Here is a 57671-nt window from a genome sequence, read left to right on the forward strand (position 1 = left end):
AGCACGGTGCCAAGAAGGGCCGTACTCGCCGCCACCGCGGATGTTGGCCACAACGTAGACACCGCCGCGGGAGTGGGCGGCAGCCCCGACGTCGGACGTTGTGCGGCGCTCCAGCCAGGCCCGTCCGATGGTTCCGCTGTACGCCGGAGTCCGGGAAACCTCGAAGCCGCCGTAGCCGGAGAGCTGGGTGGGGTTCTCGCCGTCGAGCACCAGGTCCTTGGCAGCGACCTGGAAGTAGGGGACCTTGGTGCCATCCAAGGAGGTGGCGAAGTGCTGCTGGACTTCGTACTCGGCTTCGTTGAAGAACGACGGCGACCGCTTCACCACCGCGTGCTCACTCGCCACGGAGCCGGCATCCGGCCCGGACGGTGAAGCACCAAGCGTGCCCCGGGTGAGGGTGGTGGGCGTCGTGAAACCGGTGGCCACCAACCAGAAGTCATTCCCGGCGCCGGATTCAGCGTCGTCTTCATCGTCCACGGCGTAGGCGTTGACATCATGCAGGGGCGGGCAGGCATCCAGGACTGTGGAAGCCCACGTCCCGTCGCTGTCCACAGACGATGGGTTCAGCACGCGGATCTCTGATGAAACGTCCCGGAGCAGGTTCAGCAGCAGGTAGTCCTTGGTCCAGCTCCAGGACTGCAACGAGGTGTGTGCATCAGGGGTGAAAAGAACCAACAGGTCGCGTGAACCGGCAAGGTAGCTCTCGAAATCCGCTGCCAACAAGGATCCGGCCGGGTACGTTACATCGTCCACCTCCCAGTCACCCTGGGGCCGGAAGAGCAGCCAATCGCGGTGGACGCTGATGTTGACATCGGTGGGAACGTCGATGGCCACCCATGAGTCATCGCGGAGCAACCACGTGCTGCGGTTGTAGAAGTCGATGTAGTCGACTGCGAAGGTCCGCTCGTAGCCGGGTGTGGAGTCGTGTGCCACCATCGCCAGCATGTGGTTTTCGGGAATTTCGAACAGGCGTTCAGCGTCCGCAAGCGACTGCCCCCTGCGAAGCTTGACGCCGGTGCGTGCATAAGAGGACGACGTCGCGGGCAGGCCTTCCGCGGTGCTGGACACCAGGAGCGTGTCAGCATCCAGCCAGCTGACGTTCCCCTTCGCCGTGGGGATGTCGAAGCCGCCTGCCGCGGGGTCCACGAAGGTGCGGGATTCGACGTCGAACTCCCGGTGGCGGTCGGCGTCGCCGCCATCGGGGGAAAGCGAAACCATGGCCAAGCGGTACTCGGAGCCGTCGGCAGGGCGATGGAAACCGGCCCCGTGGAAGACCCATTCGACGCCCTCCGAGGCAGCCAGCGCATCGACGTCGAGCAGCACATCCCACTCAGGTTGGTCGCTGAGATAGCTCTCCCACGTGGTGCGGCGCCACAGTCCCTTGGGGTGCTCCTTGTCCTTCCAGAAGTTGTAGTAGAAATCGCCGCGTTTGTTCACCATGGCGATCCGGTCTGTGGAGTCCATGACTTCCAAAATGCCGGACTGGAGCTCCGCATAACCGGCGTCTTCCAGCAGTTCTTCGGTGCGGGCGTTCTGCTCCCTGACCCACGCGAGCTGTTCTTCGCCGTGGATGTCCTCCAGCCAGGCGTTCTCATCCGTGGGTTCAGGCGCGGCGCCATTCTCTGACAATGGCGAGGGATCAGCTGCTGTGGTGGTCATCGCCCCATCCAAGCAACACAGTTCGACGGTAGGCAAGTCACGCAGAGTTAGGCTTGAGCGTGGCTAAATCGCAAACCAACCGTGTTGCCCTTCTGGGGGCCGGCCCTCGGGGCACCAGTGTCCTTGAGCGGTTGCTCGCGAACTGGGCTGCCGGGGACGCCGATGGAGCCACCCTGCACATCCATGTCGTGGATCCCTTTCCTGCAGGTTCGGGGCACGTGTGGCAGCCCGGCCAGTCCCGGCTGTACTTGATGAATACGCAGGCGTTCTACCCGACACTGATCCCCGAGGATCCCGAGCTCGCAACCCCGCTGACGGGTGGCTCCTTCGACCAGTGGCGGGAGGCCCGTCGTCGTGATGGTGCGGGCCTGGACGACCCCGAAAAAGCCGAGCTGGCCACTCTGGAATCCCACGACTTCCCCAGCCGCGCCCTGTACGGGCGCTATCTGCGCCAAACCCTGGAGGGGCTGCTGGACCGGCTGCCCGACGGCGTCGAGGTCACCTTCCATGAAACGCTCGCCATTGCTGCGCGTCCGGTTGACGGGAAGTTCGACGTCGAACTCGCCGACGGCACGACGCTCACCGTCGGTTCGGTGGTGCTGGCGTTGGGGCACATCGAATCGCGGCTCAACCCGGAGCAGAGGTCATTCAAGCGTGCGGCCGACGAGTTGGGCTTGGCGTATTTCCCGCCGGCACCGCCCGCGGATGTGGATTGGCAGGCGGTGCCTGACAGCCAACCCGTTCTTGTCCGGGGCATGGGTTTGAATTTCTTTGACGTGATGGGCCAACTGACCGAGGGTCGCGGAGGCAAGTTTGTCGAGGCAGGGGTGCCCGGAGCCGGTGTCCTGGAGTACCGGCCATCGGGCCGTGAACCCAGGATTTTCGCTGCCTCCCGCCGCGGTACGCCGTACCGGGCCAAGGCAGGGCTGGACGGCTACTACCCACGCAGCATCACCATGCGGTACCTGACAGAAGACGCGGTAGACCGGTTCCGGGCAGCAGGCATCCAGCCCGGTTTCGACCACGATCTCTGGCCGTTGCTGCACAGGGATGCGTTGTGGGCCTACTACTCAACGCTGGCCAGGTCCCAGCCCGCCGCGATCAAGGATCCGGCGCAGTTTTTGGCCGACCTGCAGGATGCGCTGCAACCGCATGCCCACACCACGGCGCACTGGGAACACGATGTGGAGGTCCTGGTTGAAAAGCACGTGGTTGCTTCGCGCCGTTTGAATCTTCGTGGGCTCGCGGCGCCGTTGGCGGGACGGACGTTCGCATCACGGCGTGATCTGGATACCGCGATCACCGCCTACCTGGACGACGACGCCCGGCGCTCGGCTTTGGGTGAAGCCGATCCCGTGAAGATGGCCATTGGGGCACTGCACACCGGCCGGGCGATCCTCAAGACCGTTGTGGCGGACGGCGGCATCACGGACGAGTCCTGGTTGGCCGGTCTGCGCGGCTGGTTCGAATCGTTTGTCGAAGGACTGGCCAGCGGGCCGCCCGCGCTCCGCTCGGAGCAGCTCGCCGCCTTGGCGCGTGCCGGCGTCGTAAGTTTTGTCGGACCGGACCCCAAGTTCAGTGTCGATCGGAGCGCAAAGGTGTTCCGGGCGGCTTCGCCGTGGGTTCACGACGGGCCGGTGGAGGCGGAGACCCTCATTGAGGCGATGTCGCCGGCGAACAGGGTTGGCATCAATATCTCCCCGCTGCTGGAGCAGCTCATGGCTGATGGCTTGGTGCGGACCAAGATCATGATGAGCGTTGAGGGCACCCCCATGCAGACCACCGGCCTTGACGTTGAACCGCACCCCTACCGCCCCCTCGCGGCCAACGGATCTGTTACGGAAAACATGTACGTGCTCGGGCTGCAGTTGTCTGCGTCGCAGTGGGGCAATGCCATCGCCGCGGAGGCCCGTCCCCGCACCGGCCCCGCCTATGCCAGCGGGCAACGAACCCTGCGTGACGCCGATGAGATCGCCCGCAGCATTCTGGGACTCTAGAGCCCCGGGTTGCGCCGCCAGCCAGCCTTCGCTACTGTGTGAGCTGCATCACCCGTAAGGGTGTGCGCGCTTTTGATCTGCGGCGGGAGAGCCCTGCCGGTACATTTCGTCAGGCGCCGTAGGAGCAAACCCTCCCCAGGAATCTCTCAGGCCCATGTACCGCCGCGGCGAGGCAACTCTGGAAAGCAGTCCGGCCACCGGACTCACCGAAGGTGCAAGCAGGCCCATGCCTGCGGAAACTCTCAGGTCTACCTACAGAGCGGGGAGGAACCCGAATCAATGCGGCACCACAGTGCCGCCTGAACGACGGAGTTCCTTTGACGATTCATCCCACCACCGGCAACGATTCACCGCATCTCGAACGCCAACTCAGCAACCGCCACATCCAGCTCATCGCCATCGGCGGTGCCATTGGAACCGGCCTCTTCATGGGCTCGGGCAAGACCATTTCCGCAGCTGGCCCCTCCGTAATTTTCGTGTACATGATCATCGGCTTCATGCTGTTCTTCGTCATGCGCGCCATGGGCGAACTGCTCCTGAGCAACCTGAATTACAAGTCCTTCAGCGATTTCGCCGCCGACCTCCTCGGTCCCTGGGCCGGCTTCTTCACCGGGTGGACCTACTGGTTCTGCTGGGTCATCACGGGCATCGCCGATGTCATTGCGATTGCCGGGTACTCGGAGGAGTTGTGGCCAGGGCTGCCCTTGTGGATTCCGGGTCTTATCACCATCGGCATCCTGCTGCTCCTGAACCTGGCAACCGTGAAGGCCTTCGGCGAGACCGAATTCTGGTTCGCGCTCATTAAGATCGTGGCCATCGCCGCCCTCATTATCGTTGGCCTGTTCATGATCCTCAGCGGCTTCCAGTCAGACGCCGGACCGGCCAGCTTCAGCAACCTGTGGAACCACGGCGGTTTCTTCCCGAACGAGTTCATGGGCTTCGTTGCCGGCTTCCAGATCGCCGTCTTCGCGTTCGTGGGCATCGAGCTGGTGGGCACCACCGCGGCCGAGGCCAAGGACCCGGAGAAGAACCTGCCCAAGGCAATCAACTCCATCCCCATCCGTGTGCTCCTTTTCTACGTAGGTGCGCTCATCATCCTCATGTCCGTCACCCCGTGGACCCAGTTCGCCGCGGGCCACAGCCCCTTCATTGCCATGTTCTCCCTGGCAGGCCTCGGCGCCGCCGCCACGATCGTGAACCTGGTGGTTTTGAGCTCGGCGATGTCCTCGGCCAACTCCGGCATCTACTCCACCTCCCGCATGGTGTACGGCCTGGCCCAGGAAGGCGACGCGCCCGCTGTCTTCAGCGCCCTGTCCGGACGCAAAGTACCCCGCAACGCCCTGTTCCTTTCCTGCGTCCTGTTGCTGTCCGGCGTCGTCCTCATGTACGCCGGGCAGGACGTCGGCAAGGCATTCGACATGGTCACCACCGTTTCGGCTGTCTGTTTCGTGTTCGTGTGGTCGATCATCCTGGCCAGCTACCTGGCCTTCAGGAAGCGCCGTCCCCACCTGCACGATTCCTCGGCTTTCAAGATGCCGGGCGGGGTGGTGATGGTGTGGGTGGTGTTCGCCTTCTTCGCATTCATCCTCTGGGCGCTGACCACCCAGCCGGACACGCTCATGGCGCTGCTGGTCACTCCGGTGTGGTTCCTCGCCCTTGGCGTGGCCTGGGCGGTCCTTCGCAAACGGCCCACCCACCTGGCCCGTTACGAGCACTTCAAGGCTGAGCTGCAGAAGGACGCTGAGCGGGTGAACGAACCCGAATCCGTCCGCAGCTGACACCCAAGCAAAGAGCCAGGCTCCTCGATGGTTGAGGAGCCTGGCTCTTTGGTTTTCAGGGGAGGTTCAGCCCCTCAGGCACTTCTGGTACTCCAGCCATGCGAAGGCATAACGGAGCCAGCCCACGATGTCGTACCACTTGGACGGCTTGGTTGGCTCGGTGCACTGCGGTGGCTGGGGCCCGCTTGCAGCCACCTTAACCAGCGCCTTGACCGTGGTTCCACTTTCGACGGCGGTCAGCACCACGGTGCCGGTTCCTGCGGCGGCCGCTGCGGGAACCTTGAGGTTCACTGTGGCGGAGCCGGCTGCAACGGGCACGTCGCCGAGCACCAGCGAGGCGCCCTTGGCGTCGGTAAAGACTGCCTTCAGCGTCTTGTTGGCCGGGCTGCCGATCGATGTCAGGTCCAGTTTGGACACTGCCAGGGTGATCGGGTCGCCAGCTTTGACCTCGGCGGCGGTGGTGTTGGCGACAGCGACGGAGCGGCGGGCAAAGTCAGGCGACACCGGGTTGTGTCCCTGCAGGTACTTGATCCAGGCATCCCTGTCCACCAGGCCGGTGTCCTTCGTGTTGCTGCCTTCCTTGAAGACCCGGAAGTTGTCACCGCCGGTTGCAAGGAAGCTGAAGGTGCCGATCCTGTACTGCTTGGCAGGGTCAATGACCGCGCCATCGACCCAGATGCCTGTGACGCGGTCGCCTGCGGCGCGGGCGGCGTCGTAGGTGTAGTTGACGTTCTTGGACAGGCCCAGCTGCTGGTACGGGCGGCTGGGCACCGTTCCGTCCGGGTTGGTCTGCCACTGCTGCTCCAGGAGAGTCTTGAACTGCGTACCTGTCAGCGACGTGGTCCACAGATTGTTCACGAACGGCAGTACGGCGTTGGCTTCTGCGTAGGTGATGGTGCCGTCCGGCGCGTAGTAGAGCTCGTTGCGCAGGCCGCCAGGATTCACGACGCCGATCTCCGCCGCGCCCAGTTCCGGCGCCTTGAGCGTATCCACCAGGGAGTCCGCCACCAGGTTGCCCAGCGTCGATTCGCTCGCGCGATCGTCACGCTTGGGGGCGCCGCCTGCCGGGTCGGGAGTGAAGGCGGTGGTGATATCGGCCGTTACCGCACCGACCGGCTGGTTTCCAATTTCTGCGGCATTGGCCAGGGCCTTATCCACGATCGTTTTGACTGTGGCAACGCGCGGATAGGCGGCTACCAGGCTTGCGGCAGTGTCTGTGGTGCGGTCCACGACGGCTGCTTTGTAGGCCGTCACGGACTTGGAGGCAGTATCCACCGTGAGCGTCACACTGCCTACGTTCTCGCCGTAGTTGCCGGTCTGCATGATGGGTCGGGTTTTGCCTGTGGGCTGGCCGTTGGAGTCCAGGATGGGTGCATCCCAGGCGTATTCCTTGTGGGTGTGGCCGGTGAAGATCGCAGCGACGTCCGGGGTGGTTTCGTTGACCAACTTGGCGAACGGGCCACCTGCCGCCACTTCCTGTTCCAGCGTTGCGCCCTCGGGTGTTCCGGATGCCGCGCCGTCGTGGTTCTCCACGATGATCAGGTCAGCTGCGTTGTCGGCCTTGATCTTGGCGGCAACGCGGTTGATGGCTTCCACGGGGTCCCCGAATTCCAGGTCGGCGATACCTGCCGGGGTCACCAGGGTTGGCACCTCCTGGGTGACTGTGCCGATGACGGCGACCCGCATGCCTTTCATGTCCAGGACTTTGTACTCCGGCAGGACCGGGGTGGTGGTGCCCTTCTGGTAGACGTTGGCGCCCAGGTAGGCGAACTTCGCGTTGGCACCTCCTGCAATGACGCGGTCGCGCAGGTCCGGCCAGCCGCCGTCGAACTCGTGGTTGCCTACTGCCGAAGCCTGCAGTTCCAGGGCATTCAGGACGTCAATGGTGGGCTGGTCCTTCGCTACCGAAGACGCGAAGAGGGAAGCGCCGATGTTGTCGCCGGCCGAGATGAACGCCGTGGCGCCCGGGGCGGCCGCCGCACGGAGCTTCTCCACAGTGCCCGCGAAGAGCACCGTGTTGTTGTCGATGCGGCCGTGGAAATCGTTGATGCCCAGGAACTGCAGGTCGACTGTGGCCGGTGCGTCCGGGGCAAGGTTCAGGCCGACCACCACGGGGTCGTGGTCGCTGGCCCGGAATTCGTCCGCAGCGTAGTAGTTGGTCACGTTGTTGTTGTACCGGCTGTACTCCAGTGCCACGGATTCCACGGAGTTGATGTTCCAGATGTCGGTTCCGGTGACTTTTTGAGCCGCCGCGGGGGAGGCCAGGATGTGGTCCAAGGAACCGACCATTCCACCGAACAGGTAGGAGTGCTTGCCGGTGCCAACCTCAAGGTCGGTATAGCCGGCGCCGGTCAGGACGTTGATGGGATCTTCCTTGCCGTAGGCGTTGAAGTCGCCGATCAGGAACACCTTGTCGGTTCCCTTGGAGGCCTGCAGATCCTGCGAGAAGGCCAGCAGGGACTGGGCCTGCTTGGTCCGGGCAATATTGGAGGCGCCCTGGCCCTTGTCGGTATCGTCCGGGGTGGCTGCTGAGCCCTTGGACTTGAAGTGGTTCACGATCGCGATGAACTTCTTGTCATCGGCTCCGCCAACTGGCTTGAACACCTGCGCCAGCGGCTTGCGTGCACTCGCGAATGCCACGGTGTCGTTGTGGATGATGGATTCGCCCACCGGTTCCGCCGTTGCCTTCTTGAAGATGAATGCCGTGCGGATCATGTCCTCGTCGGTCAACGGGGGAGCGTTCGCAGGAGTGCGGACGTAGTCCCAGACGCCCGGGGTCTTGACGTTGAGGGCGTCCACCAGCTTGGACAGTGCGTCATCACGGTTCCTGCCGAACTGTGCCGAGTTCTCGATCTCTTCGAGGGACACGACATCGGCGCCGGACTTGGTGATGGCCGCTACGATCTTGGCCTGCTGGCGTTCGAAATTCTCCGCGTTGGCGGCACCGCGGGCGTTGCAGCCTTCCTTGACGGTGATCGGGTTGCCGTCCCGGTCGGTGTAGAAGACGCAACCGCTCAGCTGGTCGCCGGTGGTGGGGAAGTAGTTGAGCACGTTGAAGGAGGCCAGCTTGAGGCTTCCCCCAACGTCTGCCGGGCCCTCGGGCCGCGACGCGGTAAAGGTCGCAGGCTGGACGGAGTCGGCGTTGGCCGGGGTGAGCGCGGTCAGGGGTTGGAATTTCCAGGAGTTGTTGCCGTAGCCCAGGATCACGTCGGTCTTGAACGTGGCGGGTGAACCCACACGGACAGGATCGGAGGTTGTAAGGTACGGGAGCTGCTGGGCCTTGGTGGTGGCGTCCTTGAGGAAGTTCGTGGAGGCACCGTCGTCGAGCTTGATGGCCCGGAGCGCATTGTCAGCCACCACCGCCGCATACTCCGGCGAACCGTAGCTGGCTACCGCCGTCGGCTGCACCAAAGGCGAGGTGCCTGCAGCGAGGCCGATTTCGCCATACTGGTTCAGCGAATAGTTGTCCGTGACGGTGAAGTCGCCCTGCGGCGCAATCAGCATGCCTTCCAGGCTCTCGCGGGCCGCTTCATTGGCCGGGAGCGCGAACGGCGTGGATTTGACCTCGGGTGCGGCCTCCGTGAGCTTCTTGAGGCCCGCGGCCTCGACCGTGAGCTGGGTCTGGTTGGCAAACTCACTGACCACGCCGGTCAGTTCAAGGTAGTCGCCCGGCTGGACCGTCGCCGTCGTCGTGGGTGAGTAGACGAACAAAGCGTCCGACGCCGTCCTGGCCGCCCCGCCGTTGTCGCCACCGGTTCCCGGGGTTTGGACGTAATAGCCGTTGAATCCGCCGGTGGCGTAGACGGCGGTCACCTTGCCGCGCGTCGTCACGGTGCTGCCAACGAAAGGACTGGCTGCGCCGGTGCCCTGGATCTCGGCGATGGACTTGGTGCCAGGCTCAGGCTGTGGATCCGGGGGCGTCCCGCCTCCGCCCGACGCCGTCGGCGTGATGGAAGCGTTGAGGCTGAAGTCAGCTGCGTTGGAGTCTGTGTCCACCCCGTTGGTGCGGTTGAGGCTGCGGACATCCGTGTTGCTGGACGGTCCTGTTGCGGCCGCCGTCTCAAAGGTGTTGGAACTGCCATAGCCCAGGAGGTCCGCAACGGCCGCGTTGCCGGTCACGGAGCCGGCAGGCAGGGATGAGACCGCGGTGGCCTGCTTGGCGAGGATGAGTGTTCCTGCCGTGCCGCTGGGGTTCAGCGTGCCGGTGGCCTGGACATCCGCAATGGGAAGCGCAGGGGCCGTGGAGGTGCCGCTGTTCGTGGCGCCCTGGATCAGGTAGTAGCCCTTGGCCGGAATGCTGCCGGTCAGGGGAGTGATGCCGGTAGGGGCTGCGGCACTGGTGGCTGAACGGTACTGCAGTGACCAACCGGCCAGGCTGACTGCTGCGTCAGAGGAGTTGTAGAGCTCCACGAACTTGTTCTTGAACGCTGCCCCGCTGCTGCCGCCGCTGAGATAGGCCTCGTTGATCACCACCGGCGAGGTGCCGCTGGGTGCGGCTGGATCGTCCGCCGCGAAGGCGGGTGCCGCCGTCAGCGGGGCCGCAAGCAACCCGACTGACAGGAATGTTCCCGCCGCTGTTTTCCAATGGTTTTGGTGCATCCGCTCTAACTTTCATGAGGGAGCCCTGTGGGGCCCTGTGGACGACGCCCACCGTCTTGTGAAGTGGGCGATATGCCCGGAAGTTACTCCGGGGTAAAGCTGCCTCGGGCATAGCTGAACACGAACGGATGAATGGGAAGTGGCCCCCGGGTGGCCGGTTGGAGTGCCGGCCACAACGGGTCCTACTTGGCGGCGCCCTTGAGGGTGCCGGTGGTTGCGGCCCCGGCAGCGGCGCCGATCAGGCAGACAATCTCACGATCGCCGGTCTTCCAGGAATCGCTGGTGGGGTGGAGGAAAGTCACGTCGAGGGCGGACTCTTCGAAGGGCACTCCGACGAACGAGGCAAACTGCGCGCCACAGAACTCTTCTGCTTTGGTTCCCACCTCGGTGGTCCCGGGGAACGTGGAAGTGTCGAGCTTGGTAACGGCGTAGGCCTCAAGGTCGTGGCTCTGATCGCACGGAATGATGGTGACGTCCACAACTTCCTCGGTATCAGGGTTGGCGATGCAGTCACCCAGTTTCACTTTGAAGGCGTCAGCTTTGGACGATTCCGTCGGTTTGCCGGATTCATCCCGCTTGGCATCCCCACTGCTGATGAGCGAGCATCCCGCCAGCGCCAGCGATGCCATGGTCAATACGGCAGCAGCCCTGAAGGTCTTTGAAAGGTGGAGCATTCTGGTCCTCATTCCAGGAGGAACACAGGATTCCTGTGGAACGGCCTGTGGTCAGCGATGAGGGACCCAACAAGGTTTTCCCACGCCGGTCGATCCCCCAAGGCCGACGATGAGAGGCTCCGGCCGGCCGCCCCTGGGTAGGGGGCAGCCTGGCCGGACCCGAATTTTCATAGTCTAAGCCGACTGGCCCTGGTCCTGGATCACCTTGAACACGGCACCGGTCGGATCGGACAACGTAGCCAACCTGCCGAAGGGGGTGTCCTCCGCAGGCTGCATCACAGTGGCGCCCAAGGCCGTTGCCTGCTCCACGGTGGCGTCGGTGTCCGCAACGGCGAAGTACACGCTCCACATCGAGGGAACCTCGTCGGGCAGGAAACCGGAGGCGTCCATGATGCCTGCCTTCGCGTTCTCCCCGGATCCCAAGGTGGTGTACCTGAACTCCGGGGTGTCGCTCATGACATCCGTTTCCCAGCCGAACACCTTCTGGTAGAACGCCACGGCGGAGTCGTAGTCCTTGGACAGAAGCTCGTGCCATGCAGGCGAACCCGGTTCGGCGGCGACCTCGAAGCCCTTCATCTCCCCGAACTCCCACGCACCGATCGAGGCGCCGGAGGAGTCGCCGTACATCGCCATGCTGCCTTGCTCGGGAACCTCCATGGGTTCCATGTACACCTGGCCCCCATTGGCTGCCGCGGCCTCGGTGGTCGCCTTGATGTCGTCGGTGCGCAGGTAGGTGGACCAGAGATCCGGCATGGCACCCATGTCGGCCTGTTTCTGCATGATCCCGGCTACGAGCTTCCCGTCCTTGGACGCGGTGATGTAGCCGCCGTACTTCTCTTCGTCTCCGGTCTCATAAGTCCAGCCAAAAAGTGCGTTGTAGAAGGACTTCGCCCTCTCGGTATCGGAGGTCATCAGGTCGATCCAACACGGCGAACCGGCAGTGATATCGGGCGTAGGCATGTGTGCAGCTCCTGTTGTCAGGCCGCGGCACATTCCGCGGCTGATGGTTTAGTGGTGGAGACAGGAAGAACACTATGCGGGGGCTCCGACAATTTTCAACGAAAATGCCCCGGGTTCAACAACCCGGGGCATTCATTGGCGGAAGGTAAGGGATTTGAACCCTTGGTACGGGGTTACCGCACACTGGTTTTCAAGACCAGCTCCTTAGGCCGCTCGGACAACCTTCCTCGCCTAGTAGTGTTTCATAGGGAGTTGGCTGTTCCAAAACATCACGTCCTCCAGCCCCTGCCCCGGGTGCCGGATGACAAGCAAGAAACCGGGAGTTCGTCATGAAAGCCGTCTACATCTCAGAGCCGGGCGGGCCCGAAGTCCTCGAGGTCCGCGAGGTCCCTTCCCCGGTGCCGGGCGACGGCGAGGTGCTGATCGACGTCGTCGCTGCAGGCCTGAACCGCGCGGACGTCCAGCAGCGCCGCGGCTTCTATCCGCCACCGCCGGGAGCCTCGGACATCCCCGGGCTTGAAGTATCGGGCCGCATCGCGGCCTTCGGCCCCGGTGTCACCAAGGCCTTCTCCGTGGGCGACAAGGTAGTGGCACTTCTCTCGGGCGGCGGCTACGCCCAGCAGGTGGCCGTGCCCGCTGAACAGGTACTGCGCGTCCCCGAGGGCGTGGACCTGATCACCGCCGCGGCCCTCCCCGAAGTGGCCGCCACGGTCTACTCGAACCTGATCATGACGGCCCAACTGCAGCCCGGCGAGACGGTGCTCATCCACGGCGCCACGGGCGGCATCGGCACCATGGCCATCCAGCTGGCCAAGGCTTATGGTGCAACTGTGGCGACGACGGCCGGGACCGATGAGAAAGTCGGCACGGCCAAGGCGTTCCTGGGCGCCGACATCGCCATCAACTACGCCGAGGAAAACTTCGTTGAAAGCCTCAGGGCACAAAACGGCGGCAAAGGCGCCGACGTCATCCTCGACGTCGTGGGTGCAAAGTACCTGCAACAGAACGTCGATGCGCTCGCGGAGTACGGCCGGCTGATCATCATCGGTCTGCAGGGCGGCACCACGGCGGAAATCAACCTCGGCCAGCTCCTCAGCAAGCGCGCTGCCGTGATCGGCACCGCCCTCCGGCCGCGGTCGGTTGCCGAGAAGGGCATCATCATGACGGCGGTGCGCGAGTCCGTGTGGCCCATGGTCACTGACGGCCGGATCACGCCGCTGGTTGCCAAGTCGTTCCCCCTGGACCAGGTCCGGGAGGCCCATGGGTACTTCGACTCGGGGGAGCACGTGGGCAAGGTCCTGCTGCTCCTCTGACATTACCGACGCGCAGCAAGGAGCCTCATGTCGATCCGGCACAGTCTGCTGGCCCTGCTCCAGGACCAGCCCAGGTACGGCTATGAGTTGCGCGTGGAATTCGAGGACCGGACAGGTGCCGCCTGGCCGTTGAACATCGGCCAGGTGTACACGACGCTCGATCGGCTGGAGCGCGACGGCCTGGTCAGCAAAGACGGCGACGACGGCGGTGGCCACGTCATCTACAGCATCACTGACGCAGGGGTTGAGGAAGTCGGGGCCTGGTTTGCCGGTGCTGTTGACCGGGGGAATCCGCCCCGGAACGAGATCGCCATCAAGCTGGCGCTCGCCGTGACCATGCCCGGAGTGGATGCCGCCGCCGTCATCCAGTCCCAGCGCGAGGTGTCCGTCAAGGCGCTCCAGGAGCACACCCAGGCGCGCAAGGCAGTCTCAGCCAACCAGCGTTCTTCGGACACTGCCTTTCTGCTGGTGCTCGATTCCCTGGTCTTCCAAGCAGAGGCCGAGGTCCGGTGGCTGGACCTCTGCGAAGCAAGGATGGTGCAGAGCCTGGGGAAAGGCGGATCAAGCAGCCCCGGGGCGAACTGACCGCTCACCGCAGCGGGGATACCGCTCAACGCAACTGCCGTATCGGACCGTGGGTTACCCCGGTAAGTGGGGTACATACTTGCTAGCTTGCCCGTGACGCACGTCCGAGCCAGGGCAGCACAGCAGTTCTCAAGGAGGAGATATGGGCAAGAATCCCGACCAGACCGGACTCATGGAGGGACTTGATCCCACGCTGCCTGCGCCCGCAGTTGACGATTCGGTCCGTGAAGCCGAGGAACGCAAGTGGACCCCCGCGAAGATCGGTCTCTGGGTGGCGATTTCGCTGCTGGGAGCAGTGGCATGGTTCATGCTCGCGTTGGTCCGCGGCGAAACGGTGAACGCCATCTGGTTCGTTTTCGCCGCCGTGTGTACCTATCTGATCGGGTACAGGTTCTACTCCAAGGTCATCGAGCGGTACCTGCTTAAGCCAAACGACCGCCGCGCCACCCCCGCGGAGTACAAGGCCGACGGCAAGGATTACGTCCGCACCGACCGCAACGTCCTGTTCGGCCACCACTTTGCGGCCATCGCAGGCGCGGGTCCGTTGGTGGGACCCGTCATCGCGGCCCAGATGGGCTACCTCCCTGGCACTATCTGGATCATCATCGGCGTCGTATTCGCCGGCGCTGTGCAGGACTATCTGGTGATGTTCTTCTCGATGCGCCGTGGTGGCCGCTCGCTGGGACAGATGGCCCGCGAGGAACTTGGCGTCATTGGCGGTACCGCCGCCCTGATCGCCACCTTGCTGATCATGATCATCATCGTGGCCATCCTTGCCCTGGTGGTTGTCAACGCCCTGGGCGAGAGCCCGTGGGGTGTCTTCTCCGTTGGCATGACCATCCCGATTGCCCTGTTCATGGGCGTCTACCTTCGCTACCTCAGGCCAGGCAAGGTCATGGAGGTGTCGATCATTGGTTTCGTGCTGCTGATGGCGGCCATTATCGGCGGTGGCGCCGTGGCAGGAACCGAGTGGGGCGCAGCATTCTTCCACCTGGACAAGGTGACCATCGCGTGGGGCATCATCATCTACGGTTTCATCGCCGCCATCCTCCCCGTATGGCTGCTCCTTGCACCGCGTGACTATTTGTCCACGTTCATGAAGATCGGCGTGATCGTGATGCTGGCTGTCGCCATCATCGTGGTGCGTCCGGAAATCACTGTCCCGGCGTTCAGTGAGTTTGCCGGCCGGGAAAACGGGCCGGTCTTCTCCGGCGCGCTGTTCCCCTTCCTCTTCGTGACTATCGCCTGCGGTGCCCTGTCCGGTTTCCATGCCCTGATCTCTTCGGGAACCACGCCCAAGCTGATTGAGAAGGAACGCCAGACGCGCTTCATCGGGTACGGCGGCATGCTGATGGAATCCTTCGTGGCGATCATGGCCCTGGTTGCTGCGATCTCGATTGACCGGGGCATCTACTTCGCCATGAACGCGCCGCTGGCCCTGACCGGTGGCACGGTTGAATCCGCTGCCCAGTGGGTGAACAGCCTGGGACTGGCCAATGTGAACATCACGCCGGATGTCCTTGCGCAGACGGCCAAGGACGTGGGTGAAGAAAGCATCATCTCCCGTTCCGGCGGTGCCCCGACGCTGGCCGTCGGCTTGGCGCACATCATGCAGCAGTTCATCGGTGGCCCCGCCATGATGGCCTTCTGGTACCACTTCGCCATCATGTTCGAGGCCCTGTTCATCCTCACGGCAGTGGACGCCGGCACCCGTGTTGCCCGGTTCATGCTGCAGGATTCCATCGGAAACTTCGTTCCCAAGTTCAAGGAAGCCTCATGGCGCCCGGGTGCATGGTTGTGCACGGCCATCATGGTCGCTGCCTGGGGTGCGGTGCTCCTGATGGGTGTGACGGATCCGCTGGGCGGCATCAACACGCTGTTCCCGCTGTTCGGCATCGCCAACCAGCTTCTCGCCGCCATTGCTTTGGCCGTGTGCATGGCCATCGCGGCAAAGAGGGGAGCGTTCCGGTACTTGTGGATCGTCGCCGTCCCGTTGGCGTTCGCCGCCGTCGTCACCATTACGGCGAGCTTCCACAAGATCTTCTCACCGGTCCCAGCGGTCGGCTATTTCGCCAACAACGCGGCCTTCTCGAAGGCGCTGGCGGATGGCAAGACGGAGTTCGGCACCGCCAAGACCGTCGCAGCCATGGAAGCCGTGGTCCGTAACACCATGATCCAAGGTGTCCTCTCGGTGATCTTCGTGACCCTGAGCATCATCGTGATCCTCACGGCCCTGATCGCCACGGTCAAAGCCATCCGCGCCGGTGGTGGACAGGATCATGAAGATCCCGCCGTGGCCTCCAAGGTCTTTGCTCCTGCCGGGCTGATCCCGACGCCGGCGGAGAAGGAACTGCTCGCCGAATGGAACGCGCTGCCGGCGGAAAAGCGGACCCACAAGGCCGGGCATCACTGATGAACGCCGTCACCAAGGGCTTTCGGAGTTTCGCGGCCTACCTGGGATCAATCATGGGTGCAGACGCGTATTCGAAGTACCTTGAACACTTCACCACTTCGGGCCATTCCGGTCCCGCCATGACAGAACGCGAGTTCTGGCGGGACCGGATGGACCGGCAGGACAGCAACCCGCAAGGCCGCTGCTGCTGAGATGTAGTTTCGCTACGAACGAAGTCCAAATTCCGGTTGTGGCCAGAGGTTCGCGGGAACCACGTGAGAGTATGAACGGATGAGCGATCTGAACGACATTCAGCCCACGGATGAGGCTTCGGACGACACCCCCGTGGAAGGAACCACGCTGGACGGCGACACAGCGGCGCCCGACGGCCGTCAAGCCCCCGAGGGACAGCCAGCGAAGGATGCCAAGCCCAAGGGCGGCAACCTTCAAGAGCTGGTGGACGAACCAGCCAAGGTGATGCGGATCGGCACCATGATCCGGCAGCTCTTGGAAGAGGTTAAGAGTGCCCCTCTCGATGACGCTGCCCGGAACCGCCTTGCCGAGATCCACGAGCGGTCCATCAAGGAACTCGAAGATGGGCTGGCACCTGAGCTGATCGAAGAGTTGGAACGCATCAGCCTGCCCTTCCCCGAAGACCAGGCTCCTTCGGATGCCGAACTTCGGATCGCCCAGGCCCAGCTGGTCGGGTGGCTTGAAGGGCTGTTCCATGGCATCCAGGCAGCGATTGCAGCGCAACAGGCGGCGAAGGAACACGCGGCCGCGCAGATGCAGCTCCGCCAACTGCCTCCGGGAACGGTCATCGCTCCGGGCATTGTCATTGGCGAAAACGGGCAACCGCAGCGAGCTGCTGCGCCTGGCGCTCCCGGTGCCGCTGCCAATGGTCGCCCGGAAGATCCCGACCACGGTCCGGGCCAATACCTCTGAGTTTGCTGGTGGGTTTCTTTGGGGCCGTCCGGCAAGGGCGGAAAGATGATCTTGAGCTCGGCAAGGGCCTGTGGCGCCGTGCACACGACCGGTTCCATCGCGGCCTGGACCGCTACCATCAGGTCTTGGAGGGTGTGGACGACGAACAGCTCTACAACGAGCTGGTGCAGATCGCCAATGAGCTGGCGGAGTTGTCGCCCCGGGTGCGGAGCATTTGCGTAGAGGCGCAGCGGCGCTCGCCCAGCGACGGCCTGGACGTGCCGGGAGCCCTCGCCGGGGTGCACCGGGCCTTGTCCAAAGCAGGCAACTCGCTCGCGACCACGGCTGAAGCTGCCGCGATGTTGCGTCTGGCTGTTGGTCCCGTGCCTGTCGGCGCCCTGTCAGTGCGGCGCAGGGCCGAGTCGGTCTTCGAACAGGTGGCCGACGCAGAGCGGCAACTGAATCCCTAATATGCGAGGCGTTCGCAACTACCCGCGCACGCGTGTATTCCCTGCATGCAATAAGTTAAGCGGATAGCTGATCTTCGTCATAATCTGGTGAAACTCCGTGGCAGGGCTGGCAGGATACAACCATGACTTCGTCACCAGAACTTACTTTCAATGACGGCAACACCATCCCCCAGCTCGGCTACGGGGTATGGCAGGTTGAAGACGATGTAGCCGAAAAGGTGGTGCGCCAGGCTTTCGACGCCGGGTTCCGCCACATCGATACCGCCAAGATCTACGGCAACGAGGCCGGCGTCGGCCGTGCCATCGCCTCCTCCGGCCTCTCTGCCGAGGAAATCTTCATCACCACCAAGCTGTGGAATGCGGACCAGGGCTACGAATCCACGCTCGAGGCCTTTGAGAAGTCCCTCGACCGCCTCGGCCTGGAAACCTTGGACCTCTACCTGATCCACTGGCAGCAGCCCAAGCAGGAGAAGTACGTCGACACCTGGAAGGCCCTCATCGAGCTGAAGAAGCGCGGCCGGGTCAAGTCCATCGGCGTCTCCAACTTCACCAAGGAAGGCCTGCAGCACATCATCGATGAAACCGGCGTCGTTCCGGCCATCAACCAGGTGGAGCTGCACCCCTTCTTCAACCAAGCTGAATTGCGCGAGTTCAACGCCTCCAAGGGCATCCTCACGCAGGCCTGGTCCCCGCTGGGCCAGGGCGGCGAGCTCCTCGAGAGCGCAACGATCTCGGAAATCGCCGCCAAGCACGGTGCGACTCCGGCACAGGTTGTCATCGCCTGGCACCTGGCCATCGGCAACGTCGTCATCCCCAAGTCCGTCACGGAGTCCCGCATCCAGGAGAACTTCGCGGCCCTGGACGTCACGCTGGATGACACCGACATCGAGGCCATCAACAACCTTGACCGTGGTGCCGAAGGCCGTATCGGCCCGGACCCGGCAGTCTCCGACTTCGCCTAAAGTCTGAACCAATGCCAAGTGCCCCGCTCCCATCATGGGAGCGGGGCACCAGCGTTTAACGCCCGACGGCGGGTGGCCGCCTGCGTACTGAATCAGTCCAACGGTTCCAGCATGGTCACCCGGAAGGGCACCTCCAGCAACGGCTTCACTGCCTCCACGAAGTCCTTGACATGCTGTTGCTGGTTGTGGGCGTCGAGGTCCTCCTGAAGGGCCCAGCCTTCAAACATGACGAAGGTGCCGGGCTGCTGCTCATCCGCGAAGACGGTGTACTCCAGGCATCCGGCGTCCTTCCGGCTCTCGGCTTGGAGCGAGCCGAGCACGCTCCGCAGTTGGCTTTCACAGCCTTCCTTGGCCCTGAACACCGGCATGAGCCACACTTCTGCCGGCTTTTTGATGGTGGGCATTTCGTCGGTCATCAAGCGGTTATTTGGGGAACATCAACCCAGGACTCTTTGGCCGCGGACTCGACGATCGCGTCGTCGATGAGGGCGACTTGGTAGCCGTCGGCGAAGTTGGGGTTGACGCTGCCGCCTTCCGCGATGGCTTTGAAGAAGTCATAGGCTTCGATGATCTTCGTCTCTCCGTACCCGATGCCCAGGGCAGGAATGGGCCACAGGCCGTCTCCATACGGGTGCGACGGGCCGGTGTAGACGGTCCGGAAGCCTCGTCGGTCGGCCGGGTCCGACGCGAAGCAGACCTGAAGCTCGTCGCGGCGTTCGTAATTGAAGACGATGCTGCCTTCGGTTCCGTGGATTTCGAAAGTGATGTAGTTGTTCCTGCCGTGCGCGTTGCGTGTTGCTTCGACGGATCCAACGGCACCGTTTGCGAAGCGGATCATGGTCATTACTTCGTCATCGACATCGACATCGCCCCGCGGGCCCTCTCCGCCGCGTACATTGCCGAGCGCATCCGCGCCACCGGTCTGGAGCGGGCGCTCCGGGATCCACGTCGAAAGGACTGCGTTGACGGCACTGAACTCACCCACGAGGTACCGCGCCATGTCGATGACGTGCGTGGCGATGTCACCCAGGGCCCCGGAGCCTGCGATGGATTTCTGGAAACGCCATGACAACGGCGAGTTCGGGTCGGCGCTCCAATCCTGGAGATAGGTTCCCCGGAAGTTGAGGATTTGGCCGATTGCGCCTTCTTCGATGTACTTCTTGGCCAGTGCCACGGCGGGGGTGCGCCGGTAGTTGAAGGCCACCATGTGCACGAGGTCCTTGTCCTTGACGGCGTCATACATGGCCTTGGACTCTTCGCCGGTGCGGGCGAGGGGCTTCTCGCAGATGATGTGCTTGCCCGCTTCGGCGGCGGCAATGGCGATTTCAGCGTGCAGGTGGTTGGGTGTTGCGATGTCGACGACGTGGATGTCGGGGTCGTCGATGATGGACCGCCAGTCCGACGTCGAATTCTCGAACCCGAAGCGCCGGGCGGCTTCTGCGGCCAGTTCGGGATTGGCCTCCGCGATGACCTTGCGGACCGGCAGTGCCGGGGCAGGCCAGAAGAACATGGGCATGGCGGCATAGGCGAGGGAGTGGGCTTTGCCCATGAAGCCGCCGCCGATGAGGCCGACATTGAGGTTTTGCATATAAATCGTGGTCCTTCCGTGAAGCTTTTCTTAGAGGAGTGTCTCGAGGTATTTTTTGCTGATTTTGGCTGCTTCGCTGGGGTCGCCGTCGTAATTGTCGAGCTCGACCATCAGCCAGCTGTCGTATCCGCTTTCGCGGATCGCAGCGATGATGTCGGGAAAATCGAGGTCACCTTCGCCCAGCGGCAGGAAGGTGAAGGGGTCTTCCCGGAAGTCCTTGAGGTGGACGTGCCGGATCCGGTCGGAGTACTTGCGGATAACTGCGGCCGGATCGGCTCCGCCTGCTGCCAGGTGGGCGGTGTCGGGGCAGAAACCGATCCTGGTCAGCGGCATGAGCTTGTCCAGTTCGTCCGGGCTCTCCACGATCGTGCTCAAATGTGGGTGGTAGCTCGCCGACAGTCCGAAGCTCTCCGCGATGTCCGTCACCCGGTCAAGAGCATGGCCCAGGAGGTAGTAGTCCTGCTCGGTGGTGCCGGCCGCCCGCCGTGCACCGCCCCCAACCACCAGCCGTTCGGCTCCGAAACTTGCCGCCAGTTCCGCCGCGCGGTGGATCCGGTGCATCTCGTCCGGAAGGATGTCGGCGTAGATGAAGTTGGCGCCTGTATACACGCTCGTCAGCTCGACTCCGTTGCTGCTGAGGATCCCTTTGAGCTCTTCGGGCTTGTCGGCGTATTCGGCCAGGTTTCCGTCGAACATCTCCACGCCCTGATATCCGACGGCGGCAATGTCACGTACCGCGTCGTGCATGGAGCCGTGGGTCAGGTAGAAAAGGTCCTTGACGCTCGTCACGCCTTGGGGGTGGCCGACCACGCCGCCCCAAGTGATGGAACAGTAACCAAGTTTCATTGCATTTGCCTTTCAGCTGGGTAAGACGTGTGGAATTCGGAGGGGCCGTCAGTAGTGGGAACGTCGACCCATGACTGCCGTGCCGCGGAGGCGACAACTGCTTCGGTCAGGACGGCTGCCCGGAGACCGTCGCGGAAGCCGGGCAGACCTTCGGGCGCGTGGCCCCGGACGGCTGCGTAGGTGTCCGAGATGAAGGCATTGAAGCTGTCCTGGTACCCCTGCGGGTGCCCCGCCGGGAGCGTGGCGTAACGCCGCCCGCCCTGAGTGGAAAGGGTCTGCGGGCCCACAGCAATGTGTGAGGTGGAATCGACGCGCCCGATGTGCAGGGTGTCCGGTGTTTCCTGGTTGAAGCTGAAGGATGCTTCCGTGCCATCGAAGGAGAACCACAGACGGTTCTTCCTCCCTGGACTGACCTGGCTCACCACCAACGAGCCGGTGGCCCCTTTGTCGGTCTCGAAGAGCAGTGTTGCTCCGTCCTCCGTTGACACCTGCGAGAGGTGGCCGTGGGTTTCACGTTTCTCGTGGGCCCGGCTGGTGTTGGCCATGAGCCGGGTGATGCGGTGTCCCGTGGTGAACTCCATCAGGTCGCACCAGTGAACGCCGATGTCACCAAACGCCCTTGATGCTCCTCCGAGCGTGGAGTCGACCCTCCAGTTCGTTGCCGTCGCACCTGCCAGCCAGTCCTGCAGGTAGGACCCGTGGAGCAACCAGAGGCTGCCCGCGTCCCCGTTGAGGATGCGGTCCCTGGCCTCACGGACCGCCGGATAGAACCGGTAGACGAAGGGGACACCGGTCACGACGTTGGCCTGTTCCGCGAGGGATGTCAGTTCCTTGGCATCCTCGACGCTGGTGGCCAGGGGCTTCTCGCACACCACTGCCTTGCCTGCCGCGATGGCCAGGCGTGCCAGATCCGCGTGCGTGGCGTTTGGCGTGCAGATATGGACAACGTCCACATCGTCCCGTGCGATCAGTGACTCCGGGGAATCGGCCGCGGCGAGTGCACCGAGCCGGGTGACGGCGGCTTCGGCACTGGCCCGGCTGCTGCCGGCAACGGCACTGATGGCGCTTCCTGCCGCGCGGACGGCGTGGGAGTGGACTGCACCCATGAACCCCGTGCCGATGATGCCTGCGCGTGGTGTGGACGTCATGCCCGGTCACTTCTTCCGGGCGAGTGCGACCGCCAGGATGATGATCGCGCCGCGGACCACCTGCTGCTGGCTGCTGTCGAGGCCTGCCAGGATCAGTCCGTTGTTGATCAGGCCGATCAGGAGGGCACCGAAGAGCGTTCCGATGATGGAACCGAAACCGCCGAAGAGGCTGGTCCCGCCCAGGATGACTGCAGCAATGGCCGAGAGTTCATCGCCTGCGCCCCACTGGAACCGTCCCGACTGGAGACGTCCGGCGTAGAGCATTCCGGCGACACTGGCCACCATGCCGGAGATCAGCAGCACCTGGAACTTGATGCGCTTGGTGTTGATTCCGGTGAACTCCGAGGCGTTGCGGTTGCCACCGGTGGCCAGGACCTGCCGGCCGAACCGGGTGCGGTTCAAGACGACGGCGCCGATGGCCACAAAGATGCCGCTCCAGACCACCAGGCCCGGAATGGGACCGAAGTTGCCGGAACCGAACAGTGTGTTGAAGGTGTCGTTCAGGATGGGCTGGGGTGCTGATGCCGTGATCCACTGCGCGACGCCCACGGCAATGCCGAGCATACCCAGGGTCACCAGGAAGGACGGAATCCCAAGGAGGCTGACCAGCGCTCCGTTGACCGATCCGACCACCAGGCCCACGGCCAAACCGGCGAGGATGCCTGGAACCAGGCCCCACTGTGAAAGGGCCATCGCGGTGCAGACGCTGGAAAGACCGGCCACCGAGCCCACGCTCAGGTCGATCTCGGCACAGGCGATGACGTACGTCATGCCCACGGCGATGACCGTGATGGTGGCCGTCTGCCGGAAGATGTTCAGGAGGTTGTTCGGCGACAGGAATCCCTGGTCGCGCAGCAGGACCGCGAAGATCAGGAAGACGACGACGAAACCGATGTAGATGACGTAGCGTCGCCAGTCCAGGTCCTTGAGAATGGTGCTGACGTTGCGGGGTGCCCCGGTGTCCCGTGGCGCGATGGTGTTTGTCTTGCTCACTGTTCAGACTCCCTGGACTGCAAGTTGTAGATATTCCTCGTCAGCAATGTCGCTGCGGGGGATGTCGCGGATGATGGAGCCGTCCTTGAGGACGAGGACGCGGTCGCTGACCGCGAGTAGTTCGGGGTATTCGGAAGAGATGACGATGATGGCTTTGCCATCACTGGCCAGCTCACGGATCATGTCGAGAATCTCGCTCTTGGTACCGATGTCGACGCCGGCAGTCGGCTCATCGAGGATGAGGATGTCGGGATCGGTTCCCAGCCATTTGGCGATGACCACCTTTTGTTGGTTGCCGCCCGAGAGCAGGCGCACGGGGCGGTGGGGGTGCGCGACCTTTACTGCGAATCTCTTGATCAGCGATGCGGACAACTCATTGCCTTTGGCACCGTCCAGAAGGGGACCCCGTTGGATGTTCTTCAGCAGCGGCAGCAGCAGGTTGTCCTGGACAGAGTGCTCCAGGACCAGCCCCTGCGCCCTGCGGTCCTCCGGGACCAGGGCGATGCCGGCGGTGATGGCCTGTGGCGGCGAGGCAAGGGCCACCTTCCTGCCGCGGATCAGGACCTGGCCGCTGTCCAGTTTGTCGATGCCGAAAAGTGCACGGGCGAGCTCCGTCCGTCCGCTGCCCATGAGTCCGGCCAAACCAAGGATCTCGCCTGGCCGCAGGGCAAAGGACACGTCCCGGACCCGGTGACCCGCGTTCAGTCCGCGGACCTCCAGCAGCGGCTCGTCGTCGTCGCGGATGTCGTTCCGCGCCCGATAGGAGAGCTGGCCCTCGACCTTCTTGCCGACGATTCCTTCGACAATCTGTTCGGGAGTAACGGCGGTCAGCGGCTCGGTGAGCAAGTGCTTTCCGTCGCGGAGGATAGTGATCCGGTCTGCGAGCCTGTACACCTCATCCATACGGTGGGAGATGTAAATGATGGAGATTCCGCGCTGTTTCAGCCGGTCGATGAGTTCGAAAAGCGATTCGGATTCATGCCGTGCCAAACTTGCCGTGGGCTCGTCCATAATCAGAACCTGGGCGTTCTGCGCCAAGGCTTTGGCGATCTCCGTCAGTTGCCAATAGGCGGTGCCCAACCGCGAGACTTGCGCGCCGGCGTCGACATCCACTTCCATCTCCGCGAAGACTTCCTTGGCCCGCCGCACCGCGGCGCGGTCATCGATGAGTCCGCCCCGGCCGAGGGGCTCGGTGCCCAGGAAGATATTCTGCGCAACAGTCAGGCTGGGTACCAGGCTGAATTCCTGGAAGACCATCCCGATCCCGGCGGACTTGGCGTCCTGGATCGAGTTGATGGCGGCCGGTTTGCCGCCGATCAGGATTTCTCCGGCGTCTGCCTGGTAGACGCCTTGCAGGATCTTCATGAGGGTGGATTTGCCGGCCCCGTTACCGCCGGCCAGCGCGTGGACCTCGCCTTTGCGGACATCGAAGCCGACATCCTTCAGGACTGACACGCCGTTGAAGGCCTTGGATATCGAGCGCATCTCGACGACATTGTCTGCGGTGTTCATTTCCCGCCCTTTCGGCGCGGTGCGGGGGAGACATCCCCCGCACCGTCGGGTCTGGCTACTTCTTGTAGGAGTCCTGGATGTCCTTGGGTGCGTCCTCGTGGTAGACCTGCTTCCAGGCATCAAGAACGTTCGAGTGGTCAACCGGGAGGGCGCTCAACGCCACGTAGGGAGGGGCCTGCTTGCCGATAAGCGCTCCTGCGGCGAGCCGGGCCTCGGTGACGCCCTGGTCGAACGGAACCTGGGCGCCGAGGCCGACGACGAGTTCGTCCTTGGCCAGCGCGATGGCCACGTTCTTGCCGAGGTCCTCCGTGGCGATCTTCAGGTCCTGCCGGCCGGCCGCGCGGGCTGCCGCCATGACGCCCTCTGCCGGAACGTCCCACACTGCCCAGATGCCGGCGAGGTCGGGGTACTTGCTGATCATGGCGTTGGCAGCAGCCTGCGCGTCTCCAGCGAAGTCAGGGCCTGCGATGCCCTTTTCCTCCACGATCTGGATGTCCGGGTATTCCTTGGTGATCGTGTCCTTGAATCCTTCATGGCGCTGCTTGGTCACGAAGAAATCGGCCTGGTGAAAGACGAGGCCAATCTTGCCCTTGCCGCCCAGGGCTTTGGCCATCTGGTGGGCGGACACGACGCCGTTGCCATAGTTGTCGGCGGATACGACTGAAACGTAGTCCGTCCCCGGGGTCAGTCCCTGCGGGACATTGTCCATGAAGACGAGCTTGGCGCCGGCAGCAGCGGCCTTCTTGTAAGCCGAGGCCGTGGCCACGGGGTCCGTGGGGATGGAGACGACAACATCCGGGTTCTGCGTCATCACAGTCTCAATGTCGGAGACCTGCTTGTCCGGCTTGAAGTTGGCGTCCGTTGTGGCGATGACCTTGATGCCGAGCTTCTCGAATTCGCTCTTGAGGCCGTTGACCTGGGCAGTGGCCCAGTCATTGCCGCCGTAGTGCATCACGATCGCGGCCTTGGCGTTGAGTCCCTTGATCTTCTGGATTTCATCGGCGGTCAGCTCTGCCACTGAAGCGGGTGAGGGCGTTTCACCATTTGGCCCTTTGCTCAGGACCTGCCCTTTGATTTTGTCCAGGGCCTGGGTGGCCTTTTCTGACACACCGGCGTCAGGTGCGTTTGAGGTGCCCGCTGCTGAGCTGCTGCACGAGGCCACGGAAAGTGACAGGACAGCGGCCAAAGCCACGAGGGGAAGCCTGCGGATCATCATTGTTCTCCAGTGCTTATGAGGGGATGTGGTGAGGGCGGGTTCCAGCGTGGCTGGAACCGGCGAGGGGGGCGGGCCCTCCTCGGCCGAACCGTCGATGGTGGACGCCGAAGAGCCTGCGGGGGTGCCAGTTTCATCCGTGGTGAATCTGGGCCGTAATCGCTAACGGACATTCCGTGAACGTTTACGGAACCGATCGTAAACGTTTACGGTAGAGAGTGTCAAACATCACGTCCGCCCGGTTTTTGGCTAACCGGAGAGGGCGTACGCACGTAGTATTGGTACGCATCGGCCCGGTTGAACGGTGCGGGGACAGGAGAGAGCGTGTCAGGCAGGACTAACGGGCAAACAGGCGCCACGTTGCGGCGGAAGCCGACCATCAACGACGTCGCGGACATCGCGGGCGTCTCCTTTGGCACCGTCTCGCGGGTCCTGAACAACGCCCCGGACGTCAGTGCGGCCACGCGCGAACGCGTCCTGCAGGCCATCAAGGACATCGGCTACCGCAGGAACCGGGCGGCGACTGCGCTTGTCACCAACCGGTCAACGTCCATCGGGCTGCTCTCGGACGGCTCCCCGCGGTTCGGCCCGGTAGGGACTCTCATGGCCTTGGAAACCGTCGCACGGAAGAAGGGCTACGCCACCACTGTCATCAGTGTCGAGCAACCCTATGAGGAATCAGTGCAGGCGGCGCTGGACACCTTGGACGATACCGGCGTCGGAGGGATCATCGTTGTTGCCCCCTTGGTGGACATGGCATCGGCGGTCTGGAATTCCTCCTGCCGGGTACCCGTGGAGATGATCGCTGCCGGAGCATCGTCAACGTCCCGCGTTTTCACTTATTCAGAAGACCAGGAGCTCGGAGCCCGGCTCGCCACCCAGCACCTCATAGACCTCGGCCATACCGATATCGCCCATCTGGCAGGCTCCATGGACTGGTTCGACGGGCGGGTACGAAAGCGCGGGTGGGAGGCCGCGTTGCGTGGCGCCGGTCTCCCTGAGGGTCTATGCCTGGAGGGAGATTGGAGTCCCCGCTGGGCCTACGAAACCGGCCTTGACCTCGTCCGGGAAAACAGGGTCCCTCAAGCCATCTTTGCGGCGAGCGACCATACGGCCCTGGGGCTCATCCGTGCGTTAACCGAAAACGGGATCCGGGTTCCGGAGGACGTCAGTGTGGTTGGCTTCGACGACATTGAAGGTTCGGACTATTTCCTGCCTCCGCTGACCACCGTGCGCCAGGATTTCACGGCCCTGGCGCTGATGAGCATGGAGGTGCTCCTGGGTGCCATGGAAGGAAGGGAAGTTGACCGCACTCCAATCGCACCCACACTTGTTGTGCGCAACAGCTCCAGGCGCGTAGCCTCGTAGGACCCACCCGAGGAGCAATCATGAACGGTCGGATCCTTTCAGCCCGCCGTGCCGTTATCTGCGCAGGCTTTGGGGTGGTGGCCGGAGCCGCGGCTGGTCTGGCGGTGTCACCGACCCTTTCGCCCTTGGTTGCCTGGTGCATGGCAGGTCTCATCGCCCTGGTGTGGGCGTGGCGGCTCTGCTGGGGCCAGGACCCGCCCGGGACTGAACGCATTGCACGCGAAGAATCAGCCTCACGGTTGACCGACAACGCAATCATCACAGCGTGCCTGGCGAGCATCGCCGCCGTGGGAGTTGCGTTGATCCAGTCGGGAAACCGGGACGGTGATCCGGTGTCTGTCGCCCTGGTCATAGTCGGGGTTCTCGGCACGATAGTCGCCTGGGCCCTGGTCAACACGGTCTATGCCTTGAAATACGCCCGGATGTACTACATCGACCGTGACGGTGGCGGCTTTGACGACAAGGACGGCAGGCAACCGGCTTACAGCGACTTCGCGTACTTCGCCTTCACGGTTGGCATGACCTACGCCCCGCCTGAAGTCGAGACGGGAAGCACCGAGATCCGCCGTAAAGCCCTTCTTCATGCTCTCTTGTCCTATTTCTTTGGAACAGTCCTGATCGCCGTTTCCCTCAACGCGATCACCAATCTCAGCCAAGGGTGACGTGCAAGGGCCACCAGCATGTTGGTTGCTGGTGGCCCTTGCAGCCTTGCAGCGGTCAACGCGGGGGAGTTGTACGGCTCACCTGCGCTTCCGCAGTCTGCGGAGGACGACGACGGCGAGGCCGCCCGCCGCCAGCGCCCACGGGCCACCGACGATGATCGGATCCATCCACTGGTGGTTGAGGTCGACGCGCTTTTGCCCCACCCGGGAACGGACACCTCCACGGGAGAACTCGCTCAGTACGCCCGTCTCCGTAATGGGGTTGTCCGGCCGCAGTGTGGCGAACGAACGGAGGTGGTGCTCCCAGGCGTCCACTCTGTCTGCTGCTACCAGCAGCAGCCAGTGGGCAGCCCGGCCCTCACTGTACTTGTAGGCGTATTTCCGGATGGCGCCCGAGACCCCCGCCGGAGGAGTGGAGGTTCCAAAGACGGGTGGCAGGAAGGCGTGTTCCACCGACCGTTCCCGGGGCCACTTCTCTGGCTGGCGCTCCGGGAAGTCCCAGCGAGCGCCGGTTTCGATGCCGGGTTGTTCGCGGGGGTAGGAGGGGCGGTCGGCCGGGTCGAGATCGGCACCCCACCCCGGAATCCGGGCCCGCAAACTCTCTGCGGACTCTCTTTCGCCAGTCTTTTCCGAGACATAAGGCGTGGCTGTTTTAATCAAGGTGTGCTCCCTTCAGGACTGGCCGGCGATAACGATCGGTTTGATGATGTTGTCCAGCTTGGCGGAGAACATGTGGTAGCCCTCGGCGATGTGTTCAAGCGGAATCCGGTGGGTGACGATGTCGCTTGGTTTCAGGTACCCGTTCCGGATGTGCTCGAAGAGCCGCGGCCATTGCCGCTTGACCGGGCACTGGTTCATGCGCAAAGTCAGGCCCTTGTTCATCGCATCGCCAAACTTCACGGCGCTGAAGATCGGACCGTAGGCGCCCACCACGGACACGGTCCCACCTTTGCGCACCGAGTCGATCGCCCAGTTCAGTGCGATGGGCGAGCCGCCCTGCAGTTTGAACTTGCTGCTGGTGACGTGCTGCAGGAAGTTTCCGTCAGCTTCGGCCCCGACGGCGTCAATAACGACGTCGGCACCCAGGAAGTCGGTTTCCTTCTTGAGGTGGACCACAATGTCGCCGTACTCGGCAAAGTTGTACGTCTCGGCGTGGGCGAAGCTGCGTGCCTTCTCCAGTCTGTATTCCAAGTGGTCAATCACGATCACGCGACCGGCACCCATCAGCCAGGACGACTTTGCGGCAAACAGCCCCACAGGGCCGGCACCGAACACCACCACGGTGTCGCCTTCCACGATGTCCCCAAGCTGGGCGCCGAAGTAGCCGGTCGGCAGGGCGTCGGTGAGCAGCACCGCGTCCTCTTCCTCCAGCCAGTCGGGGATCTTTGAAGGCCCAACGTCCGCGAACGGAACCCGCACGAATTCTGCCTGACCGCCGTCGTAACCGCCGCAGGTGTGCGAGTAGCCATAAATGCCGCCCACCGCCGTCGCGTTCGGATTCACGTTGTGGCAGTTCGAGTAGAGGCCGCGCGAGCAGAAATAGCAGGAGCCGCAGTACACGTTGAACGGCACCATGACGCGGTCGCCCACCGAGAGGTTCTGCACGGACGAGCCCACCTCGTGAACGGTGCCCACGAACTCGTGGCCAAAGGTCATGCCCACGCGGGTGTCCGGCATCATGCCGTGATAGAGGTGCAGGTCGGAGCCACAAATGGCACCGGCGCTGACCTTGACGATCGCATCGTTCGGATGCTCGATTTTTGGAATGTCCTTCTCTTCGACCCTGACTTTGTAGGGGCCGCGGTAAACCATTGCCTTCATCAGTACCCCGTCCTGTTTCTGGTTGGTTGTGTCATGGGAAGATCCCTCTCAAGCTCCGGCCGGGTGGAGGACGACCTTCGTCCAGCCGTCTTCGCGGCTGTCGAAGTTCTTATAGCCCGTCGGCGCCTCATCGAGGCTCAACTCGTGGCTGACGATGAAGGAAGGGCTTGCCTTTCCGCCGGCGACGAGGTCGCGGAGGGCGCGGTTGTACTTCTTGACCGGACACTGGCCGGAGCCCATAGTCTGGCCTTTGAACCAGTAGTTTCCGTAGTCGAAGGCGACCTGGCCCTGCTTCTCGAGTTCGTCGGGAGAACCTGGATCCTGCGGCAGGAAAACGCCCACCACGCCGATGCCACCGACGAAGCGGACGGAGTCCACCAGCCGGTTCAGGGTTTGGTTGGGGTGTTCGTTGCCTTCGGGATCGTGGGCCTGGTAGCCAACGCATTCGCAGCCGCGGTCTGCGCCAAAGCCCATGGTTTGGTCCTTGACGAATTCCACGGGATCCACTTCGGCGTCATTGACGGCAATGGCTCCGATCTGTTCGGCCAGCTTCAGCCGGTCCTTGTGGCGGTCCACCACCATGACTTTGCCGGCGCCCTTGATGACGGCGGAGTAGGCGGCCATGAGTCCCACCGGGCCGCCGCCGTAGATGACCACGGAGTCACCCGGGTAGACGCCGGCCATTTCGGTAGCGTGCCAACCCGTCGGGAAGATGTCCGCCAGCATGACGTAGTCGAGCTCCTTCTCGACGGCGTCCTCACCCAACCGGAGGCAGTTGAAGTCGCCATATGGAACCCTGAGGTACTCGGCTTGACCGCCCTGGTACGGGCCCATATCCGCGAAGCCGTAGGCAGCGCCTGCAAGCTTTGGCTCGGGCTGCATCGTCAGGCAGTAGTTGGTGAAGCCCCGCTCGCAGTTCTTGCAGAAGCCGCAGGCGACGTTGAAGGGCAGGACCACGCGCTCGCCTACTTTGACTTTGCTCACCGCGGGGCCGACCTCCACCACCTCCCCGAGGTTCTCGTGGCCGAAGGAACGCCCCGGTTCGAAGCTCGTCCGGCCCTCGTACATGTGGAGGTCCGAGCCGCAAATATTCGCTGAGGTGATCCTTACCAGTACGTCGGCCGGGTGTTCGATCTTGGCATCGGGGATTTCCTCGACGCTGACGTCGTTGGGTCCTTTGTAAACTACTGCCTTCATCTTCCACTCTTTTCTTCTGCCCATGCCGCTTCACCACGTATTGCTGGCGCGGGTCGAGAACGCCGGGTGTCTGGAAATCTGTGATGGTGGCGCAAGGGATCGCCCGGATACGGGTGATGAACCAGCAAGGAACTTGGAAATGCAGGATTGGCCCTGTGATCCGCCTGAATGCTCGGAGGGCCTGAGGCTTTCAGCCAGCAGGTTGTCCGGGGACGCACTGCCGGTCCGTCAGCAAAAGCGATGCTGCACGAACAATGCTAAGCATGCTTATCATGCATGTCGAGGGGTAACCGGAAAAGGTTGCCGTAACTCCGGCCATGCTTCGTCAAGCAGCACCCCGCAAGAACCTTCACCCCACCCTCACCTTCCGTTCATGACGGCCGGAAAGGGTGGATGCCATGACCGACTTTTCACGCCGCACCCTCGTCAAGTCCTCCCTCGCCGGCCTTACGCTGACCGGCCTCGCCCTGGGGTCCGCCACCCCGGCGGGCGCAGCGCCCGCAGCCATTCCGCTGGTCCGCAAGCGACTCACCCTCCCCACGGGCATTGCCACCGGCGACGTCACCACGGATTCTGCCGTCCTGTGGTCGTGCGCCTCAGGACCCGGACGTCTCACCGCCACCCTCAACGCCATCGACGACGCCGGGGAGCTCCTGCACGGGCGCTACGGGTTCAGCCGAACCATTCGTGGACCCTTGGCCACGGAAGCCAGTGACTTCACCGCGAAAATCCACGCCAAGGGACTGCCTGCGGGCACCAGGTTCAGGTTGGAGCTGAACTTCGAGGATGAGAACGGCACGGGTGAGGTTGGGCAAGGCACTTTCAGCACGGCTCCCGGCGGTAAACCCAACGACGGCGGCACGCAAGGCGGCCGCGGAGGCGGCAGTCCGGCGTCGTCCTCCCAGTCCTTTGTCTGGACCGGCGATACCGCTGGCCAAGGCTGGGGCATCAACGAGGAGATCGGCGGCATGCGTGGTTACAAGGCCATGCATGACGTCCGCCCGGACTTCTTCATCCATTCCGGTGACACCATCTACGCGGACGGGCCCATCTCTGCCAGTGTCACGGAGAAAGACGGACAGGTGTGGCGCAACATCGTCACCGAGGAAGTGTCCAAAGTGGCCGAAACCCTGAAGGAATTCCGCGGCCGGCACCGCTACAACTCGCTGGATGCCAACATGCGCGCCATGTTCGCCGACGTGCCGGTGATTGCCCAATGGGACGACCACGAAACGCACAACAACTGGTACCCGGGCCAGGTCCTGGACGATGCGCGCTACACCGAACGCAACGTCAACGTCCTCGCCGCGCGCGGTCGGCAGGCGTGGCAGGAAAACATGCCGATCGCGGACTCGGCGGCGCTGTGGCGCCCCGGAACTTACGACGCCGGGCAGTACCAGCCCGCACGCATCTACCGGAAGATTCCGCGCGGCCCGCAGTTGGACATCTTCTGCCTGGACATGCGGACCTACAAGTCGCCGAATACGGACGGCAAGGAACCCTACGCCACCAACATCCTGGGCCAGGAACAAGTGGATTGGCTGATCAAGGAAGTCCGGCAGTCCAAGGCCACCTGGAAGGTCATCGCCGCGGACCTGCCCTTGGGCATCGTGGTGCCTGACGGTCCCGTGAACCAGGAGAGCCTGTCCAACCGGGACAACGGTGCGCCGCTGGGCCGGGAATTGGAGATCGCCGGGGTCCTGAGCGCCTTCAAGAAGTATGGCGTGAAAAACACGGTGTGGCTTACGGCTGATGTCCACTACTGCGCCGCCCACCACTATTCTCCGGAGCGGGCTTCCTTCAAGGACTTCCAGCCGTTCTGGGAGTTCGTTGCGGGTCCCATCAACGCGGGCTCCTTCGGCCCGAACGAGATGGACGGGACTTTCGGGCCGGACGTCGTGTTTTCCAAGGCAGGCCGGTTCCCTGGTGAGTCCCCGCGCAACGGGGAGAACCAGTTCTTCGGGCATGTGGAACTCGGTTCGGATGATTCGTTCACGGTGAGCCTGCGCAACGCCAATGGAGCTGCGGTGTTCTCGAAGGTGCTCAGCCCCGAACGCTGACCGTCGCCGCGCTCCGCCGCTCCGGGAGTCCATGGTCAAATTGACCCGTACCCATGAACCGGAGCGGACGGAGCGCGCGTGGTGCTGTTTGACCCCTTGGAACGGCAGATCGTTGCCGCCCTGCAGTTGGACCCCCGCTGTCCGTGGCGCAAAATGGCCGCGGTGCTGGGCGAAGCCGAGCGGACAGTGGCGCGCCGTGGATCGCAGCTGCTGGAATCCGGTGCGGTGGCCGTTGTCGGGATTCGCCCCAGGCCCGCTGTGGCGCTGGTGCAGATGCGATGCATGCCTGGAACGGTCCGTGCCGCCGCGCAGGCCTTGTCGCAGCGCAATGACACGACGTTCGTCTACACCACCACGGGAACCGGCGACTGTGTGGCCGAGATCCTCACCGAACCGTCCCGTATGGGCACCGTCCTGTCCGATGAGTTGCCGTCAACTATTGGTTTACGCGATTCCACCAGCTATCCCGTTCTTCGGTACTTCCGCACTATCCGAGGTTGGCGGCCTGAGATCCTCACCGCTGACCGGGTAGAGGCATTCCGTTCAGCCCTGACCCCTGATTCGGGCGTCCTGGTTCCGCGGCAGGAGCTCAGCCGCCAGGACAACGAGCTCATCGATGCGCTGTGCGCCGATGGCCGGATGAGTTTCGAAGCGCTGGGGCGCCGGGTTGGTGTTTCCGAGGCTACGGCGCGTCGGCGCAGCGAATGGCTGCTTACCAACAACCAGGTCCACTTGCGGGCGATCGTTGAGCCCGCCGCTTTCGGTCTTGGTGTCGAGGCCCTGCTGTGGATCCGGGCGTCGCCGCACCAGGTCGAGCCGGTGGGCAAGAGCCTCGCGGAGCTCCCCACTGTCCGCTATGCTGCGGCAATTGCCGGCGACTATCAGATCATGGCCGACGTCACTGTGGAGGACATGTCGTCCCTCTATCGCTTCATCACCGATTCGGAATGGGCCCGAAACGCCGCTGGCGTGGACGTTTCCATCCTGCTCGATGCCCGCAAGCGCGGTGGTCGGCTCATGCGCTCACCGTCGTAAGCCGTGCCGGCTCTGCTGTGACAACAGGGGCGACGGCGGCGTACCCGGTCTGCTGCTCGAAGGCGCGGCCCCAGCGGAGCAGTTGCATATCGGAGTAGTGGTTGCCGGCCAGCTGCAGTCCAATCGGCAGTCCTGCCTTGCTGAAGCCGGCGGGTACGCTGAGCACGGGCAGCCCGGTGGCGGACAGCAGGCAAGCCGAGCGCATCCAGTCGAGGTACGTTTCCGATTCCACGCCGGCCACTGAGGCCGGGTAACGCAGGGCTGCATCAAAAGGCAGTACTTGGGCGCACGGGCTGGCGAAGAGGTCGTAACGGCCAAAAAAGTCCTGCACACTCCGTTCCAAACGGGTCCTGGCTGCTGCGGTCTCGATCAAGTCTTGTGCAGTCAGGCCGAGGCCCTTGTTGACGTTCCAATGGACTTCGGGCTTGATGACATCACCGGAACGCTCAAGGATTGGACCAAGGCCGGCAGCAAAATCGATGGCACGGGTGTTGCCGAAGACGAGGTCGGCCTCGCTGAAGTCTGGCGTTGCTTCCTCCACGATCGCCCCCAGGTCTTCGAACACTGACAATTGCCGTTCCAGGTGCTCAAGGATCTCCGGTTCCACCGGCACTCCGATCCCGAAATCCCTGGACCAGCCGATCCGCACACCCCGCATGTCCGTTTCCAACGAATCGCGGAAAACCTGCGGATGCAGGGCCGCCGGATAGGGAACCCGCGGGTCGCTGCCCGCGGTGACGGACATGAACAAGGCGATGTCCTCGACGCTGCGGGCCATAGGCCCTGTCCTTCCCAGCCACGCATAGGCGTTGACGTCGGACGGCATGGGGATCACCGCCGTCGACGGCCGGAAGCCCACCACGTTGCAGAACGAAGCCGGGATCCGGAGCGAACCGCCCATGTCGCTGCCGTCGCCGATCGCCTGGATCCGGGAAGCGACGACGGCGGCCACCCCGCCACTGCTGCCCCCGGCGCTCAGGGTGGGCGCGTACGGGTTGGTGGTGGTTCCGAAGAGCTCGTTGAACGTATGCGAGCCGGCTCCGAACTCGGGGACGTTGGACTTGCCGGTGCTGACGACGCCCGCCGACTTGAGCCGCGAAATGATGAGGTCGTCGGCGTCGGGCACGAAGTCACGCAACGCCAGTGAGCCCTGCGTGGTGCGCATGCCCGCTGTGTTGTTCGTGTCCTTATGGGTCATGGGCAGGCCATGCAGGGGAGGCAGTTCGGCTCCGGACGCCGTCCGCTGATCGGCATTGAGCGCCAGGGCCCGTGCGCCTTCGGCATCCAACGTCACCACGGCGTTGATCACTGGATTCACGTCCGAAATCCGCTGGAGATGGTCATCCAGGGCTTCACGTGCCGAGATTTCCTTGCTGCGGATCGCGGCGGTGAGTTCGACGGCGGTCAGCTCGCCAATTGTGCTGGACATGGTGCTCCTTTGCTGGACATTCGCTTGCTGAAAGTGTGCCGGGTCACATCGGACCGCCGGAAGGGTGCGCCGCCCAAGCGGTGCCGTTTGACTGTTTCGGCCAGATGTTTGGCGGATTCCGTCAGCTATTGTGTGTGATCCGGCTCATGGCGGAAGGTGTTGCTAACCCACTGGCCGATCCGGTCGATGGGCTGGTTTCGCCCCCAATGCAACGCGACCGCACAACGTGGTTCGGAAGTGAAGATGCAGCGGGGCTTTCACCCGGAGGTTTCCCATGCACCAACCCCTGGCATTTCAACCGCTCACAAGCCAACCCCTCGCATCCGGCGGCTCAACTGACATCCTCGCCGTCGCCAACAATCCCGTCCTGTGGATCTGCGTGGCAGGCGTGTTCGGCGTCATCATCATCCAGTCCGTCATCTTCATGAAGGCAGCCCGCCGCGCCGCACCGTCTGTGGAGATGAGCAGCCAGGACATCCGGACGTCGTTCCGATCCGGGGCGGTTTCGGCAATCGGTCCTTCTCTCGCTGTCTCCCTCGTAGCCATCGCCCTCCTTGGCCTGTTCGGCGCCCCGGCGGTCCTCTCCAGGATCGGCCTCATCGGCTCGGCAGCTTATGACGTCTCGGCCGCGGGCATCGCAGCCGGCTCCATGGGGGCCAAACTCGGCGACGCAAGCTACACCCAAAGCGTCTTCGCGGTGGCCTTCTTCGCCATGAGCATCGGCGGAGCCATGTGGATGCTGGCCACCCTGATCCTCACTCCAATCCTCCGCAAGGGTGACGCCAAGATCCGCTCGGTGAATCCGGCCGCCATGGCGATTGTCCCGGCAGCCGCATTGATCGGTGCGTTCTCCTGCCTTGGCCTGACCGAACTTCCCAAGTCCGGCATCCACGTCCTCTCCTTCGTGGTCTCTGCCGCCGTCATGGGGCTTTGCCTGCTGCTGGCCAAGCGGCTCGGCAAGAGCTGGTTGCGCGAATGGGGCCTGGGCTTCTCGATCGTCATCGGCCTCGGTGCCGCTTTCCTGGCCGCCGCCCCCGGACTGGCCGCCTGAGAGACCGTCAGGGACACGAAAGGAACAAACACCATGACCTCCACCCTCACCACCTCAGCCACCACGAATGCCATGGCGGACTTCAGCCGGACCACGTCCCGCTGGGGGCAGATCACCATGATCGCCGGACTCCTCATCTCAGTGGCCGGTCCCTTGTACCTGGTCTTCGCCGGTGGTTTGGACATCGCGCCGGCCCAGCTCTGGATCGCCTTTGCCGCGGTCGCCGCAACATTCGGCATCATCTGGATCGTGGAGCCGCTGACCTACTTCCCGATCCTCGGCCCCGCAGCCATGTACCAGGCCTTCATGATCGGCAATATTTCCAACAAGCTCCTGCCCGCGGCGTTGATTGCCCAAACCAACATCGGCGCAAAGCCGGGAAGCAAGCGGGCCGAGCTGGCCGCCGTCGTTGCCATCTGCGGAGCCGCAGTGGTGCACCTGGTTTCGCTCGCCATCTTCGTCGGCCTCTTGGGCAGCTGGCTTATCAGCGTCATTCCGCCGTCGGTGCTGACCGTTACCCGGCTGTATGTCCTGCCCACCGTCCTCGGCGCGGTGTTGGTCCAGGCCATCGTCTCCATGAAGCAGCCCCGCACCACCGTATTCGCGCTGGTGGTGTCCGCCGTCGTCGTCTTCGTGGTACTGCCCCTGGTGCCGTCGCTGGCCATGGTGTCCACCGCGATCGCCGTGCTGGGGACCATCCTGCTGGCGTGGTTCTTCCGCGGAAAGCAGGTTGCGGCCGCGAAGCCCATCCACATCGAGTAGCCGCCACCGCCGCCCACACCGTCAGCACGCAGCAGAAAGAAGAAGACCATGACCCAAACAGCCACTGTCCTCCAGCTCGATACCGAACAGACCACGGCGCTCCACGAGCTCTACCGCAAGCTCCACGCACACCCCGAACTTTCCATGCAGGAGCACGCCACGGCTGGCCTTATCGAGGAACAGCTCGACCGGCTCGGGGTAGACCACTTCCGCTGCGGCGGGACAGGGGTGGTCGGCATCCTGCGCAACGGTGAAGGGCCCGTGGTCGCGTTCCGCGCAGACACGGATGGGCTGCCCATCGAAGAGGCCACCGGCCTGGACTATGCCAGCACGGACACGGGAATGCTGGACGGTTCCGAGGTTCCGGTGATGCATGGCTGCGGCCACGATACCCACGTGGCCAGCCTGCTGGGGGCCACGGAGATCCTTGCCGGAAACCGGGACACGTGGAGCGGAACCTTGGTGTTGATTTTCCAGCCCGGTGAAGAAACGGCCGCCGGGGCGCTCGCCATGCTCGAGGACGGGCTCTGGGACAGGGCTCCCCGCCCGGAAGTGGTGTTCGGGCAGCACGTCATGCCGCGGCCTGTCGGCACAGTATCGATTTCCAGCGGTCCGGTGGCAGCCATGGCCGACTCCCTCCGCGTGACGGTCCACGGACAGCAGTCGCACGGCTCCCAGCCCCAGGATTCCATCGATCCCATCGTCATGGCAGCCCACATGGTCACCCGGCTGCAGACGGTCGTGTCCCGCGAGCTGGATCCCCGGAAGTCCGCCGTCGTCACGATCGGAACCTTCCACGCCGGACTGAAGGAAAACATCATCCCCGCTTCCGCGGAGTTCACCCTCAATATCCGCACCTTCGACGAAGAGGTCCGCGGCCAGGTCCTGGCCGCGGTCCGACGGATCATCGAGGCCGAAGCAGCTGCCTCCGGAGCACCGAGCCCGAAGATCGAGGAGCTGTACCGCTTCCCGCAGTGCTACAACGACCCCGACGCCGTACCTTCCGTTCTGGAGGCACTGCGCGGTGCGTTGGGGGCTGAGTCTGTCGAGGTTACCCCGCCGATGATGGGCAGCGAAGACTTCGGACACTTGGGTACGGCCATCGGCGTCCCGTCCGTGTTCTGGATGTTCGGCGGCACGCCTGCTGCTGTGTTCGACGGTCCGGGACCAGTCCCGGTCAACCATTCGCCCTTCTTCGCCCCCGAGCTGGAAGGTTCCCTGGCCGGGGGAGTCTCTGCCGCCGTCGCCGTCCTCCTGTCCCGCCTGGGCAACTGAGCTGCAAGGAGCCTTCCATGACTTCAGCACTGACCGAACCGGCACCCGCGCTTCAGGACACCGGAGGCCCGCTGTCCGGCAGGCTCGTGGTGGACCTCAGCCGCGCACTCGCAGGCCCCCACGCTGCCATGATGATGGGTGATCTCGGCGCGAGGGTCATCAAGATCGAAAATCCTGGCACGGGGGATGACACCCGCGGGTGGGGTCCGCCTTTCGTCGGCCCCGAGGACGATCCTCAGGCCACCTACTTCCTCTCCTGCAACCGCAACAAAGAGTCCCTGGCCTTGGACCTCAAGAGCGACGACGGCCGGACAGTCCTGCGCCAACTCCTCGAACGTGCCGATGTGGTGGTGGAGAACTTCCGGCCGGGCGTTCTTGAACGGCTTGGCTTCAGTACCGACGCCATGCATGCCATCAACCCGCGTCTGGTGATCCTGTCCATCACCGGTTTCGGCCATGACGGCCCGGAGTCCCATCGCAGCGGCTACGACCAGATTCTCCAGGGCGAAGCCGGGCTCATGTCGCTCACCGGCTCCGGCCCGGACGACCCGCAGCGCGTCGGCGTTCCCATCGCCGACCTCCTGTCCGGCATGTATGGCGCTTACGGGGTGGTCGCGGCCCTGCTGGAACGCGAGCGGACCGGCCAAGGGCAAGTGGTCCGGACGTCCCTCTTGGCTTCGCTCGTAGGGGTCCATGCTTTCCAGGGAACCAAGGTGACGGTCGCGGGGGAGTCGCCCGAAGCCCAGGGCAATCACCACCCCTCCATCGCGCCGTACGGGCTCTTCCGTTGCCGGGGCGGGAGCGTGCAGATCAGCGTCGGCAGCGAGAAGCTGTGGGCGGCCTTCACCTCCGCCTTCGGCCTCGACCCCGCAGCCGACGGCCTTGCCACCAACGCTGACCGTGTGCGGAACCGCGCATACGTGATCGACGTCGTCGAAACAGCATTTGCCGGCTACGACCCCGAACCGCTGCTGGCGAAGCTCGCCGCCGCGGGGATTCCCGCCGGGAAGGTGCGCTCCTTGAAAGAGGTCTACGAGTGGCCCCAACTGGCTTCCCAAGGCCTGCTGATCGACGTTGACCACCCCGTGCTTGGAGCTGTCACCCTGCCCGGACCGCCGCTGCGGTTCTTCGACAACGTTTCGGGGGCGGAAGCCACCCGGCGGGCCCATTCTGCACCTCCAGTGCTTAACCAGCACGACGAGGAGATCCGCGGTTGGCTCGAAACAGGGGAGGCTGCCGGATGACTACAACCGCTACCCGGCGGCGCCTCGGCGCGCGCGAACTGCTGGAGACAACGCTCGACGCCGGGACTTTCGTTTCGTGGGATGCTCCCGTTCGCGGGGCCGACGGCTTCCCGTCCGTCCCTGAAGGGTACGCCGCCGAGCTGGCTGCCGCCGCCGACAAGTCCGGCAGCGACGAGTCAATCCTCACCGGGGAGGGCCGGATCCGGAACCATAGAGTCGCCGTCGTGGTTTCCGACTTCGCATTCCTGGCCGGTTCGATCGGACGGGATGCGGCACATCGTCTGGTGGCCGCCGTCGAACGCGCCACCAAACAGGGCTTGCCACTCATCGCCATGCCCGCCTCAGGCGGAACGCGCATGCAGGAAGGCACGTCCGCCTTCCTGGCCATGGTGGAAATTGTTGCTGCGGTCCAGGCACACCGTGCGGCGGGGCTGCCTTACCTGGTGTACCTCCGGCACCCGACCACGGGTGGGGTCATGGCCTCGTGGGGTTCGCTGGGACACGTGACCGTTGCCGAACCGGGGGCCCTGCTCGGGTTCCTGGGACCCCGGGTCTATTCCGCCCTTCACGGCGAAGAATTTCCGGCCGGAGTCCAGACTGCCGAGAACCTCTGCGACCATGGGCTGGTTGATGCCGTCGTGCCTCCCGAGGGGTTGGGTGACTACTTCGGCCGGGTGCTGGACCTGTTGCTTTCGCCGGGACGTGGCCCTGCGGTGGCCCCTCCGGTCGTTGCTCCGTCCGATGTGCCGCAAGCCTGGGATTCCGTGGTGCGCTCCCGCGACCCACGCCGGCCATCCACGGAGGAGCTGTTGCGGCGGGCGTCCGGGAACACCGTGCTGCTGCGCGGTGCCGGGGACGGAGCCAAGGAACACGGCATGCTGGTGGCCCTTGCCCGCTTTGGTCAGGCCTCCTGTGTGGTGGTGGGGCACGCTTCCGGCCAGTCCATGGGGCCGGCATCCCTGCGTGACGCCCGGCGCGGGATGCGGCTGGCGCAGGAACTCGGGCTGCCGCTGGTCACCGTTATCGACACCCCGGGAGCTGCGCTCTCCAAGGACGCCGAAGAAGGTGGGCTGGCGGCCGAAATCGCCCGCTCGCTCTACGACCTCCTGGCCTTGGCGACGCCCACACTCTCGGTATTGCTGGGGCAAGGAACCGGCGGGGGAGCACTGGCGCTCCTTCCCGCCGACCGCACCATCGCCGCCCAGCACGCCTGGCTGGCCCCGCTCCCACCGGAAGGGGCATCGGCCATCGTCCACAGGACCACATCCCAGGCTCCCGCGCTCGCCGAAAGCCAAGGCATCACGGCCGCTGTGCTCGCGGACCGGGGAATAGTGGACGTGGTGGTGGAGGAACGGCCCGACGCCGCGAAGGAACCCGGTGACTTCTGCCGCCGGCTCGGTGCGGTGATCGCCGTCGAACTCCAAGGCCTGCTTTTGACGGGTGCTGCCGGACTGCAGGCCCGCCGGGCGAGGTACCGCGCCCTGGTTTCCTGACTACTCCCGTTGCGAGGCCCGCTCTGCGCGCTTTGGCTTGATCTTGGGGCGCAGAGAGGGCCCCGCAACGGGTGGTGGGTGCCTACTGAATGCTGGCGAAGAATGAATGCGCGGCGTTTCGGCTTGGCACCCAGCCCTGGCGCTACGATGACCTCGTTGAGCAGTTCCCTGATAGGCCGGCCCCAGACCGGCAGCTACAAGGAGGAGCACGGCAATGGCAGGTAAGTTCGAAATTTACAAAGACAGCTCAGGGGGATACCGTTTCCGGCTCAAAGCCGCCAACGGTGAGGTCATCGCCACCGGTGAGTCCTACACCACCAAAGCAGCCGCCAAAAAGGGCATCGAGTCTGTTAAGACGAATGCAGGATCGGTCGTTGTGGATTTGACTGAGTCGCAAGCGAATGCCGGACCTGCTTCCGGCCGGTTAACGCAGTGAAGCCCCGTGCTCCCTGGTGGGCACGGGGCTTCACTGCGTTATCAGGCGCTCGTCACGTCCTGGACTTCACCGACCAGCTCTTCAATGATGTCCTCAAGGAACAACATGCCGGTGGTGACGCCCTCGGCGTTGAAGACGCGGGCAACGTGCGAACCGCTGCGGCGCATGGAAGCCAAAGCATCCTCAAGTTCACTTCCCACGTACACCGAGGCGAGGCGGCGGATCCGCTTCTCCGGTACGGGCCGGTTGAATTTCTCCGGCGTCGTCAGGTCCATGACGTCCTTCAAGTGAAGGTACCCCGATGGCTCCCCGTTCGCGTCGGTGAGGATGTACCGGGAGTAGCCGTGCTCCGCGACCGTCCGCTGGATGTCGGCCGGTGCAGACGTGGCAGGCAGGAGCACCATCTCGGCGATCGGAACCTCGACATCGCCCACACTCTTGGCCGTGAACTCGAAAGCGGCGGTCAACGTTCCGCTGGTGTCATTCAGCGTGCCCACCCGCGTGGACTGCTCAACGATGTTGGCCACTTCGTCCAGTGTGTAGGCGCTGGTGGCCTCGTCTTTGGGTTCCACCCGGAAGAGGCGGAGCACAGAGTTGGCGATCCCGTTCAGGGTCCAGATCACCGGCTTGAAGATCCTGGCCACCAGGACCAGCGGGGGAGCGAGGATCAGGGCTGCCCGGGTCGGGACGGAGAAGGAGATGTTCTTCGGGACCATCTCGCCCACGACCACGTGCAGGAACGTCACCAGCAGCAAAGCCACCACGAACGCGATGATGCCAATGGCTTCTGCCGGGAGTGACGTCAGGCCAAGCGGAATCTCCAGCAGGTGATGAATGGCAGGTTCGGAGACGTTAAGGATCACCAAGGAACACACGGTGATGCCCAGCTGACTCGTGGCCAGCATGAGGGTGGCGTGCTCCATGGCCCACAGTGTCGTCTTGGCGGCCTTGCTGCCGGCCTCGGCCTTGGGCTCGATCTGCGAACGACGGGCCGAGATCACGGCGAACTCAGCCCCAACGAAGAAGGCGTTGACCACCAGCAGGATGACCAGCCAGATAATGCCTGGAAGGTACTCACTCATGGCCGAGCTCCTCGGAAATCTTGTCAACGATCTGGTCGTGGGTGCTGGTTGTTTCCGCGTCGGGATCCGGCGTGAAGCGGATGCGTCCCAGCTGGGCTCCTGCTACGCGTTCCACGCGAAGGACACCTCCGGAGATGGCAACTTCGTCGCCGAGCTCCGGCACACGGTCCAACTGGTCGGACATGAAACCGGCGACGGTGTCGTATTCCTCGCCTTCCGGAACCACGATCCCCGTGCGGTCCAGCAGTTCATCGGGTCGCAATGAGGCATCAAAGGTGATGGAGCGGCCAACGCGGACCACGCCGGCGCGGGCACGGTCGTGTTCGTCCTCAAGTTCGCCCACGATTTCTTCCACCAGGTCTTCGAGGGTGACGATCCCCGCAGTTCCGCCGTGTTCGTCCGAGACGATAGCGACCTGCAGGCCCTGCTTCCGCAGGAGAACCAGCAAAGAGTCGACGTCCTTGGATTCCGGAACATACAGCGGTTGGGTCATCAGTTCCGTTGCGGTCACTGCTTCACGTTGTTCCAACGGCACAGCGAAGGCCTGCTTCACGTGCAGGACACCCAGCACCTCGTCCCGGTCCCGGCCAATCACCGGGAACCGCGAGAATCCGGTAGCTGATGCGAGGGCGACGATTTCGGCCGCCGTGTCATCAGCATCCACGGCAACCATCCGGACACGCGGAGTCATGACGTCACCAGCGGTGTGCTCGGAGAAGCGCAGGGTCCTGTTCAGCAGTTCGGCGTGGTCCTGGTCCAGCAGGCCTTCAGTCGCGGAACGGCGTACCAGCGATGACAGTTCTTCTGCCGAGCGGGCGCCGGAGAGCTCCTCCTTCGGTTCGATGCCGAAGGAACGGATGATCTTGTTGGCGGTGTTGTTGAACAGCAGGATCGCCGGCTTGAAAACAGCCGTGAACAGAGCCTGGAAGGGGACTACCACCTTGGCAGTTGCCAACGGCAGGGCCAGCGCGAAGTTCTTGGGAACGAGCTCGCCGATCACCATGGAGAACACGGTTGCCACGAAGATACCCACCACGGCTCCGACCCCAGGGACCAAAGCTGCGGGCAGTCCCAAAGACTGCAGGGGTCCGCTGAGCATGCTGCTGATGGCAGGCTCAAAGGTGTATCCGGTGAGCAGCGTGGTCAAAGTGATACCAAGTTGCGCGCCGGAGAGGTGCGTGGAGGTGATTTTGAGGGCCTTGATGGTTGGCCCCAGCCGCTTTTCGCCGCGGGCTTGGCGGGCCTCGAGTTCAGCGCGGTCCAGGTTGACCAGTGCGAATTCCGAAGCAACAAAGAATCCAGTGCCGACAGTGAGGACAAGGCCTATGCCGAGCATGATCCACTCATACATTCGGGCGCCCCTCTCCCGTGGAAACCGGCAATCCGGTCAATGAGCAGAGGGGCCTGGGCATATGTGAAGGAGGGTCATCCATAGTGTGGCTCACTCTACCGGGTGACCGTCCGCCGTCGGACGCTTGTGCGCCGCAGGCGGAAACCGGAACTCGCCGGAGGAGCGGATCGTTGTGGGGCCCGCTGGCATGATGCCTGGTGTCTGACCAAAAAATAAGAACCCCCGGAAATCCGCAGATCTCCGGGGGTTCAACCGAGCTTCCTATCAGAATCGAACTGATGACCTTTTCATTACGAGTGAAACGCTCTACCGACTGAGCTAAGGAAGCACCGCGTCCATCGCCGGATTCCCGGCCGATCACGCAAGACATAACTGTAATAGAGGCACCGCGCCCCGGTCAAAACGAGCGCAGGGACCGCCGTTGCGGGGATGTTCACCCGGGCGTTGGACCGGGTTCAGGCATCCGTTTCCCGGCCACCGGAAGCTGGGGAATCACTTGTGGCGTCGCTGCGCCACACCACCAGCCGAAGGAGCCGCTCAATGACCGGGGATGCACTGACCAGGGACGCCAACGCCACACCCAAGCGGTTGCGGTTGGCAGTTGTGGACATGGTGGGGACCACCATCACCGACGACGGCCGCACCGAACAGGCCCTGTCCCGCGCTCTGGCTGAACACGGCATTGAGCCGGGGAGCAGCCGCTTTGAAAGCATGCTGGGCTACGCCCGAGACACCATGGGGTTCTCCAAAATGACCGTTTTCAGCCACCTCTTCGAGGACCCCGCGGTGGCCAGCAGTGCAAACAAAGTATTTGAGCGGGCTTATGACGAACTCATCGAAGACGGCGGAGTACGCGCCATCGCCGGCGCGGAGGACGCCATCCTGTGGATGCGGGAGTCCGGCATCCGGATCTGCCTGGCCACCGGGTTCGGGCGCCACACCCAGAACATGGTGCTCGAGTCCCTGGGATGGATGGGCCTGGCCGACCTCAGCCTGTGCCCGGCGGACGCCGGAAGGGGACGACCCTACCCGGACATGATCCTCACCGCCGTGCTCGCCCTTGACTTGGATGACGTGCGGGACGTCGCGGTGGTCGGCGACACCAGCTCGGACATGCTCTCGGGCGTCCGCTCCGGGGCATCACTTATCGCCGGCGTGCTGACTGGCTCGCACTCTGAGGCGACCCTGCGCGCGGCCGGTGCCACCGTCGTCGTCGATTCCATCAAGCAGCTCCCGCTCCTGGTGGAGAAGCGGGAAGCCAGGCACCTCTAGCAGGTGAGGCCGTCCTGCGGCAGCTTTCCGTCAACAAAGTAGTCGTCGACGGCGGTGCTGACGCAGGAGTTCGAGCGGCCGTAGGCGGTGTGCCCCTCGCCTTCCCAGGTAACCAGGGATGCGTTCCCAAGCTGTTTGCGCAGCGACTGGGACCATTCCAGGGGGGTGGCGGGGTCTCCGGTGGTGCCGACCACCACAATGGGGGCTTCGCCGGAGTACTTGACCGGTGCAGGTGTGCGCGTGTTGGGGTACGGCCAGTCCTTGCAGTTCACGCCACCGTAGGCAAAGAATGAGCCGAAGGTGGGGGACTCCTGGAGAAGCCGGGCCTCCTCGGCACGCATGCCGGCAGTGTCCATGACCATCCGGTAGTCCAGGCAGTTGATCGCCTGGAACGCGAAGGCCGAATTGGAGCTGTACGTGCCGTTGGGCTCACGGTCCGCTCCGAGGTCGGCGAGCCGCATCATCTGGGACACGTCTCCGGAGAAGGCGCTGTCCAGTGCCTGGGTCAGCGCCGGCCAGCTTTGGTCGTTGTAGAGCGGCAGGATCAGGCCATTGACGAAGTCGTTGCCGGTCACCAGCCGGCCGTCCTTGGCTGTTTGCGGATTCTGGTCCACTGCGTTGATGAGGTCCCTGATTTCCTGGACGCCGTTGTCCACGGAGCCGCTCATGGGGCACTGGTTCTGTTTCTGGCAGCTCGCCACGTAGGTGTGGATGGCCTTTTCGAAGGCGCGGGCCTGTCCCGCAGTCAGTTCCTCGTTGCTGATGGACGGGTCCACGGCTCCATCAAGAACCAGCCGGCCCACGTTGTCGGGGAAGAGCGAAGCGTAGGTCGAGCCGAGGAACGTTCCGTAGGAGAACCCGAGGTAGTTGAGCTTGGAATCATTGACCACGGCGCGCAGGATGTCCAGGTCCTTCGCGGCGCTGACGGTGTCGATATGTCCCAGGACAGGACCGGTTTGTTGGGCGCACTGCTCGGCGAAGGACTTGTTGAAGGCAATGGCGGCTGCCAGACCCTCATCGGTATCCTTGCGGAACACTTTTGCGCGCGCGGCATCGCGTTCGGCGTCGGTCATGCACTTGACCGGCGCCGAGTCCTTCACACCGCGCGGATCGAAGCCTACGACGTCGTAGTTGGCCCGGAGCTTTTCGGTGAAGTGCGTTGTGCCGGCATCCTTGATGAAGTCCACACCCGAGCCGCCGGGGCCACCGGGGTTGACAAGGATGGAGCCCTTCTTCTTCCCAGTGCTGGGAAGCTTGATGGCCGCGAGGGAGATTTCCTCGGAACCTGGCTGGGCGTAATCCATGGGGACACGCACCTTGCCGCATTGGAGACCGTCCCCGCAGGAGCTCCATTCCACGGACTGCGAGTAGAACTTCTCCAATCCCTTGGGCGCCGACGCCGCGATGGATGGTTCCACAGTGCTGGTAGAGGGCTTCGCCGAGGGGCCCGGCAGGAAGGGGACTGTGCAGGCGCTGAGGACCAGCATGGCTGCCAAGGCCACGCACATCGCCGCGAACGCGCGGGTACGGGCTCCCCGACGTGCCTTGCCACGGTACGCAGCACCACCGGCAGAAGGCTGGGCAGACCGGTCCCTTGAAGGGTTACCGGCGGGCCGGCGTCGTGCGGACGTCATGCGTTCTCCTATTGCTGGATGAGGCTGGTTGCCATGGACTCGACCGCCAACAGCGGCGCCACGTTGGTGGTGGTAATGCGGACCCGGGCTTTGTTGATGGCGTCCATCCGGGCCAAGGTGGTTTCCGGGTTTGAACGACCCGCGTATTCTTCCAGTTCGCCCCTGAGCTCAACGTTGACCAGTTCAACGGCGTTCCCCAACTGGATGATCAACACGTCTCGGTAGAAGGACAAAAGGTCGGTCAGGGTACGGTCCAGCGAGTCGGTGATGGAGCGTTTGGCACGCCGTTTCTGGTCGTCCTCCAGCTGCTTGACCTGGCTGCGCATCGACGGCGGCAACGTTCCGGACTCGGGTGCGCCCAGACTGGCGAGCAGCGCGATCTTCTCGGCGGCATCGCGTTCGTCGTTGGAGCTGTTGGCTTCCTCCGTGGCGATCTTGACCAGCTTTTCGGCCATCATCACCGCAGCGGTCACCCCCCGCAAACCCAGGGGAATGCGGACGGTTTCCAGGCGGCGTTCCCGGGCGTCGGCGTCGCGGGCCAAACGGCGGGCGATGCCGATGTGGCTTTGGGCCGCGCGGGCGGCCCGTTCCGCGAGCTGGCGGTCGACGCCGTCGCGCCTGACCAAAAGATCGGCGACGTCGGCGGCCGGCGGAAGCCGCAGGCTCACCGGGCGGCAGCGGGAACGGATGGTGACCAGGACATCGGCAGGGGAGGGTGCGCAGAGCATCCAGATGGTGCGCGGCGTTGGTTCTTCGATGGCCTTCAACAGGACATTGGTGGTGCGCTCGGCCATGCGGTCCGCATCTTCCACCACAATGATGCGCCATCGTCCCGTGGCCGGCCGGTCGCCGGCTTTGGAAACGAGTTCGCGGGCTTCATCAATGGTGATGGTGACTTTTTCCGTCCGCACGAACGTCACGTCCGAGTGCGTCTCACCAAGGATGGTGTGGCAGGCCGCGCAGACGCCGCAGCCTCGCTGGGTGACATCGTCCTGCTCGCAATTAAGTGCGGCCGCAAAGGCCTTGGCCGCGTTGGAGCGCCCGGAGCCCGGGGGGCCAGTGAAGAGCCACGCATGGGTGAGGCCGGACTCGCCCTGCGCCGCCAGCTTCAGCTGCGCGACGACGGGAGCCTGCCCCTGGAGGTCGTCCCAGACGCTCACGGGCGCGGGCCGGGAACTCGGTCGCCCAACAGGGACTCCACCCGCTCCAGGATCCGGGCGGTCAGCGCCTCGATGTCATCGCCGGCAGGCAGGACCAGATAGCTCGACGGCGCGGCCCCGGCCAGGTCCAGGAAAGCGTGGCGGATGGCTGAGTGGAATTCGTCCGGCTCGGATTCAAGCCGGTCCTCGGTGGCGTCCCCCGCAGTGCGGCGTTGGCGGCCGTCGGCGGGATCGACGTCGAGCAGTACGGTCAGGTGCGGATGGAGGCCTTCGGTGGCCCATTCGTTAAGGGACAACACGCCATCTGCTCCCAAGCCGCGGCCAGCGCCCTGATAGGCGACGGAGGAATCGATATAGCGGTCCGTGATGACTACGGTTCCATTGGCCAGGGCAGGACGGATGACCTGGTGGGCGTGCGCCGCCCGGGCAGCGGCGAACATGAGGGCCTCGGTGCGGGCATCGATGGTCCCGTGCCCGTGGTCCAGCACAAGGGAGCGCAATTTCTCGCCAATCGGGGTGCCGCCCGGCTCACGGGTGCGCAGTACGGAAAGTCCCCGGGATTCGAGGGCGTCCGACAGCCGGGCAGCCTGTGTGGACTTGCCCGCTCCGTCCCCGCCTTCGAACGCGATGAAAAGACCTGTGCTCTGAATACTCACGCGTCTAGCCTACCGAGCTTCCCTGACAGCAAAGGGCCGTAATGCCTTTCATCCACAGCATTGCCCGCGGCTACCCTGAAACCATGAGCCTTTCCGATCAGCACGCCGCCGAATTGTCGCCTGAAACCGTTGTGGTTGCTGCCGGTCGTCCGGATCGGTCCCACGATGAACCGGTGAATCCGCCCATCGTCCTGTCCTCCACATACTTCGGTACTGGCAGCCTGGGCGACGGCGACCGTGGCTATGGCCGCTACGCGAACCCCACCTGGGACCCCTTCGAGGACGCGCTGGCAAAACTGGAAGGCGCCACGCTCCCGGGCCTGCTGTACGCGTCAGGCCTGGCCGCGGTCAGTTCGGCGCTCTCACTGGTACCGGCTGGGGGCGTCGTGGTGATGCCCACCCACAGCTACGCGGGCTCCTTGGTGATGGCCACGGAACTGGCGGAGAAGGGCTTCCTTGAACTCCGTACCGTGGACATCACGGACACTGAAGCGGTCAAGGCCCTGATCAGCCCGGAGCAGGGCAGGAAGGCAGACCTGCTCTGGCTCGAAAGCCCCACCAACCCCATGCTCGGCATCGCCGACATCCGTTCCCTGACCGATGCCGCCCATGCCGCGGGCGCGATCGTGGTCACCGACAATACTTTCTCCACGCCCCTGGTGCAGCAGCCCCTGAGCCTGGGCTCCGACGTCGTGCTTCACTCGGTGACCAAATACCTGGCCGGGCATTCGGACGTCGTCCTCGGCGCCCTGGTGACATCCAACCCGGAGCTGCGGGCCACGCTCCTTCACCACCGCATCATCCACGGCGGTATCGCCGGTCCGTTTGAGGCCTGGCTGGCTCTTCGCGGGCTGCGTACCCTGGCGTTGCGGATCGAGCGCTCGCAGGCCTCGGCGGCAACGCTCGCCGAACGGCTCAGCACCCACCCCCGCGTCGAAGCCATCAGGTATCCGGGCCTGCCCGCCGACCCGGGACACGAACGCGCGAAGGCCCAGATGAAGGGCTTCGGCTCCATCCTTTGCATCCAGCTCGCCGGAGACCAGCACCGCTCCGGCGCCGAAGCCGCGGACGAACTGGTCCGTGCGTTGCAGCTGTGGCTCCCGGCGACGTCCTTGGGTGGGGTTGAGTCACTGATCGAACGACGACGGCGGCACACCGCCGAGCCGCTCAGCGTTCCGGACAACCTGGTCCGCTTGAGCGTTGGAATCGAGAACGTGGAAGATCTCTGGTCCGACCTTGAGCAAGCACTCAAGGCGTTGGACAGTTAGGCTGGAGGGCGTGGACGGAAAAATCTTGATCGCGTACGTCAGCACCGGCGTTTACCTCATCCTGGGGCTGGTGGCCCTGGCCTTGGAACTGTGGGCGTTCGCTGATTGCCTGCGGCACCGGCCCACCTTGTTCGTGGCTGCTTCCAAGAGGACCAAGACCTTCTGGCTGGCGCTGACGGGTGTGTCCTTGGCCATCGGGGCGTTGACGTTGCTGACAGGCGGCAGCAGCCTTGGCCTCTTCGGGATCGCCGCCGTCACCGCGGCTTGCGTCTACCTCGCCGATGTCCGCCCGGCAGTCCGTGAGGCGGGCAGTGGCGGTAACCGCAACGTCGGCCCCTACGGTCCCTGGTAGAGCAGACCCCGGGTAAGCCGGCGTCAGTTCGGCGCCACCGCATCCCACGCCACCGTCAGTTCACCCAAACGCCACCGCGAGGGTCCATCCTGAAGCGGCCATCCGGCGTCGCGCAGTGAACGGCACATCCCTGTCCAGCGCTGCCGGTTTCCGAACGACGCCAAAGGCGCCGCGTCCAGCCAGGCCTTGTCCATGGCCTGCAGGAACGCGTGGATCGGCTCTCCCGGCACGTTCCGGTGGATGAGCGCCTTGGGTAGCCGCTCGGCAACCTCGGACGGAAGGTCGAAACTGCCGAAGCGGACGGAGAAGCTCAGGCTCAAGGGCCGCTCCCGGTCCAGTGCCACCCACGTGACGCGGCGGCCGATCTCGTCGCACGTGCCGTCGATGAACAGCCCATTCGGTGCCAGCCGGGACTGCACCAGGGACCAGATCGCGGGTACGTCCGACTCCTCGTACTGCCGCAGCACGTTGAATGCCCGGACCAGCACCGGATTGCCTGGCACCGGAACTTCGAAGCCGCCCACGTGGAAGCTCAGCCCGGGCCGCTCCAGTGCCTTTGCGGTCCGCACGCGCTCAGGCTCGATCTCGATCCCGTACACCTGCACGTCCGTCCGGACGGCCTGCAGCCGTTCAAAAAGCTCGACGGCGGTGGTCGGCGAGGCGCCATAGCCCAGGTCCACTACAAGGGGCTCGACGGCGGTGCGCAGCCGCCATGCCTGCGGTCCGGCGAGCCAGCGGTCCAGTCGCCGCATCCGGTTGGGGTTGGTGGTGCCGCGGGTAATATTGCCAATTGGTTTGCCTGCCGCGTTGCCGCCCCTGCCGCGGGGAGAGCCCACCCGTTCCGCCTTTTGCACCACGGCCCCACTTTATCGTGCAACGCGGGGTCACTTATGGCCCCTTCCGCGGCGTTGGATGGGCCATAAGTGACCCCGCGTTGCTGTTGGTCCCGGCGGGAACCCCGTAACGCCGGGCAGGGCAGGGGGCCGCTCGGCTAGGATGAAAACCATGACTTACAAGCTGATTCTGCTGCGCCATGGCCACAGCGAATGGAACGCCAAGAACCTGTTCACCGGTTGGGTGGACGTTGACCTGAACGACCAAGGCCGCAAAGAAGCAGTGCGCGGCGGGGAGCTCCTGGTGGAGAACAACATCCTCCCGGACATCCTCTACACCTCCCTCCTGAAGCGCGCCATCAACACGGCCAACATGGCCCTGGACAAGGCTGACCGCGGCTGGATCCCGGTCAAGCGCGACTGGCGCCTCAACGAACGCCACTACGGCGCCTTGCAGGGCAAGGACAAGGCCCAGACCCTTGCCGAGTTCGGCGAAGAGCAGTTCATGGAATGGCGCCGCAGCTACGACACCCCGCCGCCGCCCCTGTCCGATGACAGCGAGTTCTCCCAGGCACATGACGTCCGTTACAAGGACCTCGGCGACGCCCTGCCGCGCACCGAGTGCCTCAAGGACGTGCTGGTCCGTCTCCTTCCGTACTGGGAATCGGACATCAAGGAAGACCTCAAGGCCGGCAAGACCGTTTTGGTCACGGCCCACGGCAACTCCCTGCGCGCGCTGGTCAAGCACCTGGACGGCATCAGCGACGACGCCATCGCCGGCCTGAACATCCCCACGGGCATCCCGCTGGTGTACGAACTCGATGAAGACTTCCAGCCCGTCACCCCCGGCGGAACCTACCTGGATCCCGACGCCGCGGCCGAGGCCATCCTCGCGGTAGCGAACCAGGGCAAGAAATAGGCAAACGACGGCGGCCGGTCACCTTCCCGGCGAAGGTGACCGGCCGCCGTCGTATGCTCTGCAGTTTGAGCGCTAGAAGCCCTCGGGCTGCCATTCGCCGGTCACCAGGTAGGTGACCTTGCGGGCGACGGAGACGCCGTGGTCGGCGAAGCGCTCGAAGTAGCGGCTGGCCAGTGCGACATCCACGGTGGTGGCTGCTGACTCGCTCCAGTCCGGCGAAGCGATTGCCTTGAACACGCTGAGGTGGAGGTCGTCCACGGCGATGTTGATCTTGAGGATGTCGCGGGCCACTTCGAGGTCGCGGGTTTCGAGAAGTTCGATAACCTTCGCGACGATCTCGATGTCATGCTGCGCCATGGCCTTGAAGGTCTGGGTCAGCGAAGCCGGGATCACTGTGGCGGGGTAGCGGAGGCGTGCCAGCTGGGCCACGTGCCGGGCGAGGTCACCCATGCGTTCGAGCGAAGCACTCATGCGGAGCGAGCCGACAATCATGCGAAGGTCGCTGGCTACGGGACCCTGGAGGGCCAGAATGTCGATGGCGCGCTCGTCCAGGCTGTTCTGGAGGAAGTCGATCCGGGCATCTGCCGCGATGACATCCTGTGCAAGATCCACGTCGGCGCCTTCGAAGGACGTTGTGGCCTTCGTTATTGCTTCGTGAACGAGCTTGGAGATCTCGATGAGGTCGTCACCTACCTGGGTGAGCTCCTCCTGAAAAACCTTGCGCACTAAGGCGTCCTTTCCTTGGAAATCCTGTCCCGGGACGGGGACGGACTTCAAAACCATTGGCAGTCCAACCAGTAACTGTGTCAGGGCCCCATGAACTGTTTGGCACCTTTAGATGAACGTTAGTTGAACCGTGGACGTTTGGCGCCTGATCAATGCTTCGGCCTGATTCCACAGCATAAGCTGGAGACGTGGATCCGTTGCTTATAGGTGTCATTGCAGGCCTGGTTGGCCTGTCGCTGGGCGTCTTTGGCATGCTCGCTTTCAGGATCAGCGAACGTCAGCGCAGCATCGTGGATCTGGATGTCACCGAGCCACTGCTCCCTGAAGGTGCAGCGGAAGTCCTTGCCGTCGTCGGCCGTGCGTTCGTCGTGGTGGACGCTATCGATGGCGTCGTCCGCGCCAGCCCTGCCGCGTACGCCTATGGCCTGGTCCGGGGACACACGGTGGTCCACAAACAGCTCCTGGACATGACCGCGAAGGTCCGCCGTGACGGCGTGATCCTGGAGGAACAGTACGAACTCCCGCGCGGACCGCTGGGCAAAGGCACCATTGTGGTCCAGGTCCGGGCGGCCATGCTCGGCTGGGAATATATCGTTCTGCTGGCCGATGACCGCACTGAGATCACCCGCACCGAGGAGATCCGGAACGACTTCGTGGCCAACGTGTCCCACGAACTCAAGACCCCCGTTGGTGCGATCTCCCTCCTCGCCGAGGCACTGGAGGCATCGCCCGATGACGAAGAGGCCGTGCGCCGCTTCGCCAAGCGGATGCACAAGGAATCCGGCCGGCTGGCCGCGTTGGTCCAGGACATTATTGAACTCTCCCGCCTCCAGGGCGCCAACGTCGCGCAGCAAGGCAACAAGGTGGACATCAACACGGTGATCACCGAAGCCGTGGACCGTTCGCAGCTCCCGGCCGAGAGCAAGAACATCCAGATCGTGGTGGGCGGCCACTCCGATTCCCTGGTGTTCGGCGACCGCGACCTCCTGGTCACTGCCTTGCGGAACCTGATCGACAACGCCATCCGCTATTCGCCGGAGAACACCCGCGTGGGCGTCGGTGTCCGGACGCGCGAAGGCGTCGTAGCCATTTCGGTCACCGACCAGGGCGAAGGCTTGACGCCCGAGGACCAGGAGCGGGTGTTCGAACGCTTCTACCGCGTTGACGCTGCACGCTCCAGGCACACAGGCGGCACCGGCCTTGGACTCAGCATCGTCAAGCACGTGGTCTCCAACCACGGCGGCGAAGTGACCGTTTGGTCCCAGCCCGGCCAGGGCTCCACCTTCACCATCCGCTTGCCGGAGATGGAAGAGCAAGACGACGACGCCGGCCTTCCGCCTTCCGTAGCCACCGCGGCAGTCGCCGTTGGGTCCGCAGGTGGCCCGGCCGCCGTCGACCGTGAACCCGCTACCCAGCAACCCCAGCACGTGAATCAGCAAGGGGGCGCCAGCGGCGCCCGAGAACAAGGAGCCAGCGCTTGAGCCGGATTTTGATAGTTGAGGACGAAGAGTCCTTCAGCGACCCCCTGTCCTATCTATTGGGCAAAGAGGGATTCGACGTCGAGGTGGTGGACAACGGCAGCGACGCCTTGGTGGAGTTCGACCGGAATGGCGCAGACCTCGTCCTCCTGGACCTGCAGTTGCCGGGAACGCCCGGTACGGAGGTGTGCCGCCAGTTGCGCCAGCGTTCCAGTGTCCCGGTGATCATGCTGACCGCCAAGGATTCGGAGATCGACAAGGTGGTTGGACTGGAGCTTGGGGCGGACGATTACGTCACCAAGCCCTACTCGTCCCGTGAATTGGTGGCCCGCGTCCGGGCGGTCCTGCGCCGGCAGGGCGAGCCCGAGGAGCTCATCACCTCCACGGTTCAGGCGGGCCCGGTGCGCATGGACATCGAGCGCCACGTGGTGAGCGTCAACGGCGAGCAAGTTTCCTTGCCCTTGAAGGAATTTGAGCTGCTGGAGATGTTGCTGCGCAACTCGGGCCGTGTCCTGACGCGTGGGCAGCTCATCGACCGTGTGTGGGGTTCGGATTACGTGGGCGACACCAAGACCTTGGATGTGCACGTGAAGCGGCTGCGCAGCAAGATCGAGCCGGATCCGTCCGCGCCGCGTTACCTGGTGACGGTGCGCGGCCTGGGCTACAAGTTCGAGCCCTAACCCCCGGAACCGGGCAACCCCCGGAACCACAGGGCAAAAAGGAAGGGCCCCGCCGCGGCGGGACCCTTCCTTTTGTCTGTTCGCTGGCTCCGGGCCTTAGTGGCCGGCTGCGGAACTCGTGGAGGTCTCAGATGGGGTTGCCGAGCTGGTGGCGGTACCAGTTGCGCCCGGAGTTGCCGAGCCGCTGGGGGTTGCCGACGGGCTGGGCAGGTACTTGGCGTACTCCGGGAGAGTGCCGTTGACTACCGGGACGTTGATCGTTGCGGAGTCGGATCCGCTGCGGATGGTCACGGGGGTCAGGCCACCGGGGATCACGCCCGCAGTGCTGAGGATCGCGGCGTCAGCAGTGTCGTTGAGGTAGGTTTCCGACATTGCCTTGACCGGAATTTCGGTCTGGGCGCCGTTTGCTCCGCTGAGCGTCAGCGTGGCGTCGGAGTTGGACTGGTTGAACACGGCACCGATGACGCGGCCGGGTTCCTTTTCGCCGGAAGCGACGATGAGGATGTTCCGCAGCTGCAGCTTTCCGAGGTCGGCCTTGACCCCGTCCGAAGCCGAGTACTGGTGCGAAGTCTGCTGGGCGTTCACGAAGCCGCAGCCGGTTACGGACAGAAGACCGACGCCGATTGCAGCGGCCGCAATTGCCAGCTTGCCGCGCTGGACAGTGTTCATCGCAGAAATGCGCACGACACCTACTCCTAGAGTCATTGGAAACTTTTTCAGCCATAGCCTATCGGCAAACGGCCCAAAACAAGGATTCGTGAGGGGTTTGTGGCGGAGTAGACGGAGAAGCGCCGCTCGTTGGGATACCTGCCAGATGCATCTTTCAGCCAATACGTCAAGAGCTTGGACGAACCCTTTTGGGGCCTCTTTCCCAGTATTGGCGCGGGAGAGGAGGCTGTTCGATGCCAGTCGTATGCCTTAATCGTGATAGACTAGTCTGCGGGAAAGGGGAAAGTCCACATGGTTTTTGAGGTCGGCGAGACAGTAGTTTACCCTCACCACGGTGCAGCAAAAATTGAGGAAATCAAGATGCGCACCATCAAGGGCGAAGAGAAGATGTATCTCAAGCTCAAGGTGGCTCAGGGTGATCTGACCATTGAAGTTCCAGCAGAGAATGTTGACCTTGTTGGGGTCCGGGACGTAGTGGGCAAGGACGGTTTGGAGCACGTTTTCGATGTTCTCCGCGCCGAGTTCACTGAAGAGCCCACCAACTGGTCACGTCGTTACAAGGCAAACCTGGAGAAGCTTGCTTCAGGCGATGTCATCAAGGTGGCAGAGGTCGTCCGCGATCTTTGGCGTCGTGATCACGATCGCGGCCTTTCCGCAGGTGAGAAGCGCATGCTGGCCAAGGCTCGGCAGATTCTGATTTCAGAACTGGCCCTGGCTGAGAAGACAGACGAAGAGAAGGCTGCAAGCGTTCTTGACGAGGTCTTGGCTTCCTAAGAATTGATGCCCGGTGGTGCGAAAGCGCCGCCGGGTTTCTTTTTGCCCTCAGAGGCTGCTGCACGGCGGAAATACCCGGAATGTGGGTATTTCATGCATATCTTGCATACCCTTGTGCCCATGACTCATCCTTCCAAGCGCGCCGTTACGGCCGTGATTGTGGTCGCCGCCGGTTCCGGTGAGCGACTCGGCTACGGCATGCCCAAAGCCCAGGTTCCGTTGGGCGGCGAAACCATCCTGATGCACGCCCTGCGCGGAGTCGTCGCCTCGGACGTCGCCCGCCAGATCTGCGTTGCTGTGCCCAAGGGTGACACTGTGTTGCGCGCTTCGATCGCGGACTTCACGGTGGACTTGGTGGACGGTGGTCCTGAAGTGACAGTCGTCGACGGCGGATCCTCCCGCGCGGATTCCGTCCGCGCCGCTTTGGCTGCTTTGGAAGACGGTACCGAGTTCGTCCTCGTCCATGACGCTGCCCGGGCCTTGGCCCCTGAACGGGTCTTCCAGCGCGTTGCCGATGCATTGTCGTCCGGTGCCAAGGCCGTGATTCCCGCGATGCCGGTGGTTGACACCATCAAGACCGTCGCGGAAACGGATCCTTCGGATACTTCGATTGCACCGGAAGTAGTCACGGGCACAGCTCCCCGGGAACAGCTCCGGGCCGTCCAAACGCCGCAAGGTTTCGAGCTCGCCACCCTGCAACGGGCGCACCAGGCCGCCGAACTCTTCGATGACAAGCAGGCTGCCACAGTAACCGACGACGCCATGCTGGTGGAACTCCTCGGTGTCCCGGTCCACGCTGTCCGGGGGGCGAGCCAGTCCCTGAAGATCACCACGCCATTGGACCTCATCATCGCCGAGGGGCTCCTCGAAGGTCCGCTGGGAATGCGTTGGGTGGAGGGCTGATGGCGCCGGAGCACATGATCTTGCCGCGGACCGGCATCGGGATCGACGTCCACGCTTTCGCTCCCGAAGACGACCCCCAGCCGCTGTGGTTGGGCGGCCTGCTGTGGGAAGGCGAACAGGGACTGTCAGGGCATTCCGACGGCGACTGCGTTGCGCACGCTGCCGCTGATGCCCTCTTCTCTGCGTGCGGCATCGGTGATCTTGGCACACACTTCGGCACGGACCGGCCCGAGTACGCAGGCGCTTCCGGCGTGACGCTCCTGTCGGAAGCGGCCCGGATCGTTCGAGCGGCAGGTTTCGAGATCGGAAACGTGGCGGTCCAGTTCGTGGCCAACCGTCCCAAGTTCGGGCCACGGCGGGAAGAGTCGCAGAAAGTCCTCAGCGAAGCGGCCGGGGCCCCGGTCAGCGTCACTGCCACCACCAGCGACGGCCTGGGGTTCACAGGCCGTGGCGAAGGTATTTCGGCCG

General features: G+C 63.9%; 51 protein-coding genes, 2 tRNA genes and 1 riboswitch (2 of these 54 only partly in view). Of the genes, 28 read left to right on the forward strand and 25 right to left on the reverse strand.

All coding sequences use genetic code 11. The annotated features are described in order from the left end of the window. Positions 1–1659: the 5' portion of a prolyl oligopeptidase family serine peptidase gene (locus FDP28_RS11625; RefSeq protein ID WP_144661586.1), read on the reverse strand. It extends 546 nt beyond the left edge of the window; only the first 1659 of its 2205 coding nucleotides appear in the window; the start codon lies at positions 1657–1659; the stop codon falls past the left edge of the window. A gap of 59 nt (positions 1660–1718) precedes the next feature. Between FDP28_RS11625 and FDP28_RS11630 the strand changes: the two genes are divergently transcribed. Both FDP28_RS11630 and cycA read left to right on the forward strand, forming a co-directional pair. Next, entirely contained in the window at positions 1719–3656 is a 1938-nt protein-coding gene (locus tag FDP28_RS11630) for an FAD/NAD(P)-binding protein (RefSeq protein ID WP_144661587.1), read from the forward strand. A 73-nt stretch (positions 3657–3729) separates the two neighbouring features. Then, positions 3730–3828: riboswitch (glycine riboswitch) on the forward strand. Between the two features lie 145 nt (positions 3829–3973). Further along, positions 3974–5434: a D-serine/D-alanine/glycine transporter gene (gene cycA / locus FDP28_RS11635; protein ID WP_144661588.1), complete on the forward strand. Its 1461-nt coding sequence runs from the start codon at positions 3974–3976 to the stop codon at positions 5432–5434. 66 nt (positions 5435–5500) lie between these two features. Here the strand turns inward: cycA and FDP28_RS11640 are convergent, their stop codons facing one another. From FDP28_RS11640 to FDP28_RS11655, 4 genes are all read right to left on the reverse strand, one after another. Beyond that, the gene (locus FDP28_RS11640) at positions 5501–10033 is read right to left on the reverse strand and encodes an ExeM/NucH family extracellular endonuclease (RefSeq protein WP_144661589.1); all 4533 of its coding nucleotides are present in this window, start codon (positions 10031–10033) and stop codon (positions 5501–5503) included. Between the two features lie 182 nt (positions 10034–10215). Then, on the reverse strand, positions 10216–10707 hold the full coding sequence (locus tag FDP28_RS11645) for a septum formation family protein (RefSeq protein ID WP_186313602.1): 492 nt from the start codon (positions 10705–10707) through the stop codon (positions 10216–10218). 174 nt (positions 10708–10881) lie between these two features. Beyond that, a complete protein-coding gene (locus tag FDP28_RS11650) occupies positions 10882–11667 on the reverse strand; it encodes a VOC family protein (protein WP_144661591.1) in 786 nt (261 codons plus the stop codon). Between the two features lie 136 nt (positions 11668–11803). Then, positions 11804–11894, reverse strand: a tRNA-Ser gene (locus tag FDP28_RS11655). A 102-nt stretch (positions 11895–11996) separates the two neighbouring features. On the opposite strand from FDP28_RS11655, the gene FDP28_RS11660 reads away from it, so the two are divergent. From FDP28_RS11660 to FDP28_RS11690, 7 genes are all read left to right on the forward strand, one after another. After that, positions 11997–12980: an NAD(P)H-quinone oxidoreductase gene (locus tag FDP28_RS11660; RefSeq protein WP_144661592.1), complete on the forward strand. Its 984-nt coding sequence runs from the start codon at positions 11997–11999 to the stop codon at positions 12978–12980. A 27-nt stretch (positions 12981–13007) separates the two neighbouring features. Continuing rightward, positions 13008–13565 (forward strand): PadR family transcriptional regulator, encoded by a 558-nt coding sequence (locus FDP28_RS11665; protein WP_144661593.1) that lies wholly within the window; start codon positions 13008–13010, stop codon positions 13563–13565. 142 nt (positions 13566–13707) lie between these two features. Next, on the forward strand, positions 13708–15978 hold the full coding sequence (locus FDP28_RS11670; protein WP_144661594.1) for a carbon starvation CstA family protein: 2271 nt from the start codon (positions 13708–13710) through the stop codon (positions 15976–15978). Beyond that, positions 15978–16169 (forward strand): YbdD/YjiX family protein, encoded by a 192-nt coding sequence (locus FDP28_RS11675; protein ID WP_144661595.1) that lies wholly within the window; start codon positions 15978–15980, stop codon positions 16167–16169. Before FDP28_RS11670 ends, FDP28_RS11675 begins: the two co-directional genes overlap by 1 nt. A 79-nt stretch (positions 16170–16248) precedes the next feature. Continuing rightward, complete coding sequence (locus tag FDP28_RS11680; RefSeq protein ID WP_144661596.1) at positions 16249–16902, forward strand: bacterial proteasome activator family protein; 654 nt, start codon at positions 16249–16251, stop codon at positions 16900–16902. An 8-nt stretch (positions 16903–16910) separates the two neighbouring features. Further along, the gene (locus FDP28_RS11685; RefSeq protein ID WP_144661597.1) at positions 16911–17351 is read left to right on the forward strand and encodes a hypothetical protein; all 441 of its coding nucleotides are present in this window, start codon (positions 16911–16913) and stop codon (positions 17349–17351) included. 122 nt (positions 17352–17473) lie between these two features. Beyond that, positions 17474–18313, forward strand: coding sequence for an aldo/keto reductase (locus FDP28_RS11690; protein ID WP_144661598.1), 840 nt, complete (start codon positions 17474–17476; stop codon positions 18311–18313). Between the two features lie 92 nt (positions 18314–18405). On the opposite strand, the gene FDP28_RS11695 is transcribed toward FDP28_RS11690, so the two are convergent. From FDP28_RS11695 to FDP28_RS11725, 7 genes are read right to left on the reverse strand one after another with little or no spacing between them, the layout of a single operon-like run. Then, positions 18406–18729, reverse strand: coding sequence for a putative quinol monooxygenase (locus FDP28_RS11695; RefSeq protein WP_144661599.1), 324 nt, complete (start codon positions 18727–18729; stop codon positions 18406–18408). Next, on the reverse strand, positions 18729–19901 hold the full coding sequence (locus FDP28_RS11700; protein ID WP_144661600.1) for a levoglucosan dehydrogenase: 1173 nt from the start codon (positions 19899–19901) through the stop codon (positions 18729–18731). Before FDP28_RS11700 ends, FDP28_RS11695 begins: the two co-directional genes overlap by 1 nt. 30 nt (positions 19902–19931) lie before the next feature. Continuing rightward, complete coding sequence (locus FDP28_RS11705; protein WP_144661601.1) at positions 19932–20747, reverse strand: sugar phosphate isomerase/epimerase family protein; 816 nt, start codon at positions 20745–20747, stop codon at positions 19932–19934. Continuing rightward, positions 20744–21895: a Gfo/Idh/MocA family protein gene (locus FDP28_RS11710; protein ID WP_144661602.1), complete on the reverse strand. Its 1152-nt coding sequence runs from the start codon at positions 21893–21895 to the stop codon at positions 20744–20746. Before FDP28_RS11710 ends, FDP28_RS11705 begins: the two co-directional genes overlap by 4 nt. A 6-nt stretch (positions 21896–21901) precedes the next feature. Further along, entirely contained in the window at positions 21902–22888 is a 987-nt protein-coding gene (locus tag FDP28_RS11715; RefSeq protein ID WP_144661603.1) for an ABC transporter permease, read from the reverse strand. A gap of 3 nt (positions 22889–22891) precedes the next feature. After that, the gene (locus FDP28_RS11720; protein ID WP_144661604.1) at positions 22892–24400 is read right to left on the reverse strand and encodes a sugar ABC transporter ATP-binding protein; all 1509 of its coding nucleotides are present in this window, start codon (positions 24398–24400) and stop codon (positions 22892–22894) included. Positions 24401–24455: 55 nt separating this feature from the next. Continuing rightward, entirely contained in the window at positions 24456–25616 is a 1161-nt protein-coding gene (locus tag FDP28_RS11725) for a substrate-binding domain-containing protein (RefSeq protein ID WP_144661605.1), read from the reverse strand. Positions 25617–25937: 321 nt separating this feature from the next. On the opposite strand from FDP28_RS11725, the gene FDP28_RS11730 reads away from it, so the two are divergent. Further along, positions 25938–26981: a LacI family DNA-binding transcriptional regulator gene (locus FDP28_RS11730; RefSeq protein ID WP_260842445.1), complete on the forward strand. Its 1044-nt coding sequence runs from the start codon at positions 25938–25940 to the stop codon at positions 26979–26981. 20 nt (positions 26982–27001) lie between these two features. After that, positions 27002–27643 carry a DUF1345 domain-containing protein gene (locus FDP28_RS11735; RefSeq protein WP_144661606.1) on the forward strand — a complete coding sequence of 214 codons (642 nt, stop codon included), beginning with the start codon at positions 27002–27004 and terminating at the stop codon, positions 27641–27643. Between the two features lie 78 nt (positions 27644–27721). On the opposite strand, the gene FDP28_RS11740 is transcribed toward FDP28_RS11735, so the two are convergent. The 3 genes from FDP28_RS11740 to FDP28_RS11750 are packed head-to-tail and all read right to left on the reverse strand — an operon-like array spanning position 27722 to position 30661. Next, complete coding sequence (locus FDP28_RS11740; RefSeq protein ID WP_144661607.1) at positions 27722–28303, reverse strand: hypothetical protein; 582 nt, start codon at positions 28301–28303, stop codon at positions 27722–27724. A gap of 12 nt (positions 28304–28315) precedes the next feature. Further along, positions 28316–29464, reverse strand: coding sequence for a zinc-dependent alcohol dehydrogenase (locus tag FDP28_RS11745; RefSeq protein WP_144661608.1), 1149 nt, complete (start codon positions 29462–29464; stop codon positions 28316–28318). 48 nt (positions 29465–29512) lie between these two features. Then, a complete protein-coding gene (locus FDP28_RS11750; RefSeq protein WP_144661609.1) occupies positions 29513–30661 on the reverse strand; it encodes a glutathione-independent formaldehyde dehydrogenase in 1149 nt (382 codons plus the stop codon). 398 nt (positions 30662–31059) lie between these two features. Here FDP28_RS11750 and FDP28_RS11755 point away from each other — a divergent pair, with 398 nt between their 5' ends. Both FDP28_RS11755 and FDP28_RS11760 read left to right on the forward strand, forming a co-directional pair. Further along, complete coding sequence (locus FDP28_RS11755) at positions 31060–32721, forward strand: alkaline phosphatase D family protein (RefSeq protein ID WP_144661610.1); 1662 nt, start codon at positions 31060–31062, stop codon at positions 32719–32721. 78 nt (positions 32722–32799) lie between these two features. Beyond that, on the forward strand, positions 32800–33756 hold the full coding sequence (locus tag FDP28_RS11760; RefSeq protein ID WP_144661611.1) for an Lrp/AsnC family transcriptional regulator: 957 nt from the start codon (positions 32800–32802) through the stop codon (positions 33754–33756). Here FDP28_RS11760 and FDP28_RS11765 read toward each other — a convergent pair. Further along, the gene (locus tag FDP28_RS11765; protein ID WP_144661612.1) at positions 33737–35185 is read right to left on the reverse strand and encodes an amidase; all 1449 of its coding nucleotides are present in this window, start codon (positions 35183–35185) and stop codon (positions 33737–33739) included. The genes FDP28_RS11760 and FDP28_RS11765 overlap by 20 nt on opposite strands. 274 nt (positions 35186–35459) lie before the next feature. Here FDP28_RS11765 and FDP28_RS11770 point away from each other — a divergent pair, with 274 nt between their 5' ends. From FDP28_RS11770 to FDP28_RS11795, 6 genes are all read left to right on the forward strand, one after another. Beyond that, positions 35460–36236, forward strand: a complete 777-nt coding sequence (locus tag FDP28_RS11770) for a DUF5058 family protein (protein WP_144661613.1) — start codon at positions 35460–35462, stop codon at positions 36234–36236. Between the two features lie 33 nt (positions 36237–36269). Continuing rightward, a complete protein-coding gene (locus tag FDP28_RS11775; protein WP_144661614.1) occupies positions 36270–36998 on the forward strand; it encodes a hypothetical protein in 729 nt (242 codons plus the stop codon). Between the two features lie 48 nt (positions 36999–37046). Continuing rightward, complete coding sequence (locus tag FDP28_RS11780) at positions 37047–38273, forward strand: amidohydrolase (RefSeq protein ID WP_144661615.1); 1227 nt, start codon at positions 37047–37049, stop codon at positions 38271–38273. A 17-nt stretch (positions 38274–38290) separates the two neighbouring features. Then, entirely contained in the window at positions 38291–39517 is a 1227-nt protein-coding gene (locus FDP28_RS11785) for a CaiB/BaiF CoA transferase family protein (protein WP_144661616.1), read from the forward strand. Next, complete coding sequence (locus tag FDP28_RS11790; protein ID WP_144661617.1) at positions 39514–41010, forward strand: carboxyl transferase domain-containing protein; 1497 nt, start codon at positions 39514–39516, stop codon at positions 41008–41010. The genes FDP28_RS11785 and FDP28_RS11790 overlap by 4 nt, the downstream gene beginning before the upstream one ends. A gap of 214 nt (positions 41011–41224) precedes the next feature. Further along, positions 41225–41446, forward strand: a complete 222-nt coding sequence (locus FDP28_RS11795; RefSeq protein WP_144661618.1) for a YegP family protein — start codon at positions 41225–41227, stop codon at positions 41444–41446. Positions 41447–41487: 41 nt separating this feature from the next. Here FDP28_RS11795 and FDP28_RS11800 read toward each other — a convergent pair whose 3' ends face one another. The 3 genes from FDP28_RS11800 to FDP28_RS11810 form a co-directional block, all read right to left on the reverse strand. Beyond that, a complete protein-coding gene (locus FDP28_RS11800) occupies positions 41488–42528 on the reverse strand; it encodes a hemolysin family protein (protein ID WP_144661619.1) in 1041 nt (346 codons plus the stop codon). Next, entirely contained in the window at positions 42521–43879 is a 1359-nt protein-coding gene (locus tag FDP28_RS11805; RefSeq protein WP_144661620.1) for a hemolysin family protein, read from the reverse strand. The genes FDP28_RS11800 and FDP28_RS11805 overlap by 8 nt, the downstream gene beginning before the upstream one ends. A 255-nt stretch (positions 43880–44134) precedes the next feature. Continuing rightward, positions 44135–44207, reverse strand: a tRNA-Thr gene (locus FDP28_RS11810). A 212-nt stretch (positions 44208–44419) separates the two neighbouring features. Here FDP28_RS11810 and FDP28_RS11815 point away from each other — a divergent pair. Next, positions 44420–45151: an HAD family hydrolase gene (locus FDP28_RS11815; RefSeq protein ID WP_144661621.1), complete on the forward strand. Its 732-nt coding sequence runs from the start codon at positions 44420–44422 to the stop codon at positions 45149–45151. Here the strand turns inward: FDP28_RS11815 and FDP28_RS11820 are convergent. Genes FDP28_RS11820 through tmk form a run of 3 tightly spaced genes read right to left on the reverse strand, consistent with a single transcriptional unit; the run spans position 45148 to position 48601 of the window. Beyond that, positions 45148–46785 (reverse strand): alpha/beta hydrolase, encoded by a 1638-nt coding sequence (locus FDP28_RS11820; RefSeq protein ID WP_144661622.1) that lies wholly within the window; start codon positions 46783–46785, stop codon positions 45148–45150. The genes FDP28_RS11815 and FDP28_RS11820 overlap by 4 nt on opposite strands. An 8-nt stretch (positions 46786–46793) precedes the next feature. Beyond that, a complete protein-coding gene (locus FDP28_RS11825) occupies positions 46794–47945 on the reverse strand; it encodes a DNA polymerase III subunit delta' (protein WP_144661623.1) in 1152 nt (383 codons plus the stop codon). Beyond that, positions 47942–48601 (reverse strand): dTMP kinase, encoded by a 660-nt coding sequence (tmk, locus tag FDP28_RS11830; protein ID WP_144661624.1) that lies wholly within the window; start codon positions 48599–48601, stop codon positions 47942–47944. Before tmk ends, FDP28_RS11825 begins: the two co-directional genes overlap by 4 nt. 83 nt (positions 48602–48684) lie before the next feature. Here tmk and FDP28_RS11835 point away from each other — a divergent pair, with 83 nt between their 5' ends. Together FDP28_RS11835 and FDP28_RS11840 are read left to right on the forward strand one after the other, a co-directional pair. Then, entirely contained in the window at positions 48685–49869 is a 1185-nt protein-coding gene (locus FDP28_RS11835) for a trans-sulfuration enzyme family protein (RefSeq protein ID WP_144661625.1), read from the forward strand. A gap of 10 nt (positions 49870–49879) precedes the next feature. After that, positions 49880–50221, forward strand: coding sequence for a DUF2516 family protein (locus tag FDP28_RS11840; RefSeq protein WP_144661626.1), 342 nt, complete (start codon positions 49880–49882; stop codon positions 50219–50221). Positions 50222–50244: 23 nt separating this feature from the next. On the opposite strand, the gene FDP28_RS11845 is transcribed toward FDP28_RS11840, so the two are convergent. Then, positions 50245–51078, reverse strand: coding sequence for a class I SAM-dependent methyltransferase (locus FDP28_RS11845; RefSeq protein ID WP_186313603.1), 834 nt, complete (start codon positions 51076–51078; stop codon positions 50245–50247). A 148-nt stretch (positions 51079–51226) separates the two neighbouring features. Between FDP28_RS11845 and FDP28_RS11850 the strand changes: the two genes are divergently transcribed. Beyond that, a complete protein-coding gene (locus FDP28_RS11850) occupies positions 51227–51973 on the forward strand; it encodes a phosphoglyceromutase (RefSeq protein ID WP_144661627.1) in 747 nt (248 codons plus the stop codon). A gap of 72 nt (positions 51974–52045) precedes the next feature. Here FDP28_RS11850 and phoU read toward each other — a convergent pair whose 3' ends face one another. Then, on the reverse strand, positions 52046–52699 hold the full coding sequence (gene phoU / locus FDP28_RS11855) for a phosphate signaling complex protein PhoU (RefSeq protein WP_144661628.1): 654 nt from the start codon (positions 52697–52699) through the stop codon (positions 52046–52048). A gap of 197 nt (positions 52700–52896) precedes the next feature. Between phoU and FDP28_RS11860 the strand changes: the two genes are divergently transcribed. Both FDP28_RS11860 and FDP28_RS11865 read left to right on the forward strand, forming a co-directional pair. Further along, positions 52897–54180 (forward strand): sensor histidine kinase, encoded by a 1284-nt coding sequence (locus FDP28_RS11860; protein WP_186313610.1) that lies wholly within the window; start codon positions 52897–52899, stop codon positions 54178–54180. Then, positions 54177–54857: a response regulator transcription factor gene (locus FDP28_RS11865; protein ID WP_020608526.1), complete on the forward strand. Its 681-nt coding sequence runs from the start codon at positions 54177–54179 to the stop codon at positions 54855–54857. Before FDP28_RS11860 ends, FDP28_RS11865 begins: the two co-directional genes overlap by 4 nt. 96 nt (positions 54858–54953) lie before the next feature. Here FDP28_RS11865 and FDP28_RS11870 read toward each other — a convergent pair whose 3' ends face one another. Beyond that, entirely contained in the window at positions 54954–55526 is a 573-nt protein-coding gene (locus FDP28_RS11870) for a hypothetical protein (RefSeq protein WP_144661660.1), read from the reverse strand. Positions 55527–55817: 291 nt separating this feature from the next. On the opposite strand from FDP28_RS11870, the gene FDP28_RS11875 reads away from it, so the two are divergent. The 3 genes from FDP28_RS11875 to ispF all read left to right on the forward strand — a co-directional run. After that, a complete protein-coding gene (locus FDP28_RS11875) occupies positions 55818–56300 on the forward strand; it encodes a CarD family transcriptional regulator (RefSeq protein ID WP_009357288.1) in 483 nt (160 codons plus the stop codon). 120 nt (positions 56301–56420) lie between these two features. Then, positions 56421–57203, forward strand: coding sequence for a 2-C-methyl-D-erythritol 4-phosphate cytidylyltransferase (ispD, locus tag FDP28_RS11880; protein ID WP_186313604.1), 783 nt, complete (start codon positions 56421–56423; stop codon positions 57201–57203). Then, positions 57203–57671: the 5' portion of a 2-C-methyl-D-erythritol 2,4-cyclodiphosphate synthase gene (gene ispF, locus FDP28_RS11885; protein ID WP_186313605.1), read on the forward strand. Its footprint extends 74 nt past the window's final position; 469 of the gene's 543 nt are visible here — the first part of the coding sequence; it begins with the start codon at positions 57203–57205; its stop codon lies beyond the right edge, outside the window. The genes ispD and ispF overlap by 1 nt, the downstream gene beginning before the upstream one ends.

The organism is Paenarthrobacter nicotinovorans, from assembly GCF_007670255.1.
GTDB classification, from domain to species: Bacteria; Actinomycetota; Actinomycetes; order Actinomycetales; family Micrococcaceae; genus Arthrobacter; species Arthrobacter nicotinovorans_B.

Excerpts from the sequence above, each read along its gene's own strand:
- FDP28_RS11640 (WP_144661589.1), bottom strand. The coding sequence starts at position 10,033 with ATGCACCAAAACCATTGGAAAACAGCGGCGGGAACATTCCTGTCAGTC.
- FDP28_RS11645 (WP_186313602.1), bottom strand. The coding sequence starts at position 10,707 with ATGCTCCACCTTTCAAAGACCTTCAGGGCTGCTGCCGTATTGACCATG.
- FDP28_RS11650 (WP_144661591.1), bottom strand. The coding sequence starts at position 11,667 with ATGCCTACGCCCGATATCACTGCCGGTTCGCCGTGTTGGATCGACCTG.
- FDP28_RS11660 (WP_144661592.1), top strand. The coding sequence starts at position 11,997 with ATGAAAGCCGTCTACATCTCAGAGCCGGGCGGGCCCGAAGTCCTCGAG.
- FDP28_RS11665 (WP_144661593.1), top strand. The coding sequence starts at position 13,008 with ATGTCGATCCGGCACAGTCTGCTGGCCCTGCTCCAGGACCAGCCCAGG.
- FDP28_RS11670 (WP_144661594.1), top strand. The coding sequence starts at position 13,708 with ATGGGCAAGAATCCCGACCAGACCGGACTCATGGAGGGACTTGATCCC.
- FDP28_RS11675 (WP_144661595.1), top strand. The coding sequence starts at position 15,978 with ATGAACGCCGTCACCAAGGGCTTTCGGAGTTTCGCGGCCTACCTGGGA.
- FDP28_RS11680 (WP_144661596.1), top strand. The coding sequence starts at position 16,249 with ATGAGCGATCTGAACGACATTCAGCCCACGGATGAGGCTTCGGACGAC.
- FDP28_RS11690 (WP_144661598.1), top strand. The coding sequence starts at position 17,474 with ATGACTTCGTCACCAGAACTTACTTTCAATGACGGCAACACCATCCCC.
- FDP28_RS11695 (WP_144661599.1), bottom strand. The coding sequence starts at position 18,729 with ATGACCGACGAAATGCCCACCATCAAAAAGCCGGCAGAAGTGTGGCTC.
- FDP28_RS11700 (WP_144661600.1), bottom strand. The coding sequence starts at position 19,901 with ATGCAAAACCTCAATGTCGGCCTCATCGGCGGCGGCTTCATGGGCAAA.
- FDP28_RS11705 (WP_144661601.1), bottom strand. The coding sequence starts at position 20,747 with ATGAAACTTGGTTACTGTTCCATCACTTGGGGCGGCGTGGTCGGCCAC.
- FDP28_RS11710 (WP_144661602.1), bottom strand. The coding sequence starts at position 21,895 with ATGACGTCCACACCACGCGCAGGCATCATCGGCACGGGGTTCATGGGT.
- FDP28_RS11720 (WP_144661604.1), bottom strand. The coding sequence starts at position 24,400 with ATGAACACCGCAGACAATGTCGTCGAGATGCGCTCGATATCCAAGGCC.
- FDP28_RS11725 (WP_144661605.1), bottom strand. The coding sequence starts at position 25,616 with ATGATGATCCGCAGGCTTCCCCTCGTGGCTTTGGCCGCTGTCCTGTCA.
- FDP28_RS11735 (WP_144661606.1), top strand. The coding sequence starts at position 27,002 with ATGAACGGTCGGATCCTTTCAGCCCGCCGTGCCGTTATCTGCGCAGGC.
- FDP28_RS11745 (WP_144661608.1), bottom strand. The coding sequence starts at position 29,464 with ATGAAGGCAATGGTTTACCGCGGCCCCTACAAAGTCAGGGTCGAAGAG.
- FDP28_RS11750 (WP_144661609.1), bottom strand. The coding sequence starts at position 30,661 with ATGAAGGCAGTAGTTTACAAAGGACCCAACGACGTCAGCGTCGAGGAA.
- FDP28_RS11755 (WP_144661610.1), top strand. The coding sequence starts at position 31,060 with ATGACCGACTTTTCACGCCGCACCCTCGTCAAGTCCTCCCTCGCCGGC.
- FDP28_RS11765 (WP_144661612.1), bottom strand. The coding sequence starts at position 35,185 with ATGTCCAGCACAATTGGCGAGCTGACCGCCGTCGAACTCACCGCCGCG.
- FDP28_RS11770 (WP_144661613.1), top strand. The coding sequence starts at position 35,460 with ATGCACCAACCCCTGGCATTTCAACCGCTCACAAGCCAACCCCTCGCA.
- FDP28_RS11775 (WP_144661614.1), top strand. The coding sequence starts at position 36,270 with ATGACCTCCACCCTCACCACCTCAGCCACCACGAATGCCATGGCGGAC.
- FDP28_RS11780 (WP_144661615.1), top strand. The coding sequence starts at position 37,047 with ATGACCCAAACAGCCACTGTCCTCCAGCTCGATACCGAACAGACCACG.
- FDP28_RS11785 (WP_144661616.1), top strand. The coding sequence starts at position 38,291 with ATGACTTCAGCACTGACCGAACCGGCACCCGCGCTTCAGGACACCGGA.
- FDP28_RS11790 (WP_144661617.1), top strand. The coding sequence starts at position 39,514 with ATGACTACAACCGCTACCCGGCGGCGCCTCGGCGCGCGCGAACTGCTG.
- FDP28_RS11795 (WP_144661618.1), top strand. The coding sequence starts at position 41,225 with ATGGCAGGTAAGTTCGAAATTTACAAAGACAGCTCAGGGGGATACCGT.
- FDP28_RS11800 (WP_144661619.1), bottom strand. The coding sequence starts at position 42,528 with ATGAGTGAGTACCTTCCAGGCATTATCTGGCTGGTCATCCTGCTGGTG.
- FDP28_RS11805 (WP_144661620.1), bottom strand. The coding sequence starts at position 43,879 with ATGTATGAGTGGATCATGCTCGGCATAGGCCTTGTCCTCACTGTCGGC.
- FDP28_RS11815 (WP_144661621.1), top strand. The coding sequence starts at position 44,420 with ATGACCGGGGATGCACTGACCAGGGACGCCAACGCCACACCCAAGCGG.
- FDP28_RS11820 (WP_144661622.1), bottom strand. The coding sequence starts at position 46,785 with ATGACGTCCGCACGACGCCGGCCCGCCGGTAACCCTTCAAGGGACCGG.
- FDP28_RS11835 (WP_144661625.1), top strand. The coding sequence starts at position 48,685 with ATGAGCCTTTCCGATCAGCACGCCGCCGAATTGTCGCCTGAAACCGTT.
- FDP28_RS11850 (WP_144661627.1), top strand. The coding sequence starts at position 51,227 with ATGACTTACAAGCTGATTCTGCTGCGCCATGGCCACAGCGAATGGAAC.
- FDP28_RS11870 (WP_144661660.1), bottom strand. The coding sequence starts at position 55,526 with ATGAACACTGTCCAGCGCGGCAAGCTGGCAATTGCGGCCGCTGCAATC.
- FDP28_RS11875 (WP_009357288.1), top strand. The coding sequence starts at position 55,818 with ATGGTTTTTGAGGTCGGCGAGACAGTAGTTTACCCTCACCACGGTGCA.
- ispD (WP_186313604.1), top strand. The coding sequence starts at position 56,421 with ATGACTCATCCTTCCAAGCGCGCCGTTACGGCCGTGATTGTGGTCGCC.